Genomic DNA, 54,272 nt, shown 5'->3' with positions numbered 1-54,272 from the left:
CAGCTGAAGGCGAGCGGCTCCAGGGTGTTGGGGTCCACCACGTCGAAGTACTCCAGCTTCACGAGCGGCTGACTTTGAACCAGCGCGACGGCGGAATCCAGGTCCAGCGGTTCACAACGGGAAGCGCGCCCTGCCAACAGGCGCAATGCACGGGACAGAACCAGGGCTGCGTCCGCCTCTTCCTCGCTCAGGAATCGGTTCCGGCTTGAGAGGGCCAGCCCTTCGGTCGACCGGACTGTAGGCACCGCCCGGATGTCGGCCGGGAAGTTGAGGTCGCGGGCCATTCTGCGGATCAGGGCCAGTTGCTGGGCGTCCTTCTGCCCGAAGTAGGCCCGGTAGATTGCATCCGCGGCCGGCCACGCGAGGTGCAGCAGCTTGGCCACGACGGTGAGCATGCCGTCAAAGTGTCCCGGCCGGAACTCACCCTCGAATTTTTCCCCGAGGCGTCCGGCCGAGACCCGAACCAGCGGCTCGCCTCCCGGGTACACCTCATCCCTGGACGGCGCGAACACCACATCCACTCCGCACTCTCCGAGGAGTTCGACGTCGGTCTCGAGCGTCCGCGGGTAGCGCTCAAGGTCGGTGGGGTCACCGAACTGGAGGGGGTTCACGAAAATAGTGGCAACAACGACGTCGTTCTCCTCCCTGGCCGCGCGGGCGAGCGCAGCATGGCCCTCGTGCAGGGCGCCCATGGTGGGAACAAGGCCCAGGCTGGCCTGACCGCGGTCTGCAGCGCCCAGCAGCTGGACCGTAGCGGCGCGTAGTTCAGCGGCGGTCGTGAGAACCTGTGGGCTCATTCGATTCCTTCCTGCCCGGGCACCGCGAGTGCGTCGGCGATCACCCGTGCCTGTTCCGCGGTGAGCACCCCCCGCTCCACGGCGCGGCGGGCGGTCACGGCAGCCAGCCGGGTGTAGGCCAAATGGATGTCTTCGGGCGCGTCGGCGAGAGCAGCCGCGTGCGCCGCCACCGTCCCGGCGTCACCGCGTGCAACGGGACCGGTCAGCGCGCCCTCACCTGCAGCCAGGGCGTTCTCCAGGGAGGCACGCATCAGCGGCCCCAGCAGCCTGTCCGGCCGGTCCACTCCGATGCCCGCGAGCAACTGGGTTGACTGGGCGGCGAGGGTGACCAGGTGATTCGACGCGTGCGCCAGCGCCGCGTGATACAGGACCCGGTCCTCCTCCTCGATGACCACCGGCTCCGCCCCCATCTCCACCACGAGTGCCTGCGCCACGGGAAGGACTGCAGAGGGTGCGGTGACGCCGAAGGTACAGTCGGGCAGCCGGGTTAGGTCCAGGCTCAGGCCCGTGAACGTCATCGCCGGATGCAGCGCGAGCGGGATGGCGCCAAGCTTCCGCGCAGGCTCGAGCACCGCCGTACCGAACCGGCCCGAGGTGTGGGCCACGAGCTGCCCGGGCTGCCATGCGCCCACGGCCGCGAGGCCGGAGACGAGGTCCGGGAGGGCGTCGTCGGGCACTGCCAGCAGGACCAGTTCCGCGCGCTCGATGATTTCCGGAATCTCAAGCACCGGGACGCCGGGCAACAGGTTTTCGGCCCGTTCCCTGCTGGCCTCAGAGACGGCAGAGACCCCGACGACGGCGTGTTCAGCCGCGCGCAGCGCGGCGCCAAGTACCGCACCGACCCTGCCTGCGCCGATCACGCCGACACCCAGCCTCCCCGGCTTCCGGCGCGATGCTCCTGTCCGACGGGCCGGATACTCAGGGACGCTCATGGGCTGGACCTTCCAGATAGGACGGCGGTGGGGGCATGACGGGCGTTTCAGGCGGTTCGCTCGGCTCTTCGACCGCCTCCTCCGCCTGTACAGGCCGCATCCACTGTTCGGGACGGCTGCGTCGGCGGGCATCGGCTGCCCGCACTGCCTGGTCCTGAAAAAGTTGCCACGCCTCCTGCTCGGCGATCTGGCGGACGCGGGGCGACACCGGTCCCGGAGTGGTGTGGAAGATGAGGTCGGCAACGCCGAATCTGCGCGCCAGCGGCCCCTGGTGCAGGGCCAGTGACTGCGTGCGCTCGTGCGGTATGACGGCGAGCTGCCGCCACCATGCACCGGAGCGCGCCAGTAGCGCAGTCCGCGTCACCGCCACTGCGTTGCGTCGCCATGCCAACGGTGCAATCAGCCGGGCACGCCGTGGAGTGGTGATGAATCCGGCGTGGGAATCGCGCCCGGCGAGCCCAGCGGAGAATACCTCGACCGGCGAATCGGTGCCGGGATCGGGAAGAACCAGCGCGATGACCTGAAGAACCTCATCGAGTGTTCCCACCGGAAGGAGGGTGGCACGTGCCTGCGCCTCACCGCTCGCGGAGGCGCCGTAACCGGCAACGTTCACGGTGACCTTGTACCAGCCCTTCAGGCGCCACAACGGTGACTGGACCACGCCGACTGCCTGGACCCGTCCGGGCGGCACTGTCTGGGTTCGTGTGTCCAGAAGACCGTAACGGATCCGGATGCCGTCCGGGGATATGGCCGCCCGGAAGTTGAACCCGGTATTCAGGACGTTCCAGTAACCACTGATCACGCCGATCAGGATCGGAACGAAACCGGCGAGCAGCACCCCGGTGTCCAGGACGATTGCGAATACCACCACAGCGATGAAACTTAGAAGGACCGTCACCGTGTTGCCGGATAGGGCGGCTGCGCCCAGGACGCGTGCAGGGGTGAGAGCCAGGACCTCACGTTCGGGCGCTTCGGGAATGTCCTGCGGGTGCTCGGGGTCGACGGCGACGCCGGCAGCACGGGCCAGGATGGTTGCACGCAGTTGCTGGGCCTCGCCGAGCTTCAGGAAGGAGAGCCGCACAGCCGATTCACCGGCGTCGGCCACATCGAACTTCAGTTCCGCGAGTCCGAAGACCCTTGCGAGGAAAGGCTGCACCACGTCAATGGCCTGGACCCGGTCCAGCCGGGCCTGCCGGTTCTGGCGGAAAATCACGCCCGAGTTCACCCGGACATGTTCCTCGGTCACCTGGTAGCGCGTGTAGTACCAGGAGAGGAAGAACCCGGCGGCGATGAGCAGCACAACGCCCACCGCGAGCGCGATCGCAATGGGCAGACTGCCCGCTGCTTCTCCCCGAAATCCCCTCGGCTCCCCTATCAGGAAACCTTCGAACCAGTCACGTCCCCCGAAGAAAATCAGTGCCGCAATCGCGATCCAGCCCCGGACCAGCGGCGAGATGATATGGACGCGCTTCCATTCATCCGGGGAGCCGGACAGCATTTCCGGGTCAGGGGCAGAGCCGGTCACAGCCCCGCCAGCTTCGCTTCACCGCGTGCCGAGAGCTGCTCACGCAGACGCGCTCCCTCGCTGGAAGGAAGCCCGGGTATTTCGGCATTGGTGCCCGGAGATGCTGTGTGCAGCTTGAGGGTGCACAGGCCCAGGGCCCGCTCGACCGGGCCTACAGCAACGTCCACGTACTGCATGCGCCCATAGGGCACCACCATGGTGCGCTGGAAGAAGATCCCCTGACGGATCAACAGGTCCTCGTTGCGTTCCGCGTAGCCGATAGCGCGCACCTGCCGGGGCAGCAGGAGACCGCGCCACGCAGCGAAAACAATGACGACGGCGGGCAGCAGCCATGCGAGCAGCGACGGGAAACGCGGCAGCACCCCGGTCAGCAACAGCACGAGCGGCACCGAAACGATGACCAGGAAAATGAGGCTGCCGATCGCCCACCCCGCGAGGCGGACCCACAGGTACTTCGGCGAGACCCGGGTCCATTCGATTCCGGTCGGATCTATTGGTTCCCTACGCATACTCCCCCTCGCCGCTCTCCCCCGATGATGTGGATCCGGCGTCGTCGTCAGGGGGAAGCTTGCAGAAACTCTCCACGATCAGACCGGTTCCAATCATGACTATGCCACCGGCGATCACTGCCAGCGAACCCCATACCGGACCGAGGTTGCTGCGCACGCCAATCAGCGTCAACTGGTCCGCGAGGACACCGACGTGCCACCCCGTGGTCAGTGCACCGGCATACGCGGTTGCCTGCGCGAGAACGACCGTGCGCGCGGCCAGTATGGGGTCCAGGATCCGTTTGCGGTTGCCGGCACGCCAGCGCCGCACCCGGAGGCCGAACACAAGGGTTACGGCGACGACGGCCGCCATGGTCAGAAGCGAGCTCAGCGGAAGCGACGGCGTCGGGAATCCATTCCGGGTGGCCCACCAGTTGATCAGCCATCCCGCGGCGCCGAACACCAACCCGATAAGAACAAGCCAGGCGATTCTGATCGAGGCCACGGCTCTGCTCAGACCCCCTCGAACGGAACGAGCCCGGGAAGGTCCTCCGCCTGTTGGACGAGCTCGGAGACCGGGCGACCGGCAAGGGTGGCCGACCCGTCCATCCACGCCCAGGGCTGCAGCACAAAGGCGCGCCCAGCTGCGCGCGGATGCGGAAGGGTCAACTTCTCATCGTCCGACACGAGGTCGCCGTACGTGATGATGTCGACGTCGAGCGTGCGGGGTCCCCACCGGACGGTACGCACCCGGTGATGCTTGTTCTCGACCGCCTGGCAATGTTCCAGCAGCTCATACGGTCCGAGATCCGTTTCCACCTCGACCACCATGTTCAGGTAGTCCGGCTGGTCCGGGCCGCCGACTGCCTTGGTCTGCACAATGGGAGAGACTTCCCGCAGCCGGACGTTCGGCGAGTCAACGAGGTCCGCGACGGCGAGGGAGAGCGTATCCCTGCTCTCGCCGAGGTTGCTGCCCAGCGCGAGGATGGCGCGCACACTCGGGCTCATGTGCGTTCCCGGTAGATGGAGACGGCGACGTCCCCGAAGGGCACCTCGATCGGCGCCTTGGGCTTGTGCACGGTCACCTCAACGGCGTTCACCGCGAAGGACACAAGGATATGGGCGGCGATGCGCTCCGCGAGTGCTTCGATCAGGTTCAGCGGATCACCCGTGATGAGTTCAGTCACCTGTTCGGCGAGTTCGCCGTAGTGGGCGGTCCGGGTCAGGTCGTCGCTCTGTCCTGCCGGCTGCAGGTCGAGATACAGCACAACGTCCACGATGAACGGCTGTCCATCACGTCGTTCATGTTCAAAAACCCCGTGGTGCCCGACGGCGGTAATCCCCGTCAGGGAGATTGTGTCCTGCCGCGCGGGGAGGGTGTGTGACATGACCCGCCTACCTCGTCCAGGCTGCGGCGACCTTGACCGCGTCCAGGTTCGGTGCGACGTCATGTACGCGGACGCACCACGCGCCGTGGGCAGCAGCTAGCGCGGTGACGGCGACGCTGGCATCCCCGCGTTCGCTGGGACCGGCGGCCTTCCCCGCAGAGCTGAGCAGTGTTCCGAGGAACCGCTTGCGGGAGGCGCCGACCAGGATGCGGTGACCGAGGATTTCGAACCGCTGCAGTGAGCGCAGCAGCGCCCAGTTATGGTCTTCCTTCTTGGCGAACCCGATTCCTGGATCGATGATGATCTGCTCGGGGGATACTCCGGCCGCGTAGAACTTGTCCCGGATAGCGGTGAGTTCCGAAATCACCTCTTCAACGACGTCGTCGTAACTGGCGAGTGAATCCATTGTTTGGGGATTACCCCGCTGGTGCATGAGGACATAGTGCACTCCGCGTTCAGCGATCAGGTCCGGCATTTCGGGGTCGAAGTCCAGCCCGGAGACGTCATTGACAATGGCGGCACCGGCGTCGATGGCCTTCGCCGCAGTGGAAGCATGCATGGTGTCGACGCTGACCAGCGCACCGGCTTTCACCAGTGCGGCGACAACGGGAAGGATGCGCTTCTGCTCCTCCTCCACCGTGATGCGGTCTGCGTTCGGGCGCGTCGATTCGCCGCCGACGTCTACGATGTCGGCTCCCGCGTAGTGCATCCGGAGCCCCTCGGCGATGGCGTTATCCGTCGTGACGAATTTGCCTCCGTCACTGAAGGAGTCGGGGGTGACGTTCAGGATCCCCATCACCAGCGCCCGGTCGGTAGGCAAATCTGCGAAAGATTTGCGGACCCGGGTTGGCCGCAGGACGGGAATAGGTGATGTTGCCGGTCCGGTCCCTGGGGCTGCCGCGAGTGAATCCATAGAGTTGCTGTGTCCTATCTTCCGAGTATCAGGCTCATGGCCTCGGCGCGCGTGGCGGCTTCCCGCACCTGCCCGCGTACTGCCGAGGTGACGGTTTTCGCCCCCGGCTTGCGGATGCCGCGCATCGACATGCACATGTGCTCGCATTCGATGACCACAATGGCGCCCTTTGGTTGCAGATGCTCCATCAGCGCATCCACGATCTGCGTAGTGAGGCGTTCCTGGACCTGCGGGCGCCGTGCGAAAATCTCGACCAGCCGCGCCAGCTTGCTCAGGCCAGTGATTTTTCCGTCCTCAGAGGGAATGTACCCGATATGGGCCGTACCGTGAAACGGAACGAGGTGATGCTCACACGTGGAGTAGAACGGAATGTCCTTCACGAGGACCAGCTCTTCGTGGTCCAGCTCAAAGGTGGTGGAGAGGACGTCCTTGGGGTCCTGTTGGAGACCCGCGAAGAATTCCGCATACGCCCGGGCCACCCGTCGTGGCGTTTCCACCAGACCGTCTCTGTCCGGGTCCTCTCCGATAGCGGCAAGGATCTCCCGAACGGCTCGCTCGATTCTAGGCTGGTCCACCACGGAACCACTGGCCGCGAGAGCGGCCTCAACCATCTGATCATCAAAATCGGTCACGCCAAGAATCCTATCCCGGCCCTTTTAGCCGTCCAGCTAGTCGTTACGAGACTTAACCTGGCCCGTTGGCGCCACCATCTGCGGTGTTCCCGGTTGTTCCGCCCTTGTCATCCGGTTCGGTTTCCGGCTGCGGCAGGTTATCACTCGAGACGTCGAAGTCGCTTGGCAGGTTTGCGTCGGCGATCTGATCCTGTGGCGGAACGCTGTCCGGGTCCGGTTCTCCGGCAGCCTCCGCCTGTTCGCGTTCCTTCGGGGTGACCACCGGCGGCAACGAGTGCACGGGCCGACTGTCCTTCGAGAGCCAGATACTGCGTGCGTCGCGCTTGCGGATGTCGGCGAAGACCTCCGCAATTTCAGCCTGGTTCAGCGTCTCGCGCTCAAGCAGTTCGAGCGCCAGCCGGTCCAGAACGTCTCGGTTCTCGGTAAGGATTGCGTAAGCCTCGTCATGGGCGTTGTCGACGAGGCGTCGCACTTCCTCATCGACGATGTACGCGATGTGGTCGGAGTAGTTGCGCTCATGGCTCATATCCCGGCCAAGGAACGGTTCACCACCGCCCTGTCCCAGCTTCACTGCGCCGATGCGCTCACTCATGCCGTACTGTGTGACCATTTTCCGTGCCGTCGCCGTGGCCTTCTCGATGTCATTTGACGCACCGGTCGAGGGATCGTGGAAAACGATCTCCTCAGCCACGCGGCCGCCCATGGCGTATGCGAGCTGATCGAGCAATTCGTTGCGGGTGATCGAATACTTGTCATCGGCGGGCAGCACCATGGTGTAGCCCAGGGCGCGACCGCGGGGGAGGATGGTGACCTTCGTGACCGGATCGGTGTTGCGCAGCGCCGCGGCAACCAGGGCGTGACCGCCCTCGTGGTAGGCCGTGATCTTACGCTCCAGCTCTTTCATGACGCGGCTGCGCTTCTGCGGCCCGGCAATGACGCGGTCGATAGCCTCGTCAAGCGCCCGGTCATCGATAAGCTGGGCATTGGAGCGCGCAGTCAGCAGCGCTGCCTCGTTCAGCACGTTCGCGAGATCAGCACCGGTGAACCCGGGGGTCTTCTTCGCTACCGACTGGAGGTCAACGTTGGGCGCCATCGGCTTGCCCTGCGCGTGGACCTGCAGGATGCGATGGCGTCCGCCCATGTCCGGTGCCTCGACACCGATCTGGCGGTCAAAGCGTCCCGGACGCAGCAGAGCCGGATCCAGGACGTCAGGACGGTTGGTCGCTGCGATGAGGATGACGTTGGTGTTCGCGTCGAAGCCGTCCATTTCAACCAGGAGCTGGTTCAGGGTCTGCTCGCGCTCGTCATTGCCGCCGCCCACGCCGGCACCACGGTGGCGTCCGACCGCGTCGATCTCATCGACGAAGATGATTGCCGGAGCGTTCGACTTGGCCTGCTCGAAGAGGTCACGGACTCGCGACGCACCCACACCGACAAACATCTCCACGAAGTCCGAGCCGGAAATCGAGTAGAAGGGCACTCCAGCCTCACCGGCCACGGCCCGGGCGAGGAGGGTCTTACCGGTGCCGGGAGGGCCGTAGAGAAGCACGCCCTTGGGGATCTTTGCACCGAGAGCCTGGAACTTGGCAGGCTCCTGGAGGAATTCCTTGATCTCATGGAGTTCCTCGACGGCTTCATCCGCGCCGGCGACGTCGTTGAAAGTCACCTGCGGCATGTCCTTGCTGATGAGCTTTGCCTTGGACTTGCCGAACTGCATCACCTTGGATCCGCCGCCCTGCATCCTGCTCAGCAGGAACCAGAAGATGGCACCGAGGATCAGGATGGGAAGGATCAGGCCGAGGATGCTCGTGAACCAGTTGTTCTCAACCGGCTGGTCGGTGAAGCCTTCGACCTCAGAGCCGTTGATGGCGTCGACGATGTCCTCGGCGCGGGCCTCGCTGAAGAAGAAGGAAACGCTGCGCCCGAGGTCCTCGTAGTCCTCGCGCAGCGTGAGATCGACGCGCTGCTCGCCGTCGTAGATTTTGGCTTGCTCTACCTGATCGTCGGCGAGGAGTTCCAGGCCGACGTTCGTGTCCACGCGGGCACCGCTGGTGTCGAACACAGAGGGCAGGATGACCAGAAGCGCGGCAACCGCCAGCACTATCCAGAAAATGGGTCCTCTGAAAAAGTTCTTGAATTTCATTCAACTCAGGGCTGGGTGCCCTGTCCCTCCTGCTTAACTGCCAAATGGCCCTCGTCCGCAACTGCGGATCGCCTAATGCGGTGCGCCCCGAACGTGTGTACCAGCTTTACATTCTCTGCAGAATCCACGCGCACCCGCGGTGGAAAGTTCCCTCTGGGCGTACAGGACGGGGCAGGGGTTACTCGTAAACGTGCGGCGCGAGCGTACCGATGAAGTCCAGGTTGCGGTACTTCTCGGCGAAGTCCAGACCGTAGCCCACCACGAACTCATTGGGAATGTCATAGCCGACGTACTTCACGTCGATGGCGACCTTCGCGGCGTCCGGCTTGCGGAGGAGGGTGCAGATCTCCACCGATGCCGGTCCGCGCGAGAGCAGGTTGGCCTTGAGCCAGGACAGCGTCAGACCCGAATCGATGATGTCTTCCACGATGAGGACGTGTTTGCCCATGAGGTCCGTTTCAAGGTCCTTCAAAATTCGGACGACGCCGGAGGACTGGGTTCCCGAGCCGTAGGAGGATACGGCCATCCAGTCCATTGTGACGTGCGAGTGCAGGGCCCGGGCAAGATCCGCCATTACCATCACGGCTCCCTTGAGCACACCCACGATGAGCACGTCCCGGTCGGCGTAGTCACGGTCGATGTCCGCGGCCAGTTCCTGCACCCGTTGCTGGATCTCTTCCTTGGTGTAGAGAACGTGCTTGAGGTCGGACTGGACGTCGTGTGAATCCACCAATTACTCCCGAATTTAGAGGTTTTTTCTAAGGACAAGACTGCCATAGCTTGGGTCACCTTGGGGAACGCGGGATCCCCTGACCTGCCGGTAGGCGCTCACCTTGCCGCCAAGCTGCACAGGACCCGCCGATCCCCTGCGCCGGAGCAGGTTCTCGGCGGCCAGTAACCGCTCGAAACTGGGCTGCACCCCGCCAAGTTCGACGACGGCGAGCGCCAGGACCCGTTGCCGCAGCGCAGGTGGCAGGGCACGAAGGGCGTCCTCGGACAAGAGGAGGGTGCCGTCGTCGTGCGCGGTGTTGTCCGGTTTCCTCCGGAGCCGGGCGTATTCAGCCAGTGCGAGTTCATCCAGGTAGGCGGCGTCCTGCGCGAGGATCCGGGACGTCCGGTACAGGGACTCGGCGATGCCGGGGCCCAGCGTGTCCTCAAGGTAGGGCAGCACCTGGGTGCGCACGCGGGAGCGGGTCAGCGCGGGGTCGGCGTTGGTGGGGTCATGCCACGGCTCAACAACGCTGACCCGGCAGATCTCTTCAGTCTCCGTACGTCGCAGGGCAAGGAACGGACGCAGGTACAGGCCCCGGCGCGACGGCATGCCGCTGAGCGATCGCGTACCGGAACCACGGGAGAGGCCAAGCAGCACCTGCTCGGCCTGGTCGTCGAGGGTGTGGCCGAGCAGGACGGCGGACGCTCCGTGCTCTGCCGCGGCGGCGTCGAGGGCCTCGTAGCGCGCGGTTCGGGCTGCCGCTTCGGGACCCATCCCCGCGGTGGCCACCTCGACCCGGCGCACCTCAACCGGTTCGAGGCCCAGTCCCGACAGCTGCTCACGGGCCTTCGCCGCCACTTCCGCGCTGTCAGGCTGCAACCCATGGTCGACGACGACGGCACCCACCCGGTACTGCCCGCTCCGCGCGAAGTAGGAGGCCGTCGCGGCGAGTGCGAGCGAATCCGTGCCGCCGCTGCAAGCGACGAGGATGAGCGATCCGTGGGCGACCCCGGCTTCCTCCAGCGCAGCGCGGACGAGATTCCGTGCCGTGCCGACGGTAGGGTTCAGTCGTGGCCGGCGGCTCACAGCCCCATCCGGTTGATCCACTCCTCGGGGGCGTGGATCTCCTTCTCGGTCGGCAGGTTCTCCGCCCGCTCCCATACCCGGTTGAACCCCTCCATGCCCACGGCGTCCACCACCGCGCGGACAAAGCGGGCTCCATCGCTGTACTGGCGCATTTTGGCGTCCAGGCCCAGGAGCCGGCGGATGAACTTCTCCACCGGTCCGCGGGACTTGCCTCGGGCATTGAACCGGCGGCGGATAGTTTTCACGGTGGGCACGACGCTGGAGTCAACGGCGTCCATCACCACATTGGCGTGCCCTTCGAGCAGGCTCATGACAGCAGTGAGGTGGGAGAGCCGGGCCTTGTCCTCGGGTTCCTGGAGCAGCGACAGGATCCCGCCGTCGCCTTCCGGCACACCGTCGTCGTTCTGTTCCTGGCTGTCCTGCCGGCTCCCCGACGGGAGGGACTTCAGCGCGTTGGCGAGCCGTTCGGCGAGCGTATCGGCCTTGTCGGCCAGCCCGACGGTGAGCTGGGAGATGTGCTCCATCATGTGGTCCCTGAGCCACGGTGCGGCAGCGAACTGCACGCGGTGTGTCTGCTCGTGCAGGCACACCCACAGCCGGAAGTCGGCGGGCTCGAGGTTCAACTCCCGCTCCACGGACACAATATTGGGCGCCACAAGCATCAGACGCCCTCCCTTCCCGCGGGAGGAGGCGACGAAGGGATCATACTGGCCGAGGACCTTGCTGGCGAGGAAGGCGAGAATCGCACCCATCTGCGCACCCGTGACGGTGCCGCCCAGTGCGGCGTTCGCGGCTTTGAGCTGCTCCGCCTTGGTTTCCAGGAGGTGTTCAAGTGCCGGTGCCATCAGCGTCTTGAAACTCTGGGTGTTCGCCTTGGCCCACGACGCGCGGTCGACGATGATCAAATCCGAGTCCCGCAGGTCCCGGGCGGCTTCGAGCCCCGTGATGCGGTGGACGTGCTCAACGGAAAGGTCGGCCAGTTCCCGGAGGTTCTCGACGACGGCCTGAACCTCTCCGGCGCTGAGCTTCGGACCCGGCGGCGTCAGTTTCGCGGCGGAAGTCGCGGCGAGATCCCAGTTGACGAGCTGAAAAGGGGCGTTGCTGTCCATGGTGGCCATTCGACCACATTAGTCTGCGAGGCCGCTTGAGGGGCATCCGGTCAGCCCTCGATTCAGGGCTCCCGGCAGCCACAGGTGGCGAGGACGGCCGCGGCGGCGTCCATCGCGCCTCGCGCCGGCTCGGTGGTGCCGTCGAGGCCGCTCGCGATGAATGAGAAGACCAGCAGGCGGCCGTCGGCCGAAACCACGTGACCGCTCAGCGCAGTCACGGTGTTGAGGGTCCCCGTCTTGGCCCGCACCAGGCCTGCTCCGGAAAAGGCAGGGGCCTCGCCGTCGTTGAAGCGTTCGGTCAGTGTTCCCGACAGGCTGGCCACAGGCAGGCCATGCAGCACATGCCTCAGCGAACGGCTGTCCGACCGGAGCAGCGTGCGGACCACGTCGGCCAGTTGGCGGGGAGCGATGCGGTTTCGCGGTGAAAGGCCCGCAGCGTCGCCGAGCACCATGCCCTCGGTCGGCACCTCCAGCCGCTCGATGACCTCCGCGATCGTCTCCAGACCGCCTCCGAACGACGCCGGCCTCCCGCTGGCCTGCGCCGCAAGACGGGCCAGTGCCTCCGCGAGATAGTTGTCGGAGGTCAGGAGCATGTGCTCGACCTGCGCTTCGACGGTGGCTGATTCGACCGACGCCAGCACCACGGCATTGTCGGCGGCGGCCTGCCGCTCGATGCCCTCCTGCACTTCCACCCCGGCAGCGATCAACGCCTCCCGGAACGTCGCGGCGGCGGCGAGGGCTGCATCCGGCGCCCTGGCCCCCGACTGCTTCGACTCGTCGAGCCAGGAGGAGTTGACGGCGAGGGGATAAATCGGCGCAATCTCGCCGGCCTCCACATCGCCGGGCCGCCAACTGGCGTTCAGGACGTCGCCCACAAAGAACGTGTCGTCGAGGACGAGACGGTAGGGGCCTTGGCCCGCGAGCTTTGACGCGGTCTGCTCGGCGAGCGTTGCGAGGCCGGCGTGGCCGACCACGCTCTCCGGGTTCGACTCGCCCGATCCGAGCAGCACGTCCCCTCCCCCGCGCAGCACCAGGACATCCTCCGTTCCCGTGCCTCCCGCAAGGACGGACGTGGTCAGGCGGTGGTCGGGCTCCAGTTTCGCCAACACCGCGGTAGCAGTGAGGATCTTGATGTTCGACGCCGGCAGCTGCGGTTCGCTGCCCCCCTGGTCGAAGAGGACCTCTCCGGTCAGTGCATCCAGAACGACGCCGGCCACGGGGGTACCGCCCGGAACCTCCAGTGCCGTGGTGAGCAGCGGAGCGAGAGCCTCCGGCGTGGGCATCGGCGCCTGTGCGCTCAGCTGGCTGACGAGTGCGGGGGCCGCGACGTCGTCGGGCGTTTGCTGGATGCGCGGAATCTCCGGCTCGGCATCCGCGCGCGGAGCGGCGACCAGTTCGGCGATCTGCGGACCGTAATGCAGGCCGAATGGAATCGCCAGGACTCCCAGCACGACGGCAAGCAAGAGGGCAGTGAAGACCCTGGCGCTGCGCTTCATGTGGCCCTCTCCCCAAAATCCGATCGACTGCCGCCGGTCATGAATCGATGATGTCGGCGGCGGCCTATATCTTTAACAGTAGATCGGGGCCGTGGGTGGTGGTCACGCTGGATCGACACGTTTGAGTTACGTTCCGGCAGCGTCGTTTGCCGCGCGGTGCCCCACTGACGTCCCATCGCTTTCCTACCGCTGACTGCAGGAGTTCCACATGGCCATGAAGCTCGACGTAACCATCGAGATCCCCAAGGGATCACGCGTCAAGTACGAGATTGATCACGAGACCCACCGGCTTCGCCTGGACCGGGTGCTTTTCACCTCGATGCAGTACCCCACGCACTACGGCTACTTTGAGAACACCCTCGGGGAGGACGGCGATCCGCTGGACGCCCTGGTGCTCCTGCAGGACTTCGACCTCATTCCGGGCGTTCTCGTTGAGTCGCGCCCCATCGGCGTCTTCAACATGGTGGACGACGGCGGCGGCGACGCAAAGGTGCTGTGCGTCCCCGTTGATGCGCGCTTCGATCACATCCAGGACCTCGGGGACGTCTCCAAATTCCTGCTCGACGAAATCGAGCACTTTTTCCGCAAGTACAAGGACCTGGAGCCGGGCAAGTGGGTCGAAGCCGCTGACTGGGAGGGCCGTGAGGCTGCAGAGGCGGAGGTCGAGGCGTCACTGAAGCGCTTCGAGGCTCTCGGCGAGCCCAGCGAAGAGGACGAGCCGCAGGGCCGTGCCGTTGAGACCGACGCGGACAACGCCGACGTTCAGCCGCAGGGCCGCTAGTCCCCCGCGGATACGGCACATCGAAGCCCCCGAATCAACGCAAATCGGTTGATTCGGGGGCTTCCTCCGTCATACTGGGGTCATGCTGTTCGTGGTGACCATCAACCAGCGCGACTCCCGCGAGGTGGGCGACCTGGTGCCCGAACTGCTGCGTGAATTCCGTTTCATCGACGCCGTCGTGCCCTTCCAGCGCTCGGTGGGAGACGAACTGCAAGGCGTTGTCGGCAGTGCCAAGGTGGCCGTAGATGTAGCCCTCAAAGCAATCCGGTTCCGCCGCTGGCATGTGGGAATAGGGGTCGGAGAGGTCCACTCGCCTATCCCCGAGCGGATCACGGACGCTGAAGGGTACGGGCTCGTGTACTCCCGCAGAGCTGTGAACCGGGCTCAAAAAACCGGCGAGCGGATCCCGCTGGCGATCGAGGGGCCGGACTCGGAAGTCGCGGCCGAAGCCGAAGCGGTGCTCCGGTTGCTGGGGCAGATTGTCTACACGCGAACGGACGCCGAGTGGAACGTACTCGACCTCATGACGCCCGGAGCGCGGGGGCAGCAGAAACTGATCGCACAGGAACTGGGAATCACAACACAGGCGGTGAGCAAGGCCGTCATCCGGTCCCACTGGGTGGAAGAGTGGGCTACCCGTCCCGCGGCGGCCAGGCTTCTTGACCTGGCGTACGGCCCGGTAGCGCTCCCGCCGGCAGCACTGGCGTACTAGCGCACATTCGAACTACGCGTGCGTCTAACGCTCGTTCTGGGCCCCGCGGGCGAGGGAGCGCAGAATTTTGGCCGCGCCGTCGTCGTACACCGACGCCGTCACCTCCGACGCGGCGGCGAGCACCTCTTCCGGGGCCTGGCCCATGGCTACGCCGCGAGCCGCCCAGGAAAGCATCTCGATGTCATTGCGGCCGTCACCGATGGCAACCGTATCCGACGGGTCAACACCGACTCTGCGGCGCACCAGCTCAAGCGCACTGGCCTTTGTGACGCCCGCGGCCGCGATATCCAGCCAGGCCGTCCAGCCCACCGAGTAGGTGACTCCGTGAAGGCCGATCGATTCGACGGCGTCGCCGAATTCCTCCGCCGTACTGTCGGTGCTGAAGACCACCACGCGTACTGCGCGTGCCCGGAGCATGCGATCAAAGTCCACGCTCTCCGCCTCCGCGCCGAAGCTCGCGTCCTGGAACCGTTCCGTCGAAAGGAAGCGGCCCTCGTCGTCTTCAAGGGCGAACTTTGCCGTGGGAAGGCTCTTCCGGAGCGCCACCAGGGCCGGCCGCGGGTCGAAAACCACACGGTTAACTATCTCGTAACCGTCTTCGAACTCGTCCACATCGATGCGGAGGGTGACACCGCCGTTTGAGCACACAGCGTGTCCGCGCGTGAGGCCGATCTTTTGGATGATCGGCAGCGTTGCCCCGAGTGACCTGCCGGTCGCGATCACCGTTTCATGGCCCGCTTCGACGACGGCGCTGGCCGCCGCGCGGACCTCGTCCGACATCTGGCCTTCGTGATCCACCAGGGTTCCGTCAACGTCGAGCGCAATGAGTTTTCGTGTTATCTGCTGCTGGTCCTCGGTGCCAGCGTGAAATGTAGTTGTCATCGTTAAAGTGAACCAGAAACCGCGTACGCGCGGGAAAGATTTTGGTCACAGCTAGGCAAACGTGAGGTTACGGACAAATGTAGAAACCAGCAGGAACCGCAGGGAAACAGCGAGCCTACAGCACCGGGAGAAGCTCAAGCCCACCCAGATAGGGTCGCAGCGCCGCCGGCACGTTCACCGAACCGTCGGGGTTCTGGTGGTGCTCAAGGATGGCTACGATCCACCTCGTCGTAGCAAGCGTTCCGTTCAGCGTCGCGACTGCGCGGGTGGACTTTGCGCCCTGCACGCGTTCACGGATGTTCAGCCGGCGCGCCTGGAAGCCGGTGCAGTTCGAGGTGGACGTCAGCTCGCGGTACGCGTTCTGCGTGGGCACCCAGGCCTCGCAGTCGAACTTGCGCGCCGCTGACATCCCGAGGTCACCGGCTGCCGTGTCGATCACCCGGTAGGGCAGCTCGACCTTCGCCAACATTTCCTCTTCCCAGGCGAGCATGCGCTCGTGTTCCGCGTGCGATTCCTCAAGCGTGGTGTAGGTAAACATCTCCACCTTGTTGAACTGGTGCACGCGAATGATTCCACGGGTGTCCTTGCCGTGGGATCCGGCTTCCCTGCGGTAGCACGAGGACCATCCCGCATACCGGAGCGGCCCGACCGAGAAGTCCAGGATTTCGTCGGAGTGGTACCCGGCGAGTGCAACCTCGGACGTACCCGTCAGGTAGAGGTCGTCTTCGGGGAGGCGGTAGATCTCCGCATCGTGGGCAATATCGAAGCCGGTGCCCTGCATGGTTTCAGGGCGCACCAGCGTGGGCGTGATCATCGGGGTGAATCCGGCCGCAACTGCCTGGTCCATGGCCATATTCAGGAGCGCAAGCTCAAGCCGCGCTCCCACGCCCTTGAGGAAGTAGAAACGGGACCCGGACACCTTGGCGCCACGTTCCATATCGATTGCACCGATAAGCTCGCCGATTTCAAGGTGATCCCGCGGTTCAAAGTCGAACTGCCGCGGCTCTCCTACGGTCTTGATGACGACGAAGTCATCTTCCCCGCCGGCCGGCACGCCATCGAGGATGGCGTTGGGCAACCGACGCAACAGGGAGTCAGCCTCTGCCTTCGCTTCCTCGGCTTCCGCCGCTGCAGCCTTCACGGATGCGGCCAGTTCCTTGACCTCTGCGAGAAGCGCCTGCTTTTCCTCGCCCTGAGCTTTGGCGACCCGCTTGCCGAAGGAATTCTGTTCGGCACGAAGTGACTCTGCATTCGTGACAGCCTCACGACGCCGGTAATCTGCCGCAATGATCGCATCAACCAGAGACTCATCGGCCTTCCGGGAACGCTGGGACAGGCGGAACTTTTCAGGATTGTCGCGGAGTTCGTTTACGTCGATCACTCCCCAAGACTACCGAACGCGACCTGCGCGCCCGCACTCCCGCGCGGAAGGATAGTCTGGGGAAATCATGCCCCTCGAGTGGATTATCGTCGCCCTTGCGGTTATCGCCGCAGCCGCGTCAGCGTTCAGCTGGTGGGGAGTACGAAAGCTGCGCCGCGAACGCTCCCCCCACTGGGAAGAACCCCGTGCCGCGCTCCAGATAACCGGTGAACGTCAGCGGGTGGCACTGATCCTCAACCCGGTCAAGATCAGCGCTCCGCTCGCGCGCGAGCAGGTCGAGCAGGCCTGTTCCGACGCCGGCTGGGAACCTCCCCTAGTACTGGAAACCACAGTGGCGGAGCCCGGCGCTGCCCAGGCAAGACGGGCGGTCGAGGAGGGCTGCGACGTCGTTATTGCTGCCGGCGGCGACGGCACCGTCCGTGCCGTGGCGGCCGCCCTGGTTCACAGCAATGCCGCTCTCGGACTACTGCCGCTCGGGACCGGCAACCTGCTGGCCCGCAACCTCGGTATCGCCGTGAATGACGTACCCCGCAGCGTACAGCAGGCACTCCATGGTGCCGCCCGGCGGATCGACATGGGCCGGGTCGAGCTACGCAACGAGCGCACCGGCGTGAGCGGTGAACACACGTTCCTGGTGATGGGCGGCGTCGGGCTTGATGCGGTGGTGGTTGCCGCCACCAAGGACACGCTGAAGAGGAAGTTCGGTTGGCTGGCGTACAGCGAGGCGGGTGTGCGGAGCCTGCCCGGCAAGCGGCAGCGAATGTCCATCAGCCTCGACGGCGAACCGGCGCAGACGCGCAAGGTCCACAGCGTCCTCTTCGCGAACTGCGCGAGGCTGCCGGGAGGAATTACGTTCATTCCGGACGCCTCGATCGACGACGGCTACCTCGACGTGGTCATCACCAGTCCGCGCAGTATCCTCGGCTGGCTCTGGGTTGCAGCGAAGATTCTCTTCCGCCACCCCGGTCCAATCCCGGTAATTACCTACCACCGGGTGAAGCGGGTTGACGTCGAGGTTTCGGAGGCAACGGGAACACAGCTCGACGGTGACACTTCCGGCGATGTCACAGCGCTCAGCGTCAGTGTGGTTCCGGGCGCACTGATGGTCCGGGTCCCTGGCAGGGCGACCGGACCATCAGCGGGAATGTTCAGCGATTCTGCAGCGAACTAGGGACGCTGAGTCCCCTCCGCGTCTCCGCCCTCCTGGAGAGAAGGCACGGAGTCAGCGTCGGTGTACTCGCCCTGCAGGTCTGAGTCGGCGTCCGTGGTGCCGTCGACGTCGGTGTACTCGCCTTCATCCGGCTGGTCCTGGCCTTCGGTGTAATCACCGGCGTCACCAGCGCGCTGGGCATTGGTGTATCCACCGCGGCCGCCCGCCGCAACTCCCTCAGTGTCCTCGTTCTGCGCCTGGCTGTTGATCAGCTGCTGCTCCTCTGCGAAGCGCAGGTCATTGGCCTGGTCTCCAGCGTCGCCGTGCCAGTTTGGGTCCGACGTTGATCCGTCACCCTTATTCGGGTTGACCTCACTGTTGTCTGGCTGCTCGCTCATGGTGCCTGCCTTTCATCAAGGGTCGCGCCACTGGCCGGGCGCTCTCTATCAGCCTACTTAGCAGTAGAGCCCGAGGAAAGGATTCCTAGTCTTTAAGCAGCTCGCGAACAGCCTTCTCCGACGCTGAGTAGCCCGCCACCGGAATGACCTCCCCGGACATGAAGCGATCAACCACGCGCGGGTCGACGTAGGAACTGCGGGCGATCGCCGGAGTGTTGCCCAGGTGCTCGGCGACGGATCGCATGGTCGCAGCGACTGCCTTCTGCCGCGCCGTTCGGCTGGTCGCTTTCAGGTCCATTCGGGCGAGCTCCATGGATGCCACGACGGTGGCCTGCCAGGTGCGGAAGTCTTTCGCGGTGAACCCTCCACCTGTGACCTGACGGAGGAACTCATTGAGTTGAGCTGCATCCACAGAGTGCCAGGACCCGTCCGGCGTCCGGTACGCCAACATGGTCCCCGCGTCCTCCCTGCGCACCATCGGGCGCAGGGCCGCAGCGAGGTCCTGATCCTCGATTGTGGTGTCCCACTGCTGCCCGCTCTTGCCCGGGAACCGGAGCGTGACCATCGGCCCGTTGATCGTGACATGGTCCGTGCGGAGTGTCGTTACCCCGAAGGAGCCGTTTTCCGCAGCGTACTGAGCCGAGCCGATGCGTAGCGCGCCGGTGTCCACAATTCGCAGTGCCGCAGCGAGGGCACGTTCCTTGCCGCTGCCGTTGCTGCGCAGATGCTGGGTGATGACCCGCCGGGCGCCGGGCAGCCTTTCGCCGAACTCCAGTGCGCGGTCGAATTTCTCGCGGTCCTTCTTCTCCCGCCAGGCAGGGTGATAGATGTATTGGCGGCGCCCGGCGTCGTCCGTGCCTACTGCCTGTATATGCCCGTTCGGGTATGGACTGATCCAGACATCACGCCAGGCAGGCGGGATCACGAGTTCCCTGATCCGCTCGATCTCGTCCGATTCCAGGGGCTCGCCGGACTGATTGCGGTAGCTAAAACCTTTTCCATGGCGGCGACGCGCATATCCGGGCTTGTTGCTGTCACTGCGTCTCAGTCGCGGCACGCCGCCTCCTCTGATTGCCCCGGCGGGGGAAGACTAGCCTATGTCCCCGGCGTCCGGCGTGGGGGAATGCAGCAGGGAGTCAACCCACTCCTGCGCCGCCCGGAATGCCTGGTCCGAGGTGTGCCGGGCTACTTCGTATTCGCGCCGGTCGGCACGAGCGTATGAGCCGAGGAAGCGCAAGCCGGGACTGATCCGGTGCAACCCCTGCAGTGCGTCAGCGACCCGCGCATCGGCGACGTGCCCGTCGGCGTCGATACTAAAGAAATAGTCGCCGAGAAACAGGCCGGTGGGGCGGGATTCGATCCTGCTGAGGTTGACCCCCCGTGCTGCGAACTGGTCCAGGATTTCCATCAGGGCGCCGGGATGGTCCTCAGGGAGGGGGATCACCAGCGTGGTCTTGTCCGCACCCGTCCGCTCCGGCAGGGAATCCGGCTTGCTGACCAGGATGAATCGCGTCACCGCATCACCAACGTCGCCGATGTGCTCGGCAAGTACGCGGAGGCCGAGCCGGTTGGCGACCAGCGGAGAACAGATTGCAGCGTCGTGGCCGGCGCCGTCGTCAAGCAGCTCGTGGGCGGCGGCTGCAGTGGAAGAGGTCGGCACATATTCCGCAGATGGAATGTTCTGCTCCGTCCACCCCCGGCACTGCGCCCAGGCGTGGCCGTGCGTCCCCACGAACCGGATATCGTTCAGTTCCACGCCGACGCGGGCGACCAGCACAAAGGAAATAGGGACAAGCACCTCGCGGATGATGCGCAGCGGTTCCCCGTTTGCGATCGCGTCGAGAGTGGCTGACACGCCGCCTTCGACCGAGTTCTCGATCGGAACCATGGCTGCTTCCACCCGGCCCTCCCGCACCATATTGAGCGCCGAATTCACCGTGGTTGCAGGTACCCGGTCGGCGTGCTCGGCCCCGGGGACCTGGAGGAGGGCAGCTTCGGTGAAGGTGCCCTCGGGGCCCAGGTACGCGTATGCAGTCATAGGACGCGGGGCTCGGCGTCGGTTTCGGAGACCAGCGGCTTCGACGCCTCGACCCAGGCATCCATCCCGCCGCTGACGTTCACGGCCGAGTATCCGTTGGCCACCAGCCATTCGGTTACCCGGAAAGAGCGGCCACCGGTGCGGCAGATGACGTGCAGGTCCTCATCCGGATCCAGTTCATCGAGCCGGGCCGGGATCTGGTCCACGGGAATGTGCAGGGCACCCTCAATATGCCCCGCTTCCCACTCATAGTCCTCGCGTACGTCCAGCACGGCGGTGTCCTCGCCGATCGCCTCAATGGACACGTTTTCACTGTTGCTCATTGCCAGTCCCGTTCATGTTCTTCGTTCGATTCCCCAACTTGAACCAAGCCTATAGTGGGGACCGGACTCAACCCATCAGTGCGGAAGGCATCCTTATGAGCTCCCTGCATGAGCTGACTGCCCTTGACCAGCGTGACCGGCTCCGGAACGGCGAATTGAGCTCGCGGGAGCTCACCTCGCACTACCTGCAGCGGATCGAGACCCGGAATCCGGAGCTGGGCGCCTTCGTTGCGGTGACCGCCGATGCCGCAATGGCGGAAGCGGAGGACGCGGACCAGCGGCAAGCATCCGGTGGGAATCTGCCAATGCTTCACGGGCTGCCGCTGGCTCACAAGGACCTGACCGACGTCGTTGGCGTTGTGACTACGCACGGCAGCGCCGCGCTGCAGCATACGGTGGCCGCCGCGGACTCACCGCTCGTGGCCGTTCTTCGCCGTGCAGGAGCGGTCAGTGTGGGAAAGACACAAGTGCCCGAGTTCGGGCTTAGCTGTTACAGCGAGAACCTGATCGCGCCGCCGTCGCGCAATCCGTTGAATCCCGCGCTGAGTTCGGGCGGCTCCTCCGGTGGCAGCGCCGCAGCCGTTGCGGCTGGACTGATTCCGTTCGCACCGGGTACGGACGGCGGCGGCTCAGTCCGGATACCGGCTGCCGCCACCGGGCTCATTGGCCTCAAGCCGAACCGCGGCAGGGTTCCCTCCGGTTCGGGACAGAGCGACCTCGGCCAGTTTGTGGTGGCCGGGCCGCTTGCACGGACGACGGCGGACGCCGCCCTGCTGCTCGACGCCATGGTGGACGAACCGAATTACCACGCAACCAGCGCGGCCGCACACGGCACCTTCCTTGACGCGGCAGTCCGGGCGGAAGGACGGTTCAGGATCGGCGTGAGCACCGTTTCTCCCTTCGCTGAAGCTTTTCCCATCGAACTCGACGACGACGCGAAGCTGAGCTTCGAGGCGGGCATCCGGGCGCTCAGCGCGGTGGGGCACGACGTCGTCGAGGCGGACCTCCGATACGACCCGCGGTACCACGAGGCTTTTCAGTCGGTGTGGACGGCCGGGCTTGCCGTCGCGCGCATTCCGTCCGCCCGGGAAGGGGACCTCACCACGCTGGCCCGCACCCTGCGGCGCCGCGCGCAACGCAAGTCGGCAACCGATCTGGCGACCGCCGTCGACATCCTCCGGCAATTCGAACAGGACACGATCCAGCAGTACTCCGCGTTTGATCTCATCGTGACGCCCGCGCTCGGCATGACGCCCCGCCCGATCGGCTGGTACACAGACGCCGATGCGGACATCGACTACATGCGCCAGTGCCAGTACTCCCCGTACACGTCCATGGTTAACGTGTGTGGCCTGCCCGCCATCTCGGTACCCGTATTCACCACGGCCAGCGGACTCTCCATGAGCATTCAGCTCATCGGCCGGCCCAGCGCTGAAGCAGAACTTCTCACCGTTTCGGCCCAGCTCGAAGACCACCTCGGGCAAAGCCGACGAACCTAACTGCTTGAGCGCACCCTTTTTTCAGGAACGACGACGGCGCGGTTCTTTCGGGGAGCGCCGTCGTCGTTTGGCTTGTGCTGGGCCTAGGAGCCGTCTTCGCTCTTGCCGGTTTCGTTCTCCGGCCCGGGCCCGCCGTAACCGGATTCATCCAGAGCGTCGGCAGCCTCATCCGCGTCCCGCTCCAATTTTTCGTCGTCTGCTTCGTCGATTTCGTCGCTGGTGGGGTTATCGCTCATGACACAACCTTTCGTTGACGGGTTTTTCAAACGTACCGCCCGCCAGGCGTGTGCACTAGGGCGGGGCGGTGCCACACTGGGCCTGTGGGGAAATACGGACTCGTCCTGGCACTTGCGTTCACCCTGGCCATAGCGGCATGCAGTGCACACATTGCATGCCCGGCGATCGGCTAGTCGAACACGTTGCTCGTCGAGCTAAAGGGAAACCACTCCCGTGTTGGGCAAGTGCAGGCTTGTGTTGACGGCGTCTGTTCGAGTCCGGCACCGCAACCCGTGAAAGGGCCCACTCCTCCAGCTGGCTCCCTTACCCCTGATGCAAAAGGTGGGACGGCGGGGAACAAGGCGGTTCCCCGGGTGCTGCTCCGGACGCCACCGGGCGAACAATCGGGCCCTTCCTTTCAACCCGCATAGAGAGTGACCGCTGGAGAATCGACGTCGGCATGACGGCTCCGGAGAACGTTACGGTGCGGGCTCTCGATACGGCTGGTGAGGTCCTCACCGAGGATGAGTTCGCGCTGGAATGGCGTCGCGTCGGCGGATCCAAGGAGTGCGGCGGGCCCGGTGAGGCAGGGCCCGTCGTCCTCACAGTTCCGTGATCACCTGACTAGAGCCAATGAAGAGCAGCTCCCCCGTAGCGCTGGGGAGGGTGCGGGTACTCAAGCTGCCTTCCGTTGACCACCAGCGGTGGTGGAACGTAGACCAGCTCGCCATAATCACTGGCTGCCCGCCGCAGCATCGGCTCCAGCTCCACCGACTGCGCATTGTCCGGCGTCGGGATCTGTAGCAGTTCAGCTGCCGTGTGCGCCAAAGAAAGATGCGCGGAACCGCACAGCCCTCGACGGCGGGCAGAGACAAGTGCGACGGCGGCGGCCGCCATCCCGAGCCCGGTTGCGTAATCGAGCGCCTGAACCGGGAGGGCTCCCGGCTTGAATTCCGGCCCGGAGCCGGTCCCGTAGACGTGGGCGATGCCGGTTGCGGCTTGAACGATGCTGTCGAATCCTCTCCGGTCAGACCACGGCCCGTGTTCTCCCCAGGCATCGAGGGAAACAACAGCGAGCCCGCGGAAGTCCTGCCGTAACGCTGCGACATCCAACCCGTACCGGGCCAGCGCCCCACCGCGGTACGCGCTAAGCACTATGTCCGTCGCGGGCAAGAGGGCCCGCAAGCGTGCGAGGGCCTCCGGGTTATTCAGGTCGGCCACGGCACTTCGCTTGGCGAAGCCGGTCTCCACGTGCTGGTGTTCCAATTCGGGGAACGCCGGCGGGTCCACCCGCAGAACGTCCGCACCCAGTGCACCGAGGAGTCGGCTCGCTGAGGGACCGGCGATAACTCGCGTGAGGTCCAGGACGCGAAGGCCTTCCATCAGCCCTCCGTCACCACCGAAGATCCCAGCCCGTACACCGCGCGGCACTTCAGGGCTGGCCGCGACCGAGAGTTCCACCCACGGCTCGCCGGCAACGGCTTGCCCGGCCGGGGTCGCACTCCACTCCTGTGGCGTCCTGACAGCCGAGGCCAGTCCCCCTCGAGCGGTGACGGCGTCCTCTATGACGCCGGCCGGTAGCTCCCGCAAGGCGGCGTCGACATCAGCGGCTGCGACCAGACCGAGCGCGTCCAGAAGTGCACGCTCATGGTGCGGATAGTTCCCGTGGATGCGAACCCACCCGTCGGCAGCCCGGCGGAACCCGGACAGCGGCCCGAACCCCTGGATCGGTGAACCTGCTATTCGGAGGTGAGTAAAGGAATCGAACCAGGCACTGACCCCCGATGACGTGAACGAAACTTCGTGCCGGCGCCCGTTGGACGATGAACCATAGGCAAGGGCCGTGGCGACCGCCTGCATGGAGGCGAGCGCGAGTCCCTCCACATCCAGTGGCCCGGCCCACCACCAACGAGGCCCGGACCACGACACCGGTTCATTCGCCTGCAGCAGGAGCTCGTCCAGAAACCGCCAAAGCGTAGGGACCGGGTGGCCGGAAGGATCGTCGCCTGCTTCGCCTGCCATCTCTGCATTATGTGCATCATGGAACGAACTTTGAGCCGTCGTATCCCGATTCAGTCAACAGAAATTGCTCGGTTCGGCGAAATTTCCAGTCATTTCTGCTGACTTGTCGGACGTGATGGCATGCTGGACCCATGGCTAATCGAGCAGGCACCGTTGCCCAATCCAGCGACCTTGTTGATGTAAGCGCCCTTCTGGACGCGTATTTCGATTCCAAACCCGACCTGTCGGACCCGGCGCAGCGAGTGGCTTTCGGCACTTCCGGTCATCGCGGATCGTCGCTGAAGTCGTCCTTCAACGAGGGGCACATCGCCGCGATCACGCAGGCGATCGTCGAGTATCGGGCCGGTCAGGGCATCACCGGACCGCTCTTCATGGGCAAGGACACGCATGCCCTGTCCGAACCCGCACAGAACACCGCCCTTGAAGTACTCGCGGCGAACAACGTGGCGGTGCGGATTGACGCCCGCGGTGCCTACACGCCCACTCCGGCACTCTCGCACGCCATCCTGGCCTACAACGGGTCACGAACGGACCAGTCGGACGGCATTGTCATCACGCCGTCGCACAATCCCCCTGCTGACGGCGGCTTCAAATACAACCCTCCCCACGGTGGTCCTGCGGACTCTGACGCCACCAACTGGATCGCCGCCCGCGCCAACGAACTGCTTGAGAACGACCTCCGCGACGTCAAAAGAATCCCCACTGCCCAGGCGCAACAGGCCGATTCCATCAGCGCCTACGACTTCCTTCAGCACTACGTCGAGGACCTCCCCAACGTGCTGAACCTCGAGGCCATCCGGAGCGCCGGCGTGCGTATCGGCGCTGACCCGATGGGCGGGGCGTCAGTTGATTACTGGGGTGCGATCGGGGAGCGGCACAACCTCGACCTCACCGTCGTCAACCCCGCCGTCGATCCGCAGTGGGCGTTCATGACGCTGGACTGGGACGAGAAGATCCGCATGGACTGCTCTTCACCGCACGCCATGGCGTCGCTGATTTCGCGCGCGGGTGACTACGACATCTCCACAGGCAACGACGCCGACGCCGACCGGCACGGCATCGTCACCCCGGATGCCGGCCTGATGAATCCCAATCACTATCTCGCCGTCGCAATCGATTACCTCTACCGGAACCGTCCGCAGTGGCGCTCGGACGCGATGGTCGGCAAGACCCTCGTGTCGTCGTCGATCATTGACCGGGTGGCGACGGACCTTGGCCGGGTGCTCGAAGAAGTTCCCGTCGGCTTCAAGTGGTTCGTACCAGGGCTCATGTCCGGGCAGGTTGCGTTCGGCGGAGAAGAATCTGCCGGGGCGTCCTTCCTCCGGCACGACGGATCCGCCTGGAGCACCGACAAGGACGGCATTCTCCTCGCGCTCCTCGCGTCCGAGATCACCGCCGTCTCGGGACGCACACCATCCCAGCATTACGAGGGTCTCACCCAGCGCTTCGGAGCTCCGGTCTACGCGCGTATCGACGCCGCTGCCACCCGGGAGCAGAAATCCGCGCTCGGCAAGCTGTCGCCGTCGGACGTCACAGCCACCACGCTGGCGGGCGAAGATATCACCGCGCGCCTGACGGAAGCGCCCGGCAACGGTGCACCGATCGGCGGCCTCAAGGTCACCACCGAGAACGCGTGGTTCGCCGCACGCCCATCCGGAACCGAGGACGTCTACAAGATCTACGCCGAATCGTTCCTCGGTGCGGAGCACCTCAAGCGTGTGCAGGAAGAAGCAAAAGCTCTGGTGGACGGAGTCATCGCCTAGTCCGCCGAAGTTTTTGTCGCCTATCTGCTGTCTCAGCGGCGTTTAGCAGCAGATTGGCGACAAAAAGTGCAGGGTAAGATTTCCGGAGATCCCACCATCTCTGGAAGGCCCCGCCATGAGCAGAATCGGAACGAACTGGACGCTGCACGGAGACGGGCGGAACGTCCGGCCGGGGCGCTTCGTGGCACCGGATGAGAGGCTGAGCTGGCCCCGTACCGTGGGCATTGGTGCACAGCACGTGGTTGCGATGTTCGGCGCCACGTTCCTCGTCCCGCTGCTGACCGGCTTCCCGCCGTCCACCACCCTGCTTTTCTCCGGGCTCGGCACCATGCTCTTCCTCATCATCACGGCGGGTCGGGTGCCCAGTTACCTGGGATCAAGCTTCGCGTTCATCGCGCCGATTGCCGCTGCGCAAAGCCAGCACGGCCCTGCGGGGGCACTGGGTGGCGTTGTCATGGCCGGCGCCGTGCTGGCGCTGATCGGTCTGGTGGTGCACTCGGCAGGCGCGCGGTGGATCCAGGTCTTGATGCCGCCGATCGTCACCGGTGCGATCGTTGCCCTGATCGGCCTGAACCTCGCCCCGACCGCTAGAACTAGCTTCGAACAGGCTCCCCTGACTGCGCTCGTTACCGTGGTGTCGATCCTGCTGGCCACGGTGCTCTTCAAGGGGATCCTGGGACGCCTCTCCATCCTTATCGGCGTCCTCGTCGGATACCTCGTGGCAGTGCTGCGGGGCGAGGTGGACTTCACCGCCATCAACGACGCCGCCTGGTTCGGACTGCCGCCGTTCATGGCGCCGGTGTTTCATCTTTCCGTCGTGGGCTTGTTCGTGCCGGTGGTTCTCGTGTTGGTGGCCGAAAACATCGGCCATGTGAAGTCAGTTGCTGCCATCACTAACCGGGACCTCGACCCCGTCACAGGGCGCGCTCTCATGGCTGACGGCCTGGCCACCGTCCTTGCAGGTTCTGGCGGAGGCTCCGGTACAACGACCTATGCCGAGAACATCGGCGTTATGGCCGCCTCCAGGGTTTACTCGACCGCTGCCTACTGGGTGGCCGCCGTAATCGCTGTTCTCCTCAGCCTCTTCCCGAAGTTTGGTGCACTGATCGCTACGGTTCCCGCAGGGGTACTGGGCGGTGCCGGCGTCGTTCTCTATGGCATGATCGGCATCCTCGGGGTGCGTATCTGGGTGCAGAACAAGGTCGATTTTTCCAACCCGATCAACCTCTCGACAGCGGGCGTCGCCCTCGTGGTGGGCATTGCAAACTTCACCTGGACCGTTGGCGCCCTGACCTTCGAGGGGATTGCCCTGGGCACGGCTGCGGCGCTCATAATTTTCCACGGAATGAGCGGAATCGCGCGGCTTCGCGGCAGCGAGCACGTGGCCGGCCCCGATGAGCTTGAGGCCGAAGACCACGGAAGCCGCCCATCGAAGCTCGGGTGATTCAAGTACCCATCCTCCACGCTGTCTGCGCCGAACCACCGGTGACCAAGGCCTCTTGAGGCGAGAGAACCGACGGCCAGAACATGTGTTGGCACACTACTCGATCTGGCCGCCGGCTCCGGTCGGAACACCATATCGCCGCGGCTCCGCACCCTTACAGATGCGCAATCAGCGTCGCGGGGTTCCCCCATGCCTTTCGCACGCAGGTAGCCGGCAGCAACACCTGTTCCGGTGATGAGCAACATAACCGGCTAGCTGCTGAACCGGACCATGACCGCTCGTATCCATTCGAGCACTACCGGCGCAGCGTGTAAACCAATCATCTATGACGGCACCCTAGTAATAAGCATGCTTCCTATTTGAGTGGATTTGTGGTTAAGGTGAGTGCACACCAACTCGGCGAGGAGCACAACGCTCGCTAAAGCTCATCGGTCGGAGGCATAGATGGAAGAAACCCTCAGAAGTGGCCTAGCCACCGTCGTCGAATTCATTCCGAAGTTGCTGCTGTTTTTGGTCATCCTGATTGTCGGCGTGATCATCGCGAAAGCAATCTCGAAGGCGCTGTCCAAGCTTCTGGAGCGGGTTGGCTTCGATCGGGCCGTAGAGCGCGGCGGAGTGAAGAAGGCGTTGGCGAAGTCATCTCTCGATGCGAGCGACATCATCGCGAAGATCCTCTACTACACCCTCGTCCTCTTCGTGCTGCAGTTCGCCTTCGGAGTCTTTGGACCTAACCCGGTCAGCGACCTCCTGCGCGGCATCATCGCCTTCCTGCCGAAGATCATCGTCGCGATCATCATCGTGATCATCGCCGCAGCAATCGCCGCTGCGGTCAAGAGCCTGATCCAGAACGCCCTGGGCGGACTTTCCTACGGCAAGATCCTCGCCAACATCGCGAGCATCTTCATCCTCGGCATCGGCATCATCGCAGCCCTGAACCAGGTGGAAATCGCCACTACGGTGACCACCCCGATCCTGATTGCCGTGCTCTCAGCGATCGTCGGAGTCATCATCGTCGGTGTTGGCGGCGGGCTGATCAAGCCCATGTCCCAGCGCTGGGAGACCTACCTCAATAAAGCTGAAGAGGAAGCTCCCCGGGTCAAGGCCGAAGCGCAAAATTCACCGTCTGCATCACAGCAGCTCAAGGGTGTGGCTGAGCAGGCGAAAGCCAGGACCGATTCAACCGAATCCGGCGCACACCGCGTCTGACCCAAGCACTCCCATCCAGTACGAAATGCACCACAACTGATAAAGGAGAACACCATGATTTCCCAGGACAACATTTCCCAGATCCTCGAATCCGGCGGCAAGGTCATCGATAACGACGGCGACAAGGTCGGCTCCGTCGGCCAGATCTACGTCGACGATCACACCGGCAACCCCAGCTGGGTCACCGTCAACACCGGGCTCTTCGGTTCCAGCGAGTCCTTCGCACCGCTCGAAGGCGCAACACTTGAGGGCAACGACGTCCGCGTCGGATACTCCAAGGCCAAGATCAAGGACGCTCCCAACGTTGCTCCTGACGGTCACTTGAGCGAGCAGGAAGAGGCGGAGCTTTACCGCTACTACGGTCTTTCGACCGGGACCTACGACGCCGACACGGCCGACTACAGCACCGGAACCACCGGTGACTATGACTCGGACCGCGCCACGGTCGGCCATGACACCTCCGGCCCGACCACGGACGATTCAATGACCCGCTCGGAAGAGCAGCTCCGCGTGGGCACCGAACGCCGTGAAGCCGGCCGCGCCCGGCTGCGCAAGTTCGTCGTCACGGAGAATGTCACCAAGACGGTCCCGGTCCAGCGCGAAGAGGTCCGCATTGAGCGTGAACCGATCACCGACGCCAACCGGGATGAAGCCCTCGCCGGCCCCGACATCAGCGAGGAAGAGCACGAGGTCGTCCTCCATGAGGAGCGCGCAGTCGTGGACAAGGAAACTGTGCCGGTCGAGCGGGTCCGCCTGGACAAGGAAACCGTCACCGAGCAGCAGACCGTCACCGAGGAAGTCCGCAAGGAGCAGATCGACACGGATGACGTCGACGGCATCCGTGATGGACGCTAACTAGCAACTCGCGTTCCAGGCAGCCGGCCCATCTCCCTCGCGGGAGGTGGGCCGTTTGTGTGAGTGGGGACTGACACCGCTCCGGGAGACTGCCATGATGGGGCCATGTTGCGCATTGGAATGCTGGGAGGTATGAGCTGGGAGAGCACAGCCGCGTACTACCGCCTGGTCAATGGGATGGTCAGGGACCGCCTCGGTGGCCTCCACTCAGCGGACTGTCTGCTCAGGTCGATCGACTTCGCATCGATCGAGGAATTACAGACACGAGGGGACTGGGAGGAGGCTGGTGCCGCGCTGGCTTCCGCCGCCGTCGAACTTGAACGCGGCGGCGCCGAGCTTCTCGTGCTGTGCACCAACACCATGCATTGTGCACCAACACCATGCATAAGGTAGCGCCCGCAATCGAGCGGTCCGTGACCATCCCCTTCATCAACCTCATCGACGCGACGGCCGCCGCGGTAACGGCGGCCGGTACGACGACCGTGGGCCTGCTCGGGACGGCTTTCACTATGGAGCAGGACTTCTACCGCGACGGACTGTCCGCCCACGGGCTGAAGGTGCTTATCCCGAATGCCGAAGACCGCGCCACGGTTCACCGGATCATCTACGAAGAACTGTGCATCGGTACCGTCTCGGACGATTCTCGGAAGGAACACCGGCACATCATCGCCGAACTTGCATCCCGCGGCGCCGGGGGCGTCATCCTCGGCTGTACGGAAATAGAACTGTTGATCTCGCAGTCAGATGCGGACATCCCCCTCTACCCAACGACGTCGATCCACGCGCGGGCTGCGGTCGACGCTGCCCTGGCAGAGTGAGGTCCCGAAGGATCCAACGGCTCGCGACTGCCCGTATGATCGAGGAAACTCGTACTTGAAACTTGAACTATTGGGGGAACCGTGTTCACACCGGTTGGCAAGAAATGGTGTGCAATCGCTGCTGCCATCGGCGCGTTGTCCGTCACAGCGTGTAGCCCATCTGCAGATGCGACTACTGGTCGCGTAGTGCGCGTTGTCGACGGCGATACGTTGGTCGTGAGCATTGCAGACGTCCAGACCACTGTCCGCCTGCTCAACATCGACACCCCGGAAACCAAGCACCCTGACGAGGCGATAGAGTGCTTCGGGCCGGAGGCGACCGCCTTCCTTGAGGACACGCTTCCGCCAGGCACCGAAGTGGGGCTGGATTTCGACATCGAGCGGGAAGATCAATACGGCCGAACACTTGCTGCCGTATTTTTGGAGGACCGGACGCTGGTCAACGCCGAGATCGCCCGCCAAGGCCTGGGGTCGGCAGTCATCTTCGAGCCGAACAAAAAGTACCACGACACTGTCAAAGCCGCTCAAAGCAAAGCACAGGAAGCAGAACTGGGGGTATTCAGCGCTGAGGCTGAATGCACACTCCCCGCAGAGGTGGCTGCGACGGTTGACTCGGTGACGGCCGCTCTCGAACAACCAGTCGCCTCAACTTCTGCTGGTGCGGCCGCAAGCGCAGCCGCAATTGCTGCAGCTCTGGCAACGGCCGAAGCGCTGCATGCGTCACTGGAGGCAGGGGAAGACTCGGTTCGCTGGGCCGCCCTGGGGACGGCGGCAACCTCTTCCCTCGCTGCCAGACTCATGACGTCCATCGACATTGGTCGCGGAGCGCTGGACAAGGTGAAACAGGATGCATCGCGCCTCAAGGCCGCGGAGGATGAAGCCTTGAAAGAAGCGGCGGAGCGAAAAGCTGAGAATGAAGCAGCGAAGCGTGAAGCGGAGCGTGTGGCAGCTGAAGCAGAAGCAGAAGCACGCCGGGTCGCCGCCGAAGCGGCCGCACAAGCGGAGGCGGCAAGACTGGCCGCTGAAGCAGCAGCCAGGGCTGAAGCAGAGAGAATACGGAATCTTCCCGCCCCGGCGCCCTACGTACCTCCAGCTCCAGCGCCCGCTCCGTACGTGCCACCAGCGCCGGCGCCGGTCCCGCCCGCTGAACAAAACCCGTATCCCGGTTATAACGGACCACGCTGCTACGCGCCCGGTGGCAAGACGTGGAAGCCCTGCGGCTGAAAAGATCACTACAGGGCCATAACGCGTGCCGGTTTGCACGGGCTCTACGGGAGGTTACCGCTCTGGGACCAGCACGGACAGCCGCTACCCGGCACAAAGCCAGACACAACAGGCCGAGAGTTGGGCAATCCGGAACGCGCAAGATGACGGTGACAGAATGATCCGGTGACCTCCCCCGCCCTTCATCCCACCGAACTATGGAAAAGCCCTGCCTGGCAATCGCAGGTGCAATCCTGGGTCTCGCAGGTCCTGGGGACTGTCAACATTGAGCAGACGGGACCTGTGAGTGAGCCGAGGATCCGGTTCTGGTCGGTACAGCTCACCGTTCCCACAGACCACGGACGGCTCTGGTTCAAGGAGAACAACCCGGGGCAGTTCCAGGAGGCGTCGATCGTGGCGGCTCTGGCCGGGATCGCCCCGGAGTATGTCGTTCCGCCGCTGGCCATCGAGCCGACCAGGGGCTGGATGATCTCGCCGGATCACGGAGCCACCCTCGCCACACTCAAGTCAACGGATTACGCCCTGTGGGCCCGGGTGGTGACTGATTTCGCTGAGCTGCAACAGCAAGTAGCTCCGCACGGCAAGAAGCTGATGGAGGCGGGGCTGGCATCTCTGAAGCCCGGCATCGCGGGCAACTTCGTCAGCAACCAGCTCCTCCTCCATACGGGCCTGCCGGAGGAGCACCCGCTGCACCTCAATGCCGAGCAGGCGGACGGGATCTACGGCGGCGTGCCCGCGATCGAGAACGCAGCCGCGCAGCTGAATGCCCTCGGCGTGCCGCTGTCCCTCGAGCACAACGACCTCCACCCGAACAACGCCTTCATACCGGGTTCGAGTACGGACCCGTTGCGGTTCTTCGACTTCGGTGACTCCTACTGGGCCCATCCGTTCAGCTCTCTCTACGTTCCGCTCGGCGTCATGATGGAGAACTGGGATGCAGGCCCTGAGGACGCCCGCATCCGAAGGGTGCTCACCGCCTACCTTGAGCGGTGGACGGGCTACGCACCGCTGCCCCGGCTCCGCGAGGCCCTGGAACCGGCACTACAGCTCGGCCGCCTCAACAGGTACGCCTCCTGGCTGCGTCTGCTGATACACGCCGATGACCAGTCCATGCGCGAGTACGGCCCACACGCCCTCGGATACCTGCAGACGGTCACGCAACCGGTTCTCTAGCACCCTCAGGCGCGCTGCGCAGCGGCAATCACTTCACGCATCATCAGGTTAAGCTCCTCCGCCTGCTCGCGGGAGAGGCCCAGCTTCGCCAACATGGTCCCCGGTACAGACAGCGCTCGTTTGCGCAGTGCGCCTCCCTCAGCGGTGAGGCCGACGGCGAGTGCACGCTCATTGCCGACGACCCGTTCGCGGGTAACCAGACCGCTGGCTTCGAGCCGCTTGAGCATCGGCGAGAGAGTAGCCGGCTCCATGGCGAGCGTGTCGCTGAGCTCACGGACAGTCCGGGGACTGTTCTCCCACAGGGCGAGCATCACGAGATATTGCGGATGGGTGAGGTTGAGCTGCTCCAGCACCGGCCGGTAAGCGCCGATAACGCTCCGTGAGGCCACTGACAGGGCGAAGCACAACTGCCGTTCAAGGAGCAGGTCCTCCCCCTCAGAAATTTCCTGGGAAGCCTCCCCGAGAAGCTCCCGAGAGGCCGTCACTCCCGCCCTCCATCGCGCTTCACCAAATACGTGGAGCCATCAGCGTTTCGGACAACATCCCACTGCTTCAGTTCCTGCTGGCGCTGTTGATGAGCGGCACCGTCGGCGTACTTGATCGGTCCGTCCAATCCGCCCTGGTCTGCGGGTCCGAAGAACATCCGCAGTTTACCCGTGGCGCTCATAAACCGATGTGACAACGGTTTTTTGCCCGTCATTTTTCCAAGCCTCCCGCGATGGTCATCAAATCACCCACCGCAAAGCATAACGGCAAACGTTAGTGCACTAACAATCGGCTGGCCAGTGCCCCAGCGCGCGCATCACGGCAGCCAGTGTGTCCGCACGATCGGACACCAGACCACCCACGCCCTGTTCCAACAGGGTTTCCATCACGGACCGCTCATTGATCGTCCACACGTGAACCGGAATCCCCGCAGCCTTGCATCGCCTGATGAAGCCGCTGGTCACCACCGGAAGTCCGCGGTAGTACCGCGGAACCTGCAGGCAGTCGACACGGGCCACCCGAGCTACCCAGCGGATGAGGCCGGGCACGGACAGCACCTTGATCACCGCGTTCACGGCCATACCAGCGGACGACGCCGTCGGCCGGCTCAGCCGCTTCAGTACCCGCAGACGACGGCGGTCGGAAAACGAGGCAACCAGCACCCGGTCATGAGCTCCGGCCGCCTCAATCACATCAACAAACGGCTGCACGGAGGAACCGTCCTTGATATCCACGTTCAACCGCGCATACGGCCACCGCTCAAGTACCTCGGCAAGGGTGGGAATGCGCTCATTCCCGCGAACTCGCACGGAGTCCAGTTCCGCCAGGGAGTGGTCAGCGAGCCGGCCGGCGCCGTCGGTGACGCGCTCAAGGCGCTCGTCGTGGAAGACCATGACGACGCCGTCACGGGTGGCCCTCACGTCTATCTCCAGATAACGAAAGCCTAGCTCCAGGGCCGCCTCCATGGCGGACAGGGTGTTCTCCCGGCCGTCCAGTGAAAAGCCGCGATGTGAGAAGGCAATAGGGCCTGCATTCTCCAGGTACGGCTTGCCCACGGAGATTCAGGCCGACTTCAGCGCAGCGAGCCGTTCCTCAAGGACCTGCGCCACGCCGTCGTCATCGAACGCGGGTGCGCGAAGATTTGCCGCGGCGAGTGCATCGGGGTGGCCGGAAGACATGGCGTAGCCGTGGCCCGCCCACCCAAGCATCTGGATGTCATTGGGCATGTCACCGAAGGCGATGACGTCCGCCTGGTCGACGCCCAGTTCGGCAGCATACTTGGCGAGCGTGACGGACTTGTTGATTCCCGGCAAACTCATCTCCAGGAGGGGCACGCTCGGCGCCGAGTGCGTTGTGGCGACGAGGTGTTCAACGGCGGGCGCCACCCCGTGCAGGAACTCATCCGGAGTGATGTCCCGCTCACGGGCCAGGAACTTGATCACACCGGAGCCGCTGAGGGACTCACGCAGTGGCCGCGGCTCAGCGGCACCGAGCAGCTCAACGGACCCTGGCTCCGCGAAACCGGGCTCGATCAGGAAGTTGTCCACGGTTTCGGCGGCGAACCGTACTGCCGGGTAGAGCTTCCGGATGATGTCCTGGGCTTCGAAGATGCTCTGATCGTCAAGCAGGTGCGACGCGACGACTTCCTCCCGGCCGAGGTCGTAGGTCAGCGCGCCGTTGGAGCAGATGACAGTTCCCTTGAAGCCGAGGTCCCGTAGGGGCTTGAGCCAGCGCGGCGGACGTCCGGTCACGAACACCACCTCGATGCCGGCAGCCAGACATGCCTCAAACGCACGCACTGTCCGGTCAGAAATCCGCCCGTCGTGCCCGATGATGGTGCCGTCCATGTCGCTGGCGACCAAACGCATGCGCAAACTCCTTGCTTGGGTAGGTATCCAGCCTACCCAAGCGGCACCGGGTCAGCGCGCGCCGGATGAAGCCAGAGCGTTCTTCTCGCCCCTGGATACCTCTGAGGTGATGCCGCAGTACGCGCAGGTCCGCGAGTAACGACGGCTGGTAGTGAAGACCGGGATGAAGAAGACGGTGAACTTCGAGGCGCGCTCATCAACGCGCTGGGACGCGTTCTGGCCGCAGTTCGGACAGACACCCTGCCGGCGGAAAAGTTCCTTCACAGCGGTCTTGAATCCAAACAGAATCAACATGACGTTCCTCCCGAGGGCCTTGGCGATCCTAGTGCTCGTAGGTGCCCACGATACGCGCGCGTCCGAGGGTGTGGGAGAAAAGATTGAAGCCGAGGTAGGCATTCGAGGCCTCGGCGGGCACATCGAGCTGTTCAATGTCGACCGCGTGAACGACTACGTGATAGTGGTGCGGACCATGCCCGGGCGGAGGTGCCGCGCCCACAAAGCCGGGGAAGCCGGCGTCGTTCTTCAACTGGACAGCCCCCACAGGCAGCGCAGCGCCGTCCTCTGTGCCGGCACCGGAGGGCAGGGATGTGGTGCTGACAGGAATGTTGGATACGGCCCAGTGCCAGAAGCCGCTGGCCGTCGGCGCATGCGGATCATAGACCGTGACGGCGAAGCTCTTGGTTTCCTCCGGAAACCCGCTCCAGCTCAGTTGCGGTGAGATGTCCTGACCGCCGGCGCCCATGCGCCCCGACGCATGCTTGATGTCCAGGGGCTGGTTGTGCGCTATGTCGCTGCTCGTAAGCTCGAACGACGGAACGTCGGGAAGATCTGCGTAAGGATCGCGGGTCATGCGTACACTCCTTGTGCTCTCAGTTCATCTCTCGTGGGCGGGTTGGCACCCGCGCGTGACACCGTCACTGCCGCAGCCGCAGCGGCGAACGCAAGGACGCCTCGCATCTGCTCAACGGACAGCTCGCGCAGCTCATTCCGTCGCTGGGCCCCATCCAACTCCCGGTCCACGATAGCGCTGAGCAGCGCCGCCATGAAGGAGTCACCGGCGCCTACCGTGTCCACCACGGATGTCGCCGCCGCCGAAACCTCACACTCCCCGCGGTCAACAACCGCCCACGGACCTTTGGAACCGCGCGTGACCACGACGACGGCGGGGCCGAGCCCCAGCCACCGGCGCGCCGATTCGCGGTGGTCCTGTCCCGGATACAACCACTCGAGATCCTCATCGGAAGCTTTGACCACATCCGCCAGGGCGACGAACTTCTCCGCCTGCTCCCGGGCGTAGGTTGCGTCCTTGACGATGCTCGGCCGGCAGTTCGGGTCATAGGTGACCGTTGCGAAGGGCCGAGCGTACTGGATAGCGGTCAGGACATCATGCGCGCCGGGAGCCAGCATGGAGGCAATGGACCCCGTGTGTACAAGGGTGGTTCCGTTGAAAATTTCATTCCGGGCGGTCAGGTCCGGCAATTCCCACGTTAGTTTGAAGGTGTAATTGGCTCCCCCAACGGGGTCGAGCCTCGCTGATGCCACGCTGGTCGGGTGGGGGTCCGGCGGCAGCGGTGCAAGGACGGAATTGTCGGAGAGGTGCTGATGTATCCGGCGGCCGAATTCGTCGTCCCCGAACCGGCCGAGGAACTGGGTTGGGTGGCCGAGCCGGGACAACCCCACGGCTACGTTGAGTGGGCTCCCTCCGACGTGGGCACGCGGTGGGGCGGTGTCGCTGATGACTTCGTCGATAAGGGCTTCGCCGATTACTGTGAGCACGTCTCAACCTAGCATTTTGCGCCACCGGGGACGGGTTGAAGTGTGTTACCGGAAGCGGTGGATGCTGTAGCCGAGCAGCGTCAGCGCAATGATGGCGGACAACACGAGACTCAGCCCTGTGCCCCACCCGCCGAACAACCACAAGTCTCCGTTGAATGGCCACCAATCGGGTATGGGCGGCTGAAGCATCCAGATTATCCCGAGGCTCATGAACCCCAGGGCTCCCAGCGCACTGACGGCTATCCGGGGCCAGGTTTTCACACCGATCCTGGCCGCCTTAAAGGCCTGTTTCTTGACCGGGTGCAGCTTACGCTCAGCCCAGACATACTGCTGCGACAGGACTGCCAGGCCGCCGACCAGCATCAACAGGCCCGGTCCTGGCAGCACCAAAGCGGCGATTCCGAGCACGACAAGGGTCCAGCCGATGATTTCGAGGCCGGTGCGGTGGGCTACCCGATGGAAGCGGGATCGCTCGCTCATTGGTGCAGGATTTCACACTTCCGTGAAATCCCCATTAACACGGCTATGTGAGACGTTCAACGGCGGCCGTAACGCGCGCCCACGCATCCGAGCCCGGGGTGATCATCGCGTAATGGTCTCCGGGGATCTGCTCGAGTTCCGCCCGCGCCCCAACTGCCTGCGCGGCCTCGACGTACGACTGTGACTGGCTGAGCGGAACAGTGGTGTCCTCCTCCCCGTGAAGGGCAAGCACCGGCACCGGAAGCGGAAGTGCCGTCATCGGATCCGCCAGGCGGTACTTCTCTCCGTCCGGTTCACCAAGAAAATCCCGCACGGCTCCGTTGCCCAGCTTCTCCTCGTGGGCCCGCTGCAGGTTCAACACCCCGGACTGACTGACGACGCCGGTGATCGGCACCGCCGGCACGCCGCCTCCCGGTGCGTCCCCCGGCAGCGACGACCGCCCGGCCGCCCACACCGCAAGGTGGCCTCCCGCGGAGTGGCCGAGCGCCGTCGTCGTGCTGGTGTTGAGGGTGTGCTCCTGTGCCGCGGCAGCGAGCAGGTCGATGCCGGCGGCGACATCCTCGAAGGTCTGCGGCCAGCCACCGCCGTTACCCACGCGCCGGTACTCGAGGTTCCAGCAGGCGAAGCCGCGCGAGCTGAGGTCTTCGGCGAGCGGGGCGCCGAGGTCCAGCGTGTACCGGCTGCGCCAGAACCCGCCGTGGATAATGACGACGACGCCGTCCCGTGTCTGCCCGGCCGGCAGGTAAAGCTCGGCGAACTGGCTGGGGTCTGTGCCATACGTGTAGCGCTTGGGTGCCATGGCTTCCTTGCTGTCCTCTCCTGAACCCGCTGAGCGCCCGGAATCGCAACCCGCGACGGCGGTCGCGCCCAGCAGTGCCGCGCCGAGGACTGCGCGTCGCGGGAGGCCGATCATCCTCGACAGCGTAGCCGGTGTCCGCGGCGGGTGTTTAGATGGGTTGGTGAGTGCATGGGATGAGTTGGACGAGCGGCTGCGGCCGGCCGTCGAGGAGAGCGTTCGGGAGTATCAGCGTGTCCGGCCTGCGCTTGAGGCTGTTGCGGCGGATGCCCGGGAAAGAATCGAGGGCATCTTCACCGGCACGGACCTCCGGCCGCTGTTCGTCACGGCGCGCACCAAGAGCGTCGAGTCGTTCCGGGACAAGGCTTCGCGGATGCTGGTGGATAGTGACGGGCCGCCCAGCCTGGTTTTCCCGGACCCGCTGCGGAACCTGACGGACCTCGTCGGCGTCCGCGTCATCACCACGCTGCCCCATGAGGTGGACATCGCCGCCAACCTCGTCAAGCGCCAGCGGCACGAGTTCGACTGCCGCGGTGACCGTGAAAAGGACATCGGATCCATTGAGTCGGGTACCTACGGTTACTCCAGTCGACACCTGATCCTGCGGACCATCCAGAACGACGCCGTCCGCGCCTACCAGCAGCTGCTTGGTTCCGATTCCGGCAGCTACCTGTTCGAGACGCAGATCCGTACGGTCCTGGCCCATGCCTGGTCCGAGATTGAGCATGACATCCGGTTCAAGTCGTTCAACCCGAAGGCGTGGAGCCCCTATTTCGACCGGCAGTTCACCGCCACGGCGGCCATGCTGGAGAGCGTCGAATCAACATTTGCGGATCTTCATTCGCGGTATCAGAAGGTCACGGGGTTCTGGGATCCGGAGGGCGAGGGAGGCGTGGAGCTGTCACCGGACCGAATTCGTGAGGTGTGGCAGACGCTGCTGCCGCACGTGGACCGCAAATCCGACGATGACTGGCGCTGGGCCGCCGAGCTGCTGTCCGCCCACAGCCTGACAACGACGACGGCCCTCGCCTCCCTGCTGCAGGCCGACACCATCACGTCCGTTCGGCGCGCTCTCGATCACCGCTATTCGCCCGGCCCAGACCGCCTGCTCGACGACGTCCTGCTCTGGAACTACGGCGAACGGCACATCGAGCTCACGGCTGACCCGTCGTCGGAATCCGGGGCTTCGCGCCGGGACAGTCTGGTGCGGAGGTTCCGCCAGATCAAGACGTTCCGGTCGCGGGGCTAGGCATTTCACCCGGGCCGCATCAGCGCGAGCTCACCCGCCCGAACAGTCCGGCAATCGGCGCCAGCACAACCGGTCGGGCTGCGACCCGGGCACCGATCACGAGCAACAATGACACGAAGAAGATCCAGAAACCTGCCCAGTTCACGGCATCCTGTCCGCCATACATGTGGTTGAGGTTGCGTAGTGCACCTGTGGCGAATACCAGCGCAACGTGGGCGATGATGAAGGCCACGAAAAAGAGCATCGTTGGGAAATGGATTGCCCTCGCCCACTCGACCGGGTAGAGCCGGTTCAGGGTCTTGGCGTCCTTCGGCCAGACGCCTGACATGCGCACGCCGCTAATCGCGGCGAGCGGCGCTGCAATGAAGATGATGACGAAGTACGCGAGCATCTGGAGGCTGTTGTAATTCACCCAGCCGTTCTCGGTGGGCCAGTCCAGCGAAAGGTACTGGATCAACGCCGATAGGGCGTTGGGGAACACCTCCCAGGTGGTGGGCACCAGCCGCGCCCAGTGGCCGGTAATAAACAGCAGCACCACGAATATCAGCCCATTCAGGAGCCACAGGATGTCGAGCGCCTGATGGAACCAGAGATTGATGCTGATCTTTCCATCGCCGCCCTTGGACCACTTCGGCGTCCAGTATCCCGGCGGCCGTGTTTCCCTGCGGACCTGCAGGCCGGATCGGATGATGAGGACAATCAGGAAGAAGTTGAAGAAGTGCTGCCACTGCACCCACGCCGGGAAACCGGGCTCAGTGCCGACAGGCAGGGGCGTTTCACCTGGATACGTCGCCAGGAAGTCCTGCATGAAGCCGAGAGTGATGAGCCACCGGGTAAAGAACACCGCCGCCAGCGCAACCACCAGGAGTCCTCCTGCTCCGAGAAGGAGTTTGGCTGTGCGGCTCGGCGCACGGCGCGACCGCGCGACTTTAGTCCGGTCATCGCGGACCGGCGGTTTCGGTGCCGGCTGGGCTTGGGTTGCTGCAGGGGCGGGTTCGATTGGCGTGGGTTCGACCGCCTCGGGTTCAGCACGCGCAGGTTCGGTTGGAGCGGATACAGCAGGCGCCGGTTCAGTTGATGCGGCGCTCCCCGTGGGGCGCGCCGGCACGCTTGCCGCGGCAGCGGGAGCGGGTCCTGCGGATTCGGGTGCCGGTTCGACGACGACAGCCGCCTCCGCCGGCCAGGCCTCGCCACCCGGGACGCGGGGCAGTCCGCGACGCAGCAGTCGCGTGGAGCCCGCCCCTACCCTTGCTGCGGCAGGAGCAGCGCTGGAGGAGTCGGATGCTGGTGTCGGTTCAGTCGTGGATGCAGCAGCGGCAGGTACCTCGGGGCGATCGACGGGCTCGGCTGCCGGAGCAGATGCACTCTTGGCCTGGGGAACGGCGTCCCCAGCCGACGCTGGCGGAAGGGTCGCACGCAGACGGCCGGCGGGGGGCCATGGCTCGCCTCCGGGAACCCGGGGAAGACCGCGGCGAACCGTACGGGCCACCGTCGGTGCCGCTGACGCCGTGACCTCCTCAGGAGGCGCCGCCGTCGTTCCTTCCGTCGTGGATGCCGCCGACGGGGTTTCATCCGGAGAAGGGCGGGAGGACGGCGCGGTGGGGACAGAATCCGCCGTCGTTGTGTCCGCGCCGGCGCCGTTGCCGGCAGCAGTGGCCGGATCGGCAGCGGGATCCCGAGTGAGGCCGTCGTGCAGCTCGGCGGGCATGGCATCCGCAGGAGGCCACGGTTCCCCGCCGCTCTGCCGGGGCAATCCCCGGCGCATCGTGCGACCGTGCGTCGCCATGCCCTACTCCTTCCGCGCCGAGAGCGACTTGATCAGCTGCGGCACGACCTCAAAGACGTCTCCGACGACACCGAAGTCAGCGATTTCGAAGATCGGCGCGTCCGGGTCCTTGTTGATGGCGACGATGGTCTTTGCCGTCTGCATGCCCGCCCGGTGCTGGATGGCGCCCGAGATACCGAGGCCCACGTACAGTTCCGGGGAGATCGAGACGCCGGTCTGCCCGATCTGGTAGCTGTTCGGCACGTACCCGGCGTCGACCGCAGCACGGGAAGCACCGACGGCTGCGCCCAGGACATCGGCCAGCTGCTCAACGAGGGCGAACTGCTCCTTGGAGGTGAGCCCGCGACCGCCCGCCACCACTCTGGCGGCGCCGCGCAGTTCCGGGCGGGTGGACGTCATCGTCCGCTCCTCAAACGACTCGATCGAGGCTGCGGCAGCTCCGGACGGCGGGACGTCAAGCGACTCGACTGCGGGGCTTGCAGCCTCCGCTCGGGCATCGACTGCACCTTCGCGGATGGTGATCACCGGCGCACCGAAGGTGGGCGCGCTGTCGACGTTGTAGGCGCCCCCGTACACAGAATGGCGGGCTACGATGCCCTCTTCGTCACGCGCAACCCCTACAGCGTCCACGGCGAGCGCGGAACGCGTGCGAGCGGTGAATCGTCCAGCTACGTCACGCCCGTCGATGGAGTTGGAGATCAGGATGGCGTCCGGCCGAACGAGATCCGCGGCGGCGGCCAGTGCATCGACCGTGGGCACTGCAAGCAAGGAGGACGCTGCTTCAGGCTCTGCTACCAGCACATACTGTGCCCCGAGGGAGCCCGCAGCCTGTCCCGCCTCAGCTCCCTTGCCGGCCCCGGTCACAAGAAGCACAACCGGCGTGCCGATTTGAGCGGCTGCACCGAGCAGTCCCGCCGCGCTCCTGGCCAGCTCTCCCGAGGGCGTCGTTTCGAGGAGGACGAGAATTGAGTTGTCAGGGAATGTGGTCATGGTTGTTCCTTAGGCGAGTCGGTTCTGAATCAGGAACTCGGCGAGCTTCTCCCCGCCGTCGCCCTCGTCGATGATCTTTGTTCCGGCTGATCGGGCGGGCCGTTCGGAGACTGCAAGCATGATGGACCGGGGAGTGTCCAGGGCTTCCGGATCGATGTCGAGGTCGGCGGCCGTCAGGGTCTCGACCGGCTTCTTCTTCGCCGCCATGATGCCCTTAAAGTTGGGGAACCGCCCGGTGGGGAAACGCTCCGTAATCGAGATGACCGCCGGCAGAGGAGCCGAGACCGTCATGATCCCGCCGTCCGTCTCCCGTGTTCCGCGTACGGCATCAGCCGATAGTTCCACCGTGGCCAGGGTGCTCGCATGCGGTACGCCGAGCAGTTCGGCGATCATTGCCGGGAGCACCCCGCCGTAACCGTCAGTGGACAGGTTTCCGGCGATCACAAGATCGAACCCGGTACGGCGAATCGCCGCTGCAAGCACCTCGGCAGTGAGGCCCAGGTCGGCACCCACGAGTTTCTCATCGGCGATGTGGACCAGCTTGTCCGCGCCCATCGCCAAAGCCTTGCGCAGCGTTGACGTTGCTGTTTCAGGAGCCATGGAGACGACGGTAATTTCCACGTTGTCGATCGAGCCCGTCTGCGACAGTGCCAACTCGAGTGCGCGCTCACCAATCTCGTCGAGGACGGTCTCGCTGGCGCCCCGCTCAGCGAGTCCCGTCTCGAGATGCAGCTTCCGTTCCCCGTAGGTGTCCGGCACCTCTTTCATGAGAACGACGATCTTCATTGACCCTCCTAAGTGTCTGACGCATTCCCGCAGCACCTCGACCACTTAAGTGAAGGAGCGTTAACCGAAACCGTCTGCACAGAGGATACCGCGAGACCGGCTAGGCGTGGGTTTCCGAGGGCGCAGCGGGTGAAGGCTTTGTGCCGTCGCTTCCCCAGTTGCGCAGCATCCCGACAGCGTCGAGCCCGGTGGTGTCCTTCAACAACTGGAGGGTCTGCTGCAAACCGCCGCTGACGTTCTTGCTGAGCTGGCTGGCGCCGTCTGTGGAGATGACCGTCATGTTGTCGATCGAGGACATCGGTGCGGCAATTTCGCGCGCCACCAACGGCAGCATCTCCATGACCTTGTTGAGGACGGCGGCGTCGTTGAACTGCTCGTAGGCGCGGGCCTGGGCCTCGATACCCTGCGCTTCTGCGATGCCCTTCTGACGAACGACGTCGGCCTCGGCGACACCCCGGACCTGGATGACCTCTGCCTCGGCTGCACCGTTGGCACGGGTGACCGCTGCGGCAGCGTTACCCCGGGCGGTGCTGGCGGCGGCCTCGGCTTCGGCGGCGACCCTGTCGCCCTCTGCGGTCAGCCGGCGCTTGGTCAGCAGGACCTCGGCTTCAACCTGGTCTGCCTCCGACTGGCGTTTGCGCTGCTCGAGTTTACCGGCCGCTTCCTGTTCCACACGGTACTTTTCGGCGTCGGCGGGCTTGCGGATCTCGATGTCGAGTTCCCGCTCGCGGAGTTCCGCCTGGCGGGAGGTCACCTGCTGCTCCTTGAGCAGGATCGCCTCCTTCTGCTCGGCAGCGGCAAGGGGGCCCGCAGCGTCGGCCTGCGCCTGGCGTGCGTCGGCGACTTCCTTCAGCTCGGCGCGGCGGATAGCAAGGCGCTGTTCGGCCAGCGCTACCTGCTCGTCGGCGATCGCGGCAGCTTCTGCGGCTTCCTGTGCGGCGTTGGCCTCGGCGATTTTGGCCAGCTTTTCGGCCAGGGCGGCCTCGGGGCGTCCGAGATTCGTCAGGTAGCTGGAATCGTCATTCACGGACTGGATCTGGAACGTGTCGATGACCAGGCCCTGATTGTGCATCGAGTGCTCCGCCTCTTCCTTCACGCTCTTGGCGAAGGAAGCACGGTCCTTGATGATGGAGTCGACGGAGAGCGTGCCCACGATCGAGCGCAGTGAACCGGACAACGTTTCCTGCGTGTAGTGGTCGATCTGCTCCTGCTGGTTGAGGAAGCGCTGGGCCGCGCGGCGGACGGCTTCTTCGTCGCCGCCGACCTTGATCTGGGCCACGCCGGTCAGGTGGAGCTTGATGCCGTTTTTGGAAATGCCCTCGATCTGGAGGGTGACCTGCCGGGAGGCCAGCGAGATGGAGAACGCCCGTTGCGTGAACGGGTTGATGAAGGTTCGCCCGAAGACCACCCGCTGACTTTCCTGGGCACCCTTCCCGGTGATGATGAGCGCTTCCGACGGGCTCGCGATCCGCAGGGCCATACGGGCGACGATGACGGCGATCAGAGCAAGAACAACAACGACGCCGGCAATCACCCCAAGCGTGATTAACAGACCAATGTCCACAATTTCCCCCATTTATGAGACTGACTAGTGACGGCGGTTACTCGCCGACACCGACGCTACACGATGGGGAAAGGGAGCCTCGTGCGCCGTCGTCGCCCCGGTTTCTCAGGCGCCTTCGCGCCGGGCGTCAGCCCAGCTTTCCACAGCAGCGAGATGCCGTCGGGCGGCTGCCACCACGGCGTCGGGCCGAGGGTTCCGCCATGCCTGCTCAAGGTCGAAGAGCGCCTCGGCAACGGCGCGGCGCGCGGCGGCCAGAGTAATGGACTCCTCCGCCGAAGTGCTCTGTGTTGCCTGGTTGATGCTCATGACCCTTATTCGTACCTGCGCGGTCTTAGGACTGTGTATCCTGCAACGAATTTAGACGTCGGGTGGTGCGAGCTGCCAATCGGTCACGACGCCGATGTCCTTGCCTGCGTCCCGCGTGTTCAGATTTCGACGACGACGTCGGACGGTCGCTTGTCCGGTCGCCACCCCCGCCATACCGGGTGGCGCAGCTTGCCGCCCTGTGTGCGTTCGCTGAACTGGACCTCGCCTACGAGCGCCGGGCGTACCCACCGGGCATCCGACGCGTCAGGCGCCGGAACGTCATCGAGTGGTGGAGTCTTGCGGCCCATCTTTTTCAGCCGCGAACCGATCTCGGCCAGTTCCCGCTCCGTCAGGCCGGAGCCGACCCGCCCGATGTACTTCAGCTCCACACCGTCGGGGATCGCCACCAGCAGTGAACCGACCTTGTGCGCACGGCTGCCCTTGCCCGGCCGCCAACCTACGACGACGACCTCCTGGGTCAGTGAGTGCTTGATCTTGACCCACGATTCGGAGCGGCGGCCCGGCGAGTAGGGGCTGTTCACCCGCTTGGCCATGATTCCTTCAAGGCCAAGTTCCTTGCTCGCGTCAATGGCTTCGTCCAGGGTCGCATCCAGGGCAGGCGGTACCTGGATGTGGCCGTCCCCGGGTGCGTCGACTGCCTGTTCGAGGACTTCGCGGCGTTGGGAGTACCCGAGGTCAAGCAGCGAGTTGCCGTCGAGGTGCAGCAGGTCGAAGAGCAGGAAGTGAACCGGCGTCCGCTTCCGTGCCGCATCGATGTCCGACTTCTTGGTCAGGTTCATGCGCCCCTGGAGCATCCCGAAATCGGGCCTGCCGGCTTTGTTGATGGCGACGATTTCGCCGTCGAGCACTGCCTGTTCTCCGTTGACGTAGCTGCCTAGGTCGGCCAGTTCAGGGTAGGCGTTGGTCAGGTCGTTGCCGTTCCGGCTCAGGAGCCGGGTTCCGTCCGGCGTGACGGTCGCGAGGGCCCGGATTCCGTCCCACTTCATCTCGAAGGCCCAGTCGTCCTCGGAACGCAGCAGCCCCGGAGACCCCGTGGTCGCCAGCATGGGCTTCAGCTGAGGCAGGTCCTCTGCCGGCCGGGGCGTGAACGCCGGTGGTGACGCCTGACCGGGCTGTTCCTTCATAAGGTGGATCAGCCAGTTCTTCTCGGCGGAGTCGGTGGAGCCGCCGGTGTGAATGAGGGCGTACCTGCGCACAGCGTTGCCGCCCTTGGCCAGGCCGCCATCCTCGCGGCCGTGCAGGGTGCAGATGACTTCCTTGCCGGGCCGCCATTTCTCGGCTTCATAGGTGCCGGAGTCCCAGATGTGGACCTCGCCGCCGCCGTACTCACCTTTGGGGATGGTGCCTTCGAAGGACGCGTAGTCCAGCGGGTGGTCCTCGGTCTGGACGGCGAGGTGATTCTCACCGGTGGAGGTCGGCGGCCCTTTCGGAATGGCCCAGGAGACCAGGACGCCGTCGCGCTCCAGCCGGAAGTCGTAGTGCAGGCGCCGCGCGTGGTGTTCCTGGATGACGAAAGTGTTGCCGCCGGACTCCCCCACCTTGTCCGGGACAGGCTCGGGCGTCTTGGAGGCGTCCCGCATGGAACGGTACGTGTGCAGCCGGTCCGGGCCGCCGTCGTCGTGTGAGCCCAAGGAAACAGCCGCCCCGTCGGCCTGTCCGGGATACATGTCGGCCAGCAGGTCCCCGTACTCCCGGATGCGCTCAACGACCTGCTCGAAGTCGACGTGGGCAAGATCAGGATCGTCGAGTTCCTCCCAGGTCCGCGGCGCCGCCACCATCGGGCGCACTTTCCCACGGAGGGAGTAGGGCGTGATCGTGGTCTTGTTGCGGTTGTTCTGGCTCCAGTCCAGCAGCACCTTTCCACCGCGCAGCGACTTCTTCATGTCGCTGACCACCAGATCCGGATGGTCAGCTTCAAGGACCCGCGCCAGTTCCTTCGCGACGGCGGATACCTGATCCGAGGTCTGCTTACGGTCGAGCGCGGCGTATAGGTGGATACCCTTCGACCCACTGGTAACCGGCCGGGGATCCAGGCCCATGTCGTTGAGGATCTCCCGGGCCAGCCGCGCCGTCTCCGCGCATTCAAGAAGCGAGGCGCCCGGGCCAGGATCCAGGTCCAGCACCATCCGGTCCGGGTTGTTAATTTCGCCGTTGGGCCCGAACTGCCACTGCGGGACGTGGATTTCGAGGGCGGAAATCTGTCCCAGCCACGTCAGCGTCGCCAGATTGTTGAGCATCGGATACACGTTGGTGTGGTCACTGTGCTCAATACCGCGCCGCTCCACCCACGACGGCGCCGACTTGTCCAGGTTCTTCTGGAAGAACACTTCCCCCGGCTTGTCCTCGGTTCCAACGCCGTTGACCCACCGCTTGCGGGTCACCGGGCGGTTACGGGCGTGAGGAATAAGGCAATCAGCGACGGCGGCGTAATAGGCCAGGACGTCGGCCTTCGTGGTGCCGGTTTCGGGATACATCACCCGGTCCAGGCTGGTCAGCTTCAGGCGGCGCCCATCGACGGTAACCGTCTGCTGCGCGTTGCCGGTGGCCATTTCCCCAGTCTTGTAGGGATGCGCCGTTTTCGCCAGTGGCGGCAGCGGGCACAACCGCCCGGTCAGTCGCCGAACTGCTCCTCGTACCGGGCCACGTACTGATCCCACAATGCCGGGTCCTGCCCGAGGGAGCGTTCATTCAGGTAATCGTCCAGGCCCATCAGCGTCAGGTGCCAGCCTGCCGCCGACCGGGCGATGTCCTGGCCCTCCTGAATGGTGTTGGTGAGCGTGAGGAGGCTGCCGCCGTCGTCGTCGTCCTCAATTTCCCAGCGCAGGACTTCCTCATCCCAGGTGTAGGCGAGCAACCGGGGCTTTTCCGCCTCCAGGACGGTGCCCTCCATGGCCTTCTGGCCGGGGAATTTGAAGGTGACCACGGCACCCGGCCGCGGCAGGATATCCAGCTGGCACGGGAACCAGTACTTGAGTTTCTCGGGCTCGGTGAGGTGCTTCCAGAGCACCCTGGCCGGTGCGTTGAAGCGCATTTCGAACCAGAGGGCGGGTTCTCCATCGGCAAGCGTCTTGGTAACCATCGGTTCGGAGTTCACCTAAGCAATCGTAGACCGGCACGGGCAACACTGGTTCACTAGGAACATGAGAGCGATCTGGAAAGGCGCAGTAGCGTTTGGGCTGGTCAACGTCCCTGTGAAGGTTTACAGCGCCACGGAGGACCATGACATCAGCCTCCATCAGGTCCATGACAAGGACGGCGGCCGAATCCGCTACCAGCGCCGATGCGAAATCTGCGGAGAAATCGTCGAGTACAAGAACATCGACAAGGCGTACGACGACGGCGAGCGCACCGTCGTCCTCACCAGCGAAGACCTTGCGTCGCTCCCCGTGGAAAAGAGCCGCGAGATCGAGGTGGTCGAGTTCGTTCCCAGCGACCAGATCGACCCGATCATGCTCGACCGCGCCTACTACCTTGAGCCCGATTCAAAATCGACGAAGGCGTACGTCCTGCTCCGGCGCACGCTGGAAGAAACTGACCGGACTGCGATCGTGCAGTTCTCTCTCCGACAGAAGTCACGGCTCGCGGCGCTGCGCGTGCGCGGTGACGTACTGATGATTCAGACGCTCCTCTGGCGGGACGAGGTACGGGAGGCCACCTTCCCGTCCCTCGACGAGAAGGTGCGTATCTCCTCCAAGGAGAAGGAAATGTCCGCGGCCCTGGTCGAGTCATTCTCCTCCGACTTCGATCCCGAGAATTTCAAGGACGAGTACCAGGAACAGCTGCGTACCCTGATCGAGGCGAAGCTCGAAAAGGGCGAAGCTCTCGATACCGAGGAAACGTTCGGGGAAGGTGAAGAGGGCGACGGGTCAGGGAACGTGCTCGACCTCATGGAAGCACTTCGCCGCAGCGTCGAGAAGAACCGCGAAAAGAAGACCGCGGCGGGTACAAAGAAAACATCGAAAGCAGCATCAAAGAAAGGCGCATGATGGGATTCATACGGAATGATCTGGGGCAGCAGACAGTGGTGCGCCCGCCCAACGCTCCCATCATTGGATGGGCGCTCCTGGGCGCGGCATCCATGATGGCGCTTGAGGAAAAGAACCGGCAGGCGCTCTCGGCAGCCAGTAAGGGGTGCCTAATGCTCTGGGCGGCGCTGGAAGTGACGCAGGGAGAGAGCGGCTTCCGCCGGACCATGGGCAGCCTGACCTTGGGCTGGCTGGCCCGGAATCGTTAGTCAGGACGCCTGGCCCCCGACCAGTGGGTCTTCGGGCGCTTCTTCGCGTTCCTTCTCCAGGAGTTTTCGGTCCCGTACCAGCCGGAGCGCTGTGACCAGCAGGATGCCCCCGACGACGTTGAACACCACGGTGTAACTGAACCAGCCCAGCCAGTCCTGGTAACTGATATCGGCACCGGTCTGAATGGCGCCGAAGATCAGCAGCGAGTCGAGGATCGAGTGGAAGAGTTGCAACCCTGACAGCAGGAAGCCTCCGACGACGGCGGCGGCCAGCTTGCCGCTCATCGCCTCGGTCCCGTGCTGCATCCGCGTCATGAGCGTGATGGTGCTGCCGCCAAGCACGGCCAGGCACACTGTCTGCCAGCTGAAGCCGGCGCCGACGTAGTGTTCGGCCGCAGTGACGACGGTCGGGGTCCACTGCGGGAAGGCTGTCATCACCAACGCCATGAAGAGCCAGCCGCCCGCGAGGTTAGCGAACAATGTGCCAGCCCACAGTTTGCCGAGTTGGCCAATAGTGGCTTGCTTGGCAGTGACGGCAGCAATCGGGACAAGGAAACCCTCAGTGAAGAGCTCACTTTTCGCGAGGAGAAGCGCTATCAGACCGGCGCTGAATGCGACTCCAGCCAGTAGATGACTATCCGTCTGATGGAGTACCGCCAGGTAGGCCATGACGCCGATGCCTATTTCAAAACCACCGAACAGCCCTGTGATGAGGACATCGGGGAAAGTGCGGTGCAGGCGCTGGGCACCTTCGTCGACGGTTCGGTCGAACGACTCCTCGATCTCATCCTCGACCGGGCCGGGTGTGTTGCCGAGTTCCCGCCGTCGCGCGTCGCGGTCGTTCTGGTGATTCTCCAAGCGCCTCGCCTATTTTCCGTTGAAGTATTCGCGATCGGGCAGGACTTAACCCTCCTGGGGCTCTTCACCGCCTTGCCTGCCAACTCGATGCTACGGCGCAGGGTAGGGCGCCGATTTCAACGACTTCGCGAGGTGAACCGCGTTCGCAGTCATAGCGGAAATGGTCGAGGCAACCGGATCAGGCACCTGGTCGAGGTCCTTGAAATCCACCGTCTGCATCGCCTCTCCCACCCAGTACACGCCGCCCTGGGCAGGAACCGTGAAGCCGATGTCGTTCAAACCCTGATGCATCTCCGCGGTGACGTGGTGGGCGCCGTCCTCGTTCCCGACGACGGCGGTGAGTGCCACCCTGTTGTACATGATAGGCCTGCCGTCATCATCGGTGGAGGACAGATCCGCATCCAGCCGCTCAAACACGCGCTGCCCAATGCTGCTCATGTGGCCCACCCAGATTGGAGCGGCGAGGAGGAAAATGTCCGCGTCCAGGATCTGCCGCCGGAGCTGCGGCCACTGGTCCCCCTCACCCATGTCGATTTCCACGCCGGGAGCCACGTTGTAGTCCACGACCCGGGCCGACGACGTCGTTACACCCTGCTCCTCCAGCTTGCTGAGAATGCGGCTGGCCATAAGGCCAGAGCTCGATTCAGCGGGTGAGGGGCTGAGCGTGCAGATCAGCGCAAATGCTTTCAGGTTTTCCATGGGGGTTCCTTCCACTCTGTACACGATCTTCGTCGCCGTTCCCGTCGTGGACGGGACAGCTTACTGGCGGTACCCCTCCACCTGGTCGATCGGCCGGGCCTCTGCCTCCTGGGGACTCTCCCCCGCATCCTGCTTTGCCCGCCTCTGGCGGAGCAGATCCCAGCACTGATCGAGTTCCTCCTCGACCCGCCGCAGGCGGCCCCGCCGGTCTTCGGCGGAGTCACTCTCATCGGGGGAGGAATCGCGCAGTCCGTGCTCCTCATCGACAAGGGACTGAATCCGCGCCAAAATGTCCTGATCATTCATGACAAACTCCTTCGCTGGCTTCGAGAAGTGCTCGCCCGCTGGGATGTCCCGAGACAGGCCGGGATAGACAGGCTACTTAGTGTCCGCCCGAATATCCACCGAAAGGGGCGTTTGCGTGATCACTCCATCGATGCCCTAAACTGACTGGGAACTATTTGCCTGTGTAGCTCAGTCTGGTAGAGCATCCGCTTCACACGCGGAAGGCCCGGGGATCGAGGCCCCGCGCAGGCACTGTTCGTAGCCCGTCCCGCCACCCGCGGGACGGGTTTTTTCGTGGGCTTGCGTTCGTTATGAGCGAACAAAAAGGAGTTAGCACTCCATGGGGTCGAGTGCTAATCTACCTACAGGTTGAGCGAACAAGGCTCAACCCCAGCACACTAGATATTCTCAGGGAGTGAACCATCATGGCTATGAAATTCGACCCATTTCGCGAACTGGACCGCGTGGCCGGCGCACTTCTGGATACCCGCCAGGGCCTGCGCCTGATGCCGATGGACCTCTACCGCGAGGGCGACCACTACATCCTCAGCGCTGACCTTCCCGGCATTGACCCGGGGTCAGTTGATATTGACGTCGACGGGCAGCTGCTCACCATCCGCGCCGAGCGCACGCTGCGCAACGTTGAGGGGGTCAAGTGGCTCACCCGCGAACGTGACAGCGGATCCTTCCTCCGGCAGCTGAACCTTGGTCAGGGTATCGACATTGACGCCATCTCCGCACGGTATGAGAACGGTGTCCTCAGCGTCACCATCCCGGTCAGCGAGCGCGCGAAGGCCCGCAAGATCGAGGTGGTCTCAGGCGAGGACGCCCAGCCGGTACGGGGCGACAAGGCTGTGGAAGCCTAATCCCCCTTCACCGAACCACAGCAAAAAGAACGACGACGACGGGCTGCGACCCGTCGTCGTTCTTTCTCCTCTGGAAGGTTACCGGCCTCGAACCGTGCGGTGCTTGTCCCGCAGCGCAAGCGCGAGAGCAATCATGGCGATAGCGAGGACCAGGTGCAGGATGTTGTCCCCTGCGTTGAAGGGGACAAAGTTGGCATCTGAGTCATGCGGGACAATCAGCCCATAGATGAACAGAACGGCATAGATAACGCCTCCCCACAGGAGGAAGTTATAGGCGCCGGTCGCCGATTTCGCCATTACCACACCAGCTACGCCGAACAGGAGGTGAACGATATTGTGCAGGACGGAGACCTGGAAGATCCCGAGCAGGAACGCTTCCGAGCCAGGACCCGCAATGGAAAACTGATCGTAGTTGCTGGTGATGCCCGGAATGAATCCGAGGATACCGATAAGCAGGAAGACTATTCCGACTGCGAGCGCGGCTTTCTGGATGTTGCTTCGGGTTGTAACTCCCGGGTCCGATGAGTGTGTGGATGCCATTGCTATATCCCCTCTGATCTGCCGGCGTGGCGGGGCGTCGGCGTTTGTTCTTGCGAGATGATGAACAGCACTTCCCGCCACTGGTAATGCCAGACTGACACAATGAAGTGGAAATAGAAAGCATGCTTAGTTAACTTTTCGATAACCCTTTGTCTGGTTATCGACCCTTGCGGTGCCTGCCGGACCTTGGGGAGGATGGTGCATGACATTCTCACCAAAGACTGCAATAGTGACGGGATCCAACTCGGGTATTGGACGGGCGACTGCGGTGGCCCTCGCCGAGGCCGGAATGGACGTCGGCATCACGTGGCATTCCGGAGAAGAGGGGGCGAAGCAAACCGCGCGGGAAGTAGAGCAGCGCGGACGCCGGGCGGTGATCGCTCACCTGGACACCTCCGACCCCGAGGCGGGGGCAGCTGTGGTTGATCACCTCGCAGAAGAGCTCGGCGGGCTCGACGTCTTCGTCAACAACGCGGGCATGAACAAGCCGATGCCCTTCCTCGAAACAGATTTCGACACCTGGCGGACCATCCTGACGGTCAACCTCGACGGCGCGTTCATCTGCATGCAGCGCGCGGCGCAGAGAATGATCGAAGCCGGCAACGGCGGACGGATCATCGCCGTCACCAGCGTGCACCAGGAACAGCCACGCGTCGGCTCCACTGCATACGACGCTTCCAAACATGCGCTCGGCGGGCTTGTGCGCACCATGGCGCTTGAACTGAGCCATCTCGGCGTGACCGTGAATGCGGTCCTCCCTGGTGAGATCTCCACGCCAATGAATGATGCCGAGGATGAGGACCCGAAAGAGGTCGACCGCCCCGGCATCCCGATCGGCCGTCCAGGTGCTGCCATGGAAGTCGCATCAGTGATCGCCTTCCTCGCAACGCCGGCGGCCAGTTACGTCAACGGCGCGTCGTGGGCCGTTGACGGCGGGATGCTGCAGATGGGACCGCAGGCCGGCTCGCACCTTCACGACCACGCGTGGCGGAAGGGCTGAGGTCGTTTTGCTGTCACTAGTTTTTTGCTTGTTTGCCTAGTTTTTGTCCAGACTCCATTCACCAAACATTCAGGAAGGCCCAATAGTGTGGCGTCAGTCACACTTCAGAGAGGCTCTTCCATGACCACTTCGCAGCACCAGTCCCTGACCGACTTTTCCGCTTTGAAGCGCGGCCAGCAGGTCACCTTGCGCCACCAGTCCGGCAACCAATACACGGGAGTATTGGACGATCGCGCAGACGATTCCTCAGTAGTCTGGGTCCGTCTTGACGACGGTGCGGGACGGCGCCTCTTCCACCGCGAGGACGGATACAGCATCGGATATTGACTGCATCACCCTCAGGGCACCGGTGCCCAGGCGCTCCCCCGCTCAGGCCCGACCCACGGCGAAGAGCTTCCGGACGTCTTCTGCATTGAGGGACTGCTGGCGGTATTCGTCCATCAGCACACCAAGGACGTTCTCCGCATACTCTTCATTGGTGGAGGCGATCGCCTCCTTCGCGTACGCCACCCGCACGTTGTTGGCGTACGCATCCGCCGCAGTCTGAGCTATGCAGTTGTGTGTCGCTACGCCGGC

Annotated in this window: 62 protein-coding genes and 1 tRNA gene (2 of these 63 running past the window's edge); 20 read left to right on the top strand and 43 right to left on the bottom strand. The window is 64.3% G+C overall.

Annotation, left to right across the window (positions count from 1 at the left end):
* The 14 genes from panC to dacB all read right to left on the bottom strand — a co-directional run.
* Positions 1 to 797, bottom strand: partial view of a pantoate--beta-alanine ligase gene (gene panC / locus AC4D2M_RS08040; protein WP_490891147.1) — the 5' portion only. The gene continues 145 nt to the left of window position 1, outside the view; 797 of the gene's 942 nt are visible here — the first part of the coding sequence; its start codon is at positions 795 to 797; its stop codon lies off the left edge, out of view.
* Positions 794 to 1,729: a Rossmann-like and DUF2520 domain-containing protein gene (locus AC4D2M_RS08035; protein WP_490891146.1), complete on the bottom strand. Its 936-nt coding sequence runs from the start codon at positions 1,727 to 1,729 to the stop codon at positions 794 to 796. Before AC4D2M_RS08035 ends, panC begins: the two co-directional genes overlap by 4 nt.
* Positions 1,716 to 3,227: a PH domain-containing protein gene (locus AC4D2M_RS08030; RefSeq protein ID WP_490891387.1), complete on the bottom strand. Its 1,512-nt coding sequence runs from the start codon at positions 3,225 to 3,227 to the stop codon at positions 1,716 to 1,718. Before AC4D2M_RS08030 ends, AC4D2M_RS08035 begins: the two co-directional genes overlap by 14 nt.
* A 23-nt stretch (positions 3,228 to 3,250) precedes the next feature.
* Entirely contained in the window at positions 3,251 to 3,763 is a 513-nt protein-coding gene (locus AC4D2M_RS08025; protein ID WP_490891145.1) for a PH domain-containing protein, read from the bottom strand.
* Positions 3,756 to 4,247, bottom strand: coding sequence for a DUF3180 domain-containing protein (locus AC4D2M_RS08020; protein ID WP_490891144.1), 492 nt, complete (start codon positions 4,245 to 4,247; stop codon positions 3,756 to 3,758). Before AC4D2M_RS08020 ends, AC4D2M_RS08025 begins: the two co-directional genes overlap by 8 nt.
* Positions 4,248 to 4,255: 8 nt before the next feature.
* Positions 4,256 to 4,750, bottom strand: coding sequence for a 2-amino-4-hydroxy-6-hydroxymethyldihydropteridine diphosphokinase (folK, locus tag AC4D2M_RS08015; RefSeq protein WP_490891143.1), 495 nt, complete (start codon positions 4,748 to 4,750; stop codon positions 4,256 to 4,258).
* Positions 4,747 to 5,130: a dihydroneopterin aldolase gene (gene folB / locus AC4D2M_RS08010; protein ID WP_490891141.1), complete on the bottom strand. Its 384-nt coding sequence runs from the start codon at positions 5,128 to 5,130 to the stop codon at positions 4,747 to 4,749. Before folB ends, folK begins: the two co-directional genes overlap by 4 nt.
* A gap of 7 nt (positions 5,131 to 5,137) precedes the next feature.
* The gene (folP, locus tag AC4D2M_RS08005; protein ID WP_490891140.1) at positions 5,138 to 6,043 is read right to left on the bottom strand and encodes a dihydropteroate synthase; all 906 of its coding nucleotides are present in this window, start codon (positions 6,041 to 6,043) and stop codon (positions 5,138 to 5,140) included.
* Between the two features lie 14 nt (positions 6,044 to 6,057).
* Complete coding sequence (gene folE, locus AC4D2M_RS08000) at positions 6,058 to 6,675, bottom strand: GTP cyclohydrolase I FolE (RefSeq protein WP_490891139.1); 618 nt, start codon at positions 6,673 to 6,675, stop codon at positions 6,058 to 6,060.
* A gap of 52 nt (positions 6,676 to 6,727) precedes the next feature.
* Positions 6,728 to 8,818 (bottom strand): ATP-dependent zinc metalloprotease FtsH, encoded by a 2,091-nt coding sequence (ftsH, locus tag AC4D2M_RS07995; protein ID WP_490891138.1) that lies wholly within the window; start codon positions 8,816 to 8,818, stop codon positions 6,728 to 6,730.
* A 178-nt stretch (positions 8,819 to 8,996) separates the two neighbouring features.
* Entirely contained in the window at positions 8,997 to 9,548 is a 552-nt protein-coding gene (gene hpt / locus AC4D2M_RS07990) for a hypoxanthine phosphoribosyltransferase (protein WP_490891137.1), read from the bottom strand.
* A 15-nt stretch (positions 9,549 to 9,563) separates the two neighbouring features.
* Positions 9,564 to 10,616, bottom strand: coding sequence for a tRNA lysidine(34) synthetase TilS (gene tilS / locus AC4D2M_RS07985; RefSeq protein ID WP_490891136.1), 1,053 nt, complete (start codon positions 10,614 to 10,616; stop codon positions 9,564 to 9,566).
* On the bottom strand, positions 10,613 to 11,734 hold the full coding sequence (locus tag AC4D2M_RS07980) for a zinc-dependent metalloprotease (protein ID WP_490891135.1): 1,122 nt from the start codon (positions 11,732 to 11,734) through the stop codon (positions 10,613 to 10,615). The genes tilS and AC4D2M_RS07980 overlap by 4 nt, the downstream gene beginning before the upstream one ends.
* 53 nt (positions 11,735 to 11,787) lie before the next feature.
* Positions 11,788 to 13,221, bottom strand: coding sequence for a D-alanyl-D-alanine carboxypeptidase/D-alanyl-D-alanine endopeptidase (gene dacB / locus AC4D2M_RS07975; protein ID WP_490891134.1), 1,434 nt, complete (start codon positions 13,219 to 13,221; stop codon positions 11,788 to 11,790).
* Positions 13,222 to 13,435: 214 nt separating this feature from the next.
* On the opposite strand from dacB, the gene AC4D2M_RS07970 reads away from it, so the two are divergent.
* Entirely contained in the window at positions 13,436 to 14,002 is a 567-nt protein-coding gene (locus AC4D2M_RS07970) for an inorganic diphosphatase (protein ID WP_490891386.1), read from the top strand.
* Positions 14,003 to 14,087: 85 nt separating this feature from the next.
* Positions 14,088 to 14,714 (top strand): hypothetical protein, encoded by a 627-nt coding sequence (locus AC4D2M_RS07965; protein ID WP_490891385.1) that lies wholly within the window; start codon positions 14,088 to 14,090, stop codon positions 14,712 to 14,714.
* Positions 14,715 to 14,738: 24 nt separating this feature from the next.
* On the opposite strand, the gene AC4D2M_RS07960 is transcribed toward AC4D2M_RS07965, so the two are convergent.
* Both AC4D2M_RS07960 and serS read right to left on the bottom strand, forming a co-directional pair.
* Positions 14,739 to 15,596: an HAD family hydrolase gene (locus tag AC4D2M_RS07960; RefSeq protein ID WP_490891133.1), complete on the bottom strand. Its 858-nt coding sequence runs from the start codon at positions 15,594 to 15,596 to the stop codon at positions 14,739 to 14,741.
* A 115-nt stretch (positions 15,597 to 15,711) separates the two neighbouring features.
* Positions 15,712 to 16,977, bottom strand: a complete 1,266-nt coding sequence (gene serS, locus AC4D2M_RS07955; protein ID WP_490891132.1) for a serine--tRNA ligase — start codon at positions 16,975 to 16,977, stop codon at positions 15,712 to 15,714.
* Between the two features lie 67 nt (positions 16,978 to 17,044).
* Here serS and AC4D2M_RS07950 point away from each other — a divergent pair, with 67 nt between their 5' ends.
* Positions 17,045 to 18,148 carry a diacylglycerol/lipid kinase family protein gene (locus AC4D2M_RS07950; RefSeq protein ID WP_490891131.1) on the top strand — a complete coding sequence of 368 codons (1,104 nt, stop codon included), beginning with the start codon at positions 17,045 to 17,047 and terminating at the stop codon, positions 18,146 to 18,148.
* On the opposite strand, the gene AC4D2M_RS07945 is transcribed toward AC4D2M_RS07950, so the two are convergent.
* From AC4D2M_RS07945 to AC4D2M_RS07930, 4 genes are all read right to left on the bottom strand, one after another.
* Positions 18,145 to 18,525, bottom strand: coding sequence for a hypothetical protein (locus tag AC4D2M_RS07945; protein WP_490891130.1), 381 nt, complete (start codon positions 18,523 to 18,525; stop codon positions 18,145 to 18,147). The two genes, AC4D2M_RS07950 and AC4D2M_RS07945, sit on opposite strands and share 4 nt — an antisense overlap.
* An 85-nt stretch (positions 18,526 to 18,610) precedes the next feature.
* A complete protein-coding gene (locus tag AC4D2M_RS07940; RefSeq protein WP_490891129.1) occupies positions 18,611 to 19,582 on the bottom strand; it encodes a DNA topoisomerase IB in 972 nt (323 codons plus the stop codon).
* A 33-nt stretch (positions 19,583 to 19,615) separates the two neighbouring features.
* Complete coding sequence (pheA, locus tag AC4D2M_RS07935) at positions 19,616 to 20,563, bottom strand: prephenate dehydratase (protein ID WP_490891128.1); 948 nt, start codon at positions 20,561 to 20,563, stop codon at positions 19,616 to 19,618.
* Entirely contained in the window at positions 20,560 to 20,886 is a 327-nt protein-coding gene (locus AC4D2M_RS07930; RefSeq protein ID WP_490891126.1) for a rhodanese-like domain-containing protein, read from the bottom strand. The genes pheA and AC4D2M_RS07930 overlap by 4 nt, the downstream gene beginning before the upstream one ends.
* Before the next feature lie 95 nt (positions 20,887 to 20,981).
* Here AC4D2M_RS07930 and AC4D2M_RS07925 point away from each other — a divergent pair, with 95 nt between their 5' ends.
* Entirely contained in the window at positions 20,982 to 22,385 is a 1,404-nt protein-coding gene (locus tag AC4D2M_RS07925; protein WP_490891124.1) for an amidase, read from the top strand.
* An 83-nt stretch (positions 22,386 to 22,468) separates the two neighbouring features.
* Here the strand turns inward: AC4D2M_RS07925 and AC4D2M_RS07920 are convergent, their stop codons facing one another.
* Complete coding sequence (locus tag AC4D2M_RS07920; protein ID WP_490891123.1) at positions 22,469 to 22,621, bottom strand: hypothetical protein; 153 nt, start codon at positions 22,619 to 22,621, stop codon at positions 22,469 to 22,471.
* Positions 22,622 to 23,061: 440 nt separating this feature from the next.
* On the opposite strand from AC4D2M_RS07920, the gene AC4D2M_RS07915 reads away from it, so the two are divergent.
* Positions 23,062 to 23,217 carry a hypothetical protein gene (locus AC4D2M_RS07915; protein ID WP_490891122.1) on the top strand — a complete coding sequence of 52 codons (156 nt, stop codon included), beginning with the start codon at positions 23,062 to 23,064 and terminating at the stop codon, positions 23,215 to 23,217.
* A gap of 8 nt (positions 23,218 to 23,225) precedes the next feature.
* Here the strand turns inward: AC4D2M_RS07915 and AC4D2M_RS07910 are convergent, their stop codons facing one another.
* The gene (locus tag AC4D2M_RS07910) at positions 23,226 to 24,623 is read right to left on the bottom strand and encodes a CoA transferase (protein WP_490891121.1); all 1,398 of its coding nucleotides are present in this window, start codon (positions 24,621 to 24,623) and stop codon (positions 23,226 to 23,228) included.
* Between the two features lie 131 nt (positions 24,624 to 24,754).
* Between AC4D2M_RS07910 and pgm the strand changes: the two genes are divergently transcribed.
* From pgm to AC4D2M_RS07870, 8 genes are all read left to right on the top strand, one after another.
* Positions 24,755 to 26,386 (top strand): phosphoglucomutase (alpha-D-glucose-1,6-bisphosphate-dependent), encoded by a 1,632-nt coding sequence (gene pgm / locus AC4D2M_RS07905; RefSeq protein ID WP_490891120.1) that lies wholly within the window; start codon positions 24,755 to 24,757, stop codon positions 26,384 to 26,386.
* Positions 26,387 to 26,501: 115 nt separating this feature from the next.
* Positions 26,502 to 27,830 carry a uracil-xanthine permease family protein gene (locus AC4D2M_RS07900; protein WP_490891119.1) on the top strand — a complete coding sequence of 443 codons (1,329 nt, stop codon included), beginning with the start codon at positions 26,502 to 26,504 and terminating at the stop codon, positions 27,828 to 27,830.
* Positions 27,831 to 28,274: 444 nt separating this feature from the next.
* Positions 28,275 to 29,036, top strand: coding sequence for a mechanosensitive ion channel family protein (locus AC4D2M_RS07895; protein ID WP_490891118.1), 762 nt, complete (start codon positions 28,275 to 28,277; stop codon positions 29,034 to 29,036).
* Positions 29,037 to 29,090: 54 nt separating this feature from the next.
* Entirely contained in the window at positions 29,091 to 29,891 is an 801-nt protein-coding gene (locus tag AC4D2M_RS07890) for a DUF2382 domain-containing protein (protein ID WP_490891116.1), read from the top strand.
* 132 nt (positions 29,892 to 30,023) lie between these two features.
* Complete coding sequence (locus AC4D2M_RS07885; protein ID WP_490891114.1) at positions 30,024 to 30,284, top strand: aspartate/glutamate racemase family protein; 261 nt, start codon at positions 30,024 to 30,026, stop codon at positions 30,282 to 30,284.
* Positions 30,272 to 30,709, top strand: coding sequence for an aspartate/glutamate racemase family protein (locus AC4D2M_RS07880; RefSeq protein WP_490891113.1), 438 nt, complete (start codon positions 30,272 to 30,274; stop codon positions 30,707 to 30,709). Before AC4D2M_RS07885 ends, AC4D2M_RS07880 begins: the two co-directional genes overlap by 13 nt.
* A gap of 216 nt (positions 30,710 to 30,925) precedes the next feature.
* Positions 30,926 to 31,933 (top strand): thermonuclease family protein, encoded by a 1,008-nt coding sequence (locus AC4D2M_RS07875; protein ID WP_490891112.1) that lies wholly within the window; start codon positions 30,926 to 30,928, stop codon positions 31,931 to 31,933.
* Positions 31,934 to 32,098: 165 nt separating this feature from the next.
* Positions 32,099 to 33,106 carry a phosphotransferase family protein gene (locus AC4D2M_RS07870; protein WP_490891111.1) on the top strand — a complete coding sequence of 336 codons (1,008 nt, stop codon included), beginning with the start codon at positions 32,099 to 32,101 and terminating at the stop codon, positions 33,104 to 33,106.
* A 5-nt stretch (positions 33,107 to 33,111) separates the two neighbouring features.
* Here AC4D2M_RS07870 and AC4D2M_RS07865 read toward each other — a convergent pair whose 3' ends face one another.
* From AC4D2M_RS07865 to AC4D2M_RS07825, 9 genes are all read right to left on the bottom strand, one after another.
* Positions 33,112 to 33,591 (bottom strand): MarR family winged helix-turn-helix transcriptional regulator, encoded by a 480-nt coding sequence (locus AC4D2M_RS07865; protein ID WP_490891110.1) that lies wholly within the window; start codon positions 33,589 to 33,591, stop codon positions 33,112 to 33,114.
* Positions 33,588 to 33,773 (bottom strand): hypothetical protein, encoded by a 186-nt coding sequence (locus AC4D2M_RS07860; RefSeq protein ID WP_490891109.1) that lies wholly within the window; start codon positions 33,771 to 33,773, stop codon positions 33,588 to 33,590. The genes AC4D2M_RS07865 and AC4D2M_RS07860 overlap by 4 nt, the downstream gene beginning before the upstream one ends.
* A gap of 100 nt (positions 33,774 to 33,873) precedes the next feature.
* A complete protein-coding gene (locus AC4D2M_RS07855) occupies positions 33,874 to 34,647 on the bottom strand; it encodes a glycerophosphodiester phosphodiesterase family protein (RefSeq protein WP_490891108.1) in 774 nt (257 codons plus the stop codon).
* 6 nt (positions 34,648 to 34,653) lie between these two features.
* Positions 34,654 to 35,460, bottom strand: a complete 807-nt coding sequence (locus tag AC4D2M_RS07850; protein ID WP_490891107.1) for an HAD family hydrolase — start codon at positions 35,458 to 35,460, stop codon at positions 34,654 to 34,656.
* A gap of 51 nt (positions 35,461 to 35,511) precedes the next feature.
* Positions 35,512 to 35,754, bottom strand: coding sequence for a zinc-ribbon domain-containing protein (locus AC4D2M_RS07845; RefSeq protein ID WP_490891106.1), 243 nt, complete (start codon positions 35,752 to 35,754; stop codon positions 35,512 to 35,514).
* Positions 35,755 to 35,782: 28 nt separating this feature from the next.
* Positions 35,783 to 36,310 (bottom strand): YbhB/YbcL family Raf kinase inhibitor-like protein, encoded by a 528-nt coding sequence (locus AC4D2M_RS07840; protein ID WP_490891104.1) that lies wholly within the window; start codon positions 36,308 to 36,310, stop codon positions 35,783 to 35,785.
* Positions 36,307 to 37,236: a carbohydrate kinase family protein gene (locus AC4D2M_RS07835; RefSeq protein ID WP_490891102.1), complete on the bottom strand. Its 930-nt coding sequence runs from the start codon at positions 37,234 to 37,236 to the stop codon at positions 36,307 to 36,309. Before AC4D2M_RS07835 ends, AC4D2M_RS07840 begins: the two co-directional genes overlap by 4 nt.
* A 45-nt stretch (positions 37,237 to 37,281) precedes the next feature.
* On the bottom strand, positions 37,282 to 37,716 hold the full coding sequence (locus AC4D2M_RS07830; protein WP_490891100.1) for a PGPGW domain-containing protein: 435 nt from the start codon (positions 37,714 to 37,716) through the stop codon (positions 37,282 to 37,284).
* A 43-nt stretch (positions 37,717 to 37,759) separates the two neighbouring features.
* Entirely contained in the window at positions 37,760 to 38,629 is an 870-nt protein-coding gene (locus AC4D2M_RS07825; RefSeq protein WP_490891098.1) for an alpha/beta hydrolase family protein, read from the bottom strand.
* A gap of 43 nt (positions 38,630 to 38,672) precedes the next feature.
* Between AC4D2M_RS07825 and AC4D2M_RS07820 the strand changes: the two genes are divergently transcribed.
* Positions 38,673 to 39,761 carry a GTP pyrophosphokinase gene (locus AC4D2M_RS07820; RefSeq protein WP_490891096.1) on the top strand — a complete coding sequence of 363 codons (1,089 nt, stop codon included), beginning with the start codon at positions 38,673 to 38,675 and terminating at the stop codon, positions 39,759 to 39,761.
* A gap of 19 nt (positions 39,762 to 39,780) precedes the next feature.
* Here AC4D2M_RS07820 and AC4D2M_RS07815 read toward each other — a convergent pair whose 3' ends face one another.
* From AC4D2M_RS07815 to AC4D2M_RS07785, 7 genes are all read right to left on the bottom strand, one after another.
* Positions 39,781 to 41,547 carry a cytochrome b/b6 domain-containing protein gene (locus AC4D2M_RS07815; RefSeq protein ID WP_490891094.1) on the bottom strand — a complete coding sequence of 589 codons (1,767 nt, stop codon included), beginning with the start codon at positions 41,545 to 41,547 and terminating at the stop codon, positions 39,781 to 39,783.
* Positions 41,548 to 41,550: 3 nt separating this feature from the next.
* Positions 41,551 to 42,537, bottom strand: a complete 987-nt coding sequence (locus AC4D2M_RS07810; protein WP_490891092.1) for an electron transfer flavoprotein subunit alpha/FixB family protein — start codon at positions 42,535 to 42,537, stop codon at positions 41,551 to 41,553.
* A gap of 9 nt (positions 42,538 to 42,546) precedes the next feature.
* Entirely contained in the window at positions 42,547 to 43,323 is a 777-nt protein-coding gene (locus AC4D2M_RS07805; RefSeq protein ID WP_490891090.1) for an electron transfer flavoprotein subunit beta/FixA family protein, read from the bottom strand.
* A gap of 100 nt (positions 43,324 to 43,423) precedes the next feature.
* Positions 43,424 to 44,899 (bottom strand): flotillin family protein, encoded by a 1,476-nt coding sequence (locus tag AC4D2M_RS07800; protein ID WP_490891089.1) that lies wholly within the window; start codon positions 44,897 to 44,899, stop codon positions 43,424 to 43,426.
* A 93-nt stretch (positions 44,900 to 44,992) separates the two neighbouring features.
* Positions 44,993 to 45,193, bottom strand: coding sequence for a hypothetical protein (locus AC4D2M_RS07795; protein ID WP_490891087.1), 201 nt, complete (start codon positions 45,191 to 45,193; stop codon positions 44,993 to 44,995).
* Between the two features lie 119 nt (positions 45,194 to 45,312).
* Positions 45,313 to 47,763, bottom strand: a complete 2,451-nt coding sequence (locus AC4D2M_RS07790) for an ATP-dependent DNA ligase (protein ID WP_490891085.1) — start codon at positions 47,761 to 47,763, stop codon at positions 45,313 to 45,315.
* 62 nt (positions 47,764 to 47,825) lie between these two features.
* Entirely contained in the window at positions 47,826 to 48,308 is a 483-nt protein-coding gene (locus AC4D2M_RS07785) for an SRPBCC domain-containing protein (RefSeq protein WP_490891084.1), read from the bottom strand.
* A gap of 46 nt (positions 48,309 to 48,354) precedes the next feature.
* On the opposite strand from AC4D2M_RS07785, the gene ku reads away from it, so the two are divergent.
* Both ku and AC4D2M_RS07775 read left to right on the top strand, forming a co-directional pair.
* A complete protein-coding gene (ku, locus tag AC4D2M_RS07780; RefSeq protein ID WP_490891082.1) occupies positions 48,355 to 49,200 on the top strand; it encodes a non-homologous end joining protein Ku in 846 nt (281 codons plus the stop codon).
* Positions 49,197 to 49,448 carry a hypothetical protein gene (locus AC4D2M_RS07775; RefSeq protein ID WP_490891080.1) on the top strand — a complete coding sequence of 84 codons (252 nt, stop codon included), beginning with the start codon at positions 49,197 to 49,199 and terminating at the stop codon, positions 49,446 to 49,448. The genes ku and AC4D2M_RS07775 overlap by 4 nt, the downstream gene beginning before the upstream one ends.
* Here AC4D2M_RS07775 and AC4D2M_RS07770 read toward each other — a convergent pair whose 3' ends face one another.
* From AC4D2M_RS07770 to AC4D2M_RS07760, 3 genes are all read right to left on the bottom strand, one after another.
* On the bottom strand, positions 49,449 to 50,306 hold the full coding sequence (locus AC4D2M_RS07770) for a formate/nitrite transporter family protein (RefSeq protein WP_490891078.1): 858 nt from the start codon (positions 50,304 to 50,306) through the stop codon (positions 49,449 to 49,451).
* A 90-nt stretch (positions 50,307 to 50,396) separates the two neighbouring features.
* Positions 50,397 to 51,005, bottom strand: coding sequence for a flavodoxin family protein (locus tag AC4D2M_RS07765; RefSeq protein ID WP_490891077.1), 609 nt, complete (start codon positions 51,003 to 51,005; stop codon positions 50,397 to 50,399).
* Positions 51,006 to 51,065: 60 nt separating this feature from the next.
* Positions 51,066 to 51,311: a DUF2630 family protein gene (locus AC4D2M_RS07760; RefSeq protein WP_490891076.1), complete on the bottom strand. Its 246-nt coding sequence runs from the start codon at positions 51,309 to 51,311 to the stop codon at positions 51,066 to 51,068.
* A 157-nt stretch (positions 51,312 to 51,468) separates the two neighbouring features.
* Here AC4D2M_RS07760 and AC4D2M_RS07755 point away from each other — a divergent pair.
* Both AC4D2M_RS07755 and AC4D2M_RS07750 read left to right on the top strand, forming a co-directional pair.
* Positions 51,469 to 51,542: transfer RNA gene (locus tag AC4D2M_RS07755), tRNA-Val, on the top strand.
* Positions 51,543 to 51,715: 173 nt separating this feature from the next.
* On the top strand, positions 51,716 to 52,156 hold the full coding sequence (locus AC4D2M_RS07750) for an Hsp20/alpha crystallin family protein (RefSeq protein ID WP_490891074.1): 441 nt from the start codon (positions 51,716 to 51,718) through the stop codon (positions 52,154 to 52,156).
* A gap of 78 nt (positions 52,157 to 52,234) precedes the next feature.
* Here AC4D2M_RS07750 and AC4D2M_RS07745 read toward each other — a convergent pair whose 3' ends face one another.
* Positions 52,235 to 52,696 (bottom strand): DUF4383 domain-containing protein, encoded by a 462-nt coding sequence (locus AC4D2M_RS07745; RefSeq protein WP_490891073.1) that lies wholly within the window; start codon positions 52,694 to 52,696, stop codon positions 52,235 to 52,237.
* Between the two features lie 202 nt (positions 52,697 to 52,898).
* Here AC4D2M_RS07745 and AC4D2M_RS07740 point away from each other — a divergent pair, with 202 nt between their 5' ends.
* Positions 52,899 to 53,696, top strand: coding sequence for an SDR family oxidoreductase (locus AC4D2M_RS07740; protein ID WP_490891072.1), 798 nt, complete (start codon positions 52,899 to 52,901; stop codon positions 53,694 to 53,696).
* Between the two features lie 120 nt (positions 53,697 to 53,816).
* Positions 53,817 to 54,023, top strand: coding sequence for a hypothetical protein (locus tag AC4D2M_RS07735; RefSeq protein WP_490891070.1), 207 nt, complete (start codon positions 53,817 to 53,819; stop codon positions 54,021 to 54,023).
* Between the two features lie 42 nt (positions 54,024 to 54,065).
* On the opposite strand, the gene AC4D2M_RS07730 is transcribed toward AC4D2M_RS07735, so the two are convergent.
* Positions 54,066 to 54,272: the end of a cysteine hydrolase family protein gene (locus tag AC4D2M_RS07730; RefSeq protein WP_490891068.1), read on the bottom strand. Its footprint extends 357 nt past the window's final position; only the last 207 of its 564 coding nucleotides appear in the window; its start codon lies off the right edge, out of view; it ends in the stop codon at positions 54,066 to 54,068.

This window comes from Arthrobacter sp. TJ-270 (assembly GCF_058269075.1).
The sequence above is the reverse complement of the archived record's forward strand: the minus strand, read 5'-3'. Positions and strand labels throughout refer to the sequence as shown.

What these genes read in the sequence shown, in the direction of transcription:
- AC4D2M_RS08035 (WP_490891146.1), bottom strand. Translation starts at nt 1,729, where the DNA reads ATGAGCGTCCCTGAGTATCCGGCCCGTCGGACAGGAGCATCGCGCCGG.
- AC4D2M_RS08030 (WP_490891387.1), bottom strand. Translation starts at nt 3,227, where the DNA reads ATGCTGTCCGGCTCCCCGGATGAATGGAAGCGCGTCCATATCATCTCG.
- AC4D2M_RS08025 (WP_490891145.1), bottom strand. Translation starts at nt 3,763, where the DNA reads ATGCGTAGGGAACCAATAGATCCGACCGGAATCGAATGGACCCGGGTC.
- folK (WP_490891143.1), bottom strand. Translation starts at nt 4,750, where the DNA reads ATGAGCCCGAGTGTGCGCGCCATCCTCGCGCTGGGCAGCAACCTCGGC.
- folB (WP_490891141.1), bottom strand. Translation starts at nt 5,130, where the DNA reads ATGTCACACACCCTCCCCGCGCGGCAGGACACAATCTCCCTGACGGGG.
- folP (WP_490891140.1), bottom strand. Translation starts at nt 6,043, where the DNA reads ATGGATTCACTCGCGGCAGCCCCAGGGACCGGACCGGCAACATCACCT.
- ftsH (WP_490891138.1), bottom strand. Translation starts at nt 8,818, where the DNA reads ATGAAATTCAAGAACTTTTTCAGAGGACCCATTTTCTGGATAGTGCTG.
- AC4D2M_RS07980 (WP_490891135.1), bottom strand. Translation starts at nt 11,734, where the DNA reads ATGGCCACCATGGACAGCAACGCCCCTTTTCAGCTCGTCAACTGGGAT.
- dacB (WP_490891134.1), bottom strand. Translation starts at nt 13,221, where the DNA reads ATGAAGCGCAGCGCCAGGGTCTTCACTGCCCTCTTGCTTGCCGTCGTG.
- AC4D2M_RS07970 (WP_490891386.1), top strand. Translation starts at nt 13,436, where the DNA reads ATGAAGCTCGACGTAACCATCGAGATCCCCAAGGGATCACGCGTCAAG.
- AC4D2M_RS07960 (WP_490891133.1), bottom strand. Translation starts at nt 15,596, where the DNA reads ATGACAACTACATTTCACGCTGGCACCGAGGACCAGCAGCAGATAACA.
- AC4D2M_RS07950 (WP_490891131.1), top strand. Translation starts at nt 17,045, where the DNA reads ATGCCCCTCGAGTGGATTATCGTCGCCCTTGCGGTTATCGCCGCAGCC.
- AC4D2M_RS07945 (WP_490891130.1), bottom strand. Translation starts at nt 18,525, where the DNA reads ATGAGCGAGCAGCCAGACAACAGTGAGGTCAACCCGAATAAGGGTGAC.
- pheA (WP_490891128.1), bottom strand. Translation starts at nt 20,563, where the DNA reads ATGACTGCATACGCGTACCTGGGCCCCGAGGGCACCTTCACCGAAGCT.
- AC4D2M_RS07930 (WP_490891126.1), bottom strand. Translation starts at nt 20,886, where the DNA reads ATGAGCAACAGTGAAAACGTGTCCATTGAGGCGATCGGCGAGGACACC.
- AC4D2M_RS07925 (WP_490891124.1), top strand. Translation starts at nt 20,982, where the DNA reads ATGAGCTCCCTGCATGAGCTGACTGCCCTTGACCAGCGTGACCGGCTC.
- AC4D2M_RS07920 (WP_490891123.1), bottom strand. Translation starts at nt 22,621, where the DNA reads ATGAGCGATAACCCCACCAGCGACGAAATCGACGAAGCAGACGACGAA.
- AC4D2M_RS07915 (WP_490891122.1), top strand. Translation starts at nt 23,062, where the DNA reads ATGACGGCTCCGGAGAACGTTACGGTGCGGGCTCTCGATACGGCTGGT.
- AC4D2M_RS07910 (WP_490891121.1), bottom strand. Translation starts at nt 24,623, where the DNA reads ATGGCAGGCGAAGCAGGCGACGATCCTTCCGGCCACCCGGTCCCTACG.
- pgm (WP_490891120.1), top strand. Translation starts at nt 24,755, where the DNA reads ATGGCTAATCGAGCAGGCACCGTTGCCCAATCCAGCGACCTTGTTGAT.
- AC4D2M_RS07900 (WP_490891119.1), top strand. Translation starts at nt 26,502, where the DNA reads ATGAGCAGAATCGGAACGAACTGGACGCTGCACGGAGACGGGCGGAAC.
- AC4D2M_RS07895 (WP_490891118.1), top strand. Translation starts at nt 28,275, where the DNA reads ATGGAAGAAACCCTCAGAAGTGGCCTAGCCACCGTCGTCGAATTCATT.
- AC4D2M_RS07890 (WP_490891116.1), top strand. Translation starts at nt 29,091, where the DNA reads ATGATTTCCCAGGACAACATTTCCCAGATCCTCGAATCCGGCGGCAAG.
- AC4D2M_RS07885 (WP_490891114.1), top strand. Translation starts at nt 30,024, where the DNA reads ATGAGCTGGGAGAGCACAGCCGCGTACTACCGCCTGGTCAATGGGATG.
- AC4D2M_RS07880 (WP_490891113.1), top strand. Translation starts at nt 30,272, where the DNA reads ATGCATAAGGTAGCGCCCGCAATCGAGCGGTCCGTGACCATCCCCTTC.
- AC4D2M_RS07860 (WP_490891109.1), bottom strand. Translation starts at nt 33,773, where the DNA reads ATGAGCGCCACGGGTAAACTGCGGATGTTCTTCGGACCCGCAGACCAG.
- AC4D2M_RS07850 (WP_490891107.1), bottom strand. Translation starts at nt 35,460, where the DNA reads ATGCGTTTGGTCGCCAGCGACATGGACGGCACCATCATCGGGCACGAC.
- AC4D2M_RS07845 (WP_490891106.1), bottom strand. Translation starts at nt 35,754, where the DNA reads ATGTTGATTCTGTTTGGATTCAAGACCGCTGTGAAGGAACTTTTCCGC.
- AC4D2M_RS07840 (WP_490891104.1), bottom strand. Translation starts at nt 36,310, where the DNA reads ATGACCCGCGATCCTTACGCAGATCTTCCCGACGTTCCGTCGTTCGAG.
- AC4D2M_RS07830 (WP_490891100.1), bottom strand. Translation starts at nt 37,716, where the DNA reads ATGAGCGAGCGATCCCGCTTCCATCGGGTAGCCCACCGCACCGGCCTC.
- AC4D2M_RS07825 (WP_490891098.1), bottom strand. Translation starts at nt 38,629, where the DNA reads ATGATCGGCCTCCCGCGACGCGCAGTCCTCGGCGCGGCACTGCTGGGC.
- AC4D2M_RS07815 (WP_490891094.1), bottom strand. Translation starts at nt 41,547, where the DNA reads ATGGCGACGCACGGTCGCACGATGCGCCGGGGATTGCCCCGGCAGAGC.
- AC4D2M_RS07810 (WP_490891092.1), bottom strand. Translation starts at nt 42,537, where the DNA reads ATGACCACATTCCCTGACAACTCAATTCTCGTCCTCCTCGAAACGACG.
- AC4D2M_RS07805 (WP_490891090.1), bottom strand. Translation starts at nt 43,323, where the DNA reads ATGAAGATCGTCGTTCTCATGAAAGAGGTGCCGGACACCTACGGGGAA.
- AC4D2M_RS07800 (WP_490891089.1), bottom strand. Translation starts at nt 44,899, where the DNA reads ATGGGGGAAATTGTGGACATTGGTCTGTTAATCACGCTTGGGGTGATT.
- AC4D2M_RS07795 (WP_490891087.1), bottom strand. Translation starts at nt 45,193, where the DNA reads ATGAGCATCAACCAGGCAACACAGAGCACTTCGGCGGAGGAGTCCATT.
- AC4D2M_RS07790 (WP_490891085.1), bottom strand. Translation starts at nt 47,763, where the DNA reads ATGGCCACCGGCAACGCGCAGCAGACGGTTACCGTCGATGGGCGCCGC.
- ku (WP_490891082.1), top strand. Translation starts at nt 48,355, where the DNA reads ATGAGAGCGATCTGGAAAGGCGCAGTAGCGTTTGGGCTGGTCAACGTC.
- AC4D2M_RS07775 (WP_490891080.1), top strand. Translation starts at nt 49,197, where the DNA reads ATGATGGGATTCATACGGAATGATCTGGGGCAGCAGACAGTGGTGCGC.
- AC4D2M_RS07765 (WP_490891077.1), bottom strand. Translation starts at nt 51,005, where the DNA reads ATGGAAAACCTGAAAGCATTTGCGCTGATCTGCACGCTCAGCCCCTCA.
- AC4D2M_RS07760 (WP_490891076.1), bottom strand. Translation starts at nt 51,311, where the DNA reads ATGAATGATCAGGACATTTTGGCGCGGATTCAGTCCCTTGTCGATGAG.
- AC4D2M_RS07750 (WP_490891074.1), top strand. Translation starts at nt 51,716, where the DNA reads ATGGCTATGAAATTCGACCCATTTCGCGAACTGGACCGCGTGGCCGGC.
- AC4D2M_RS07745 (WP_490891073.1), bottom strand. Translation starts at nt 52,696, where the DNA reads ATGGCATCCACACACTCATCGGACCCGGGAGTTACAACCCGAAGCAAC.
- AC4D2M_RS07740 (WP_490891072.1), top strand. Translation starts at nt 52,899, where the DNA reads ATGACATTCTCACCAAAGACTGCAATAGTGACGGGATCCAACTCGGGT.
- AC4D2M_RS07735 (WP_490891070.1), top strand. Translation starts at nt 53,817, where the DNA reads ATGACCACTTCGCAGCACCAGTCCCTGACCGACTTTTCCGCTTTGAAG.